This window comes from Mesorhizobium prunaredense (assembly GCF_900156895.1).
GTDB lineage: Bacteria > Pseudomonadota > Alphaproteobacteria > Rhizobiales > Rhizobiaceae > Mesorhizobium > Mesorhizobium prunaredense.
On sequence record NZ_FTPD01000023.1, the window covers coordinates 466,952 to 524,622 of the forward strand.

Below are 57,671 nucleotides of genomic sequence, written 5' to 3' on the forward strand. Positions count from 1 at the left end.
AACATCAATGCCTCCAGAATTGGCCGGCCGAAAGCGCCGGGCAGGTTTTCGGACGTTGAACAGGTAGGCCCCGCATATGGACATTACAATGACGGATGGGCGCTTTGCCGGTGATGGCACAAACGAGATGATGTCAGGATCTGCCTTGTCCAACGCGTTGGGCCGAAAATCGGAATCGATTTTCGGAAAGCACGATTTATGGATTCAAAGTGTTAGAGCTACTTTGTGCGTCCAAGCGGCGCACGTCGCTTCAACGTCCGATGTGCGGAGCCCTGCCTTGCGCTTCTGCAAGCTCGACCTGGCGTTGACGCTCGGCGTAGCGGGCGCGATCCTCGTCGGAACGGGCATCGAAGCAATGGGGGCATGAGATGCCGGCGGCATATTTCGACGACAGCAGGTCCTGCCCGGTCAGCGGATGCCGGCAGGCGCGGCAAAGTTCCGCCTCACCCTCGACCAGCCCGTGCGACACCGAGACGCGTTCGTCGAAGACGAAGCACTCGCCCTGCCAGAGGCTTTGCTCGGCGCGCACCTCTTCGAGATAGTTCAGGATACCGCCCTTGAGATGGAACACATCCTCGAAGCCGAGCGACTTCACATAGGCCGTTGCCTTCTCGCAGCGTATGCCGCCGGTGCAGAACATGGCCACTTTCCGGCCGACGAACTCGGCCCGATGCTGCTCGACCCAGGCCGGGAATTCGCGAAAGCTCGTTGTCGCGGGATCGACCGCTCCCTTGAAAGTGCCGATCGATACCTCGTAGGCGTTGCGCGTGTCGATGACGATCGTGTCCGCATCCGAGATCAGCGCGTTCCAGTCGGCCGGTGCGACATAGGTGCCGACGCTTGCCGCCGGATCGAGATCCCCAACGCCCATGGTGACGATCTCGCGCTTCAGCCGCACCTTCATGCGGTGAAACGGCATCTGCGCGGCGCTGCTGTACTTGACCTCGAGACCGGCTAGACCTTCGATGGATTCGAGATGATCGATGAGCGCGGCGATGTCAGCTTCGCTGCCGGCGACCGTGCCGTTGATGCCCTCATGCGCCAGCAGCAGCGTGCCCTTGATACCGCGTCCGCAGCAGAAGGCGGCGAGCGGCGCGCGCAACGCATGAAAGTCGTCGAGCCGGGCAAACCTGTAGAGCGCGGCAACGCGCAGGGGTTGATTGGGCAGTGTCATCGCGAAGCCACTAAACGCTCATGAAAGCCGATTCAAGGCCGACGCGCGGAGCAGCCTCTCCTTGGTGGCCTTGACGGGCCGGTCTGACGGACTTGCCGGCAGCGCGTGACATCGCGACACGCTTCGCTTCGTGGACAGAAATCCGGCCTTCTGCTAACCGATTGAACGGATCAATACCGGAGAGACGACAAATGCCCAGCAAGACCGAAAAGCTCCTGTCGCTCCTCAACGGCCAACCGGTTATCCCGGTGCTGAAGATCGCCAATCTCGCCGATGCCGTGCCGCTGGCGCGCGCGCTGGCGCGCGGCGGCCTGCCGGCGATCGAGATCACGCTGCGGACCGCTGATGCGCTGGAGGCGATCCGGCTTGTGGCAAGCGAGGTCGAGGACGCCATCGTCGGCGCCGGCACCATTCTGGACGCCCGCCAGTTCGGCGAGGCGGCGGCCGCCGGATCGAAGTTCATCGTCAGCCCCGGCATCACCCGCGAGCTTCTGGCGGCGGCGAAGGACAGCGACATTCCGTTGCTGCCCGGCGCCATCACGCCCGGTGAGATCATGGCCGCCCGCGAGGCAGGCTTGCGTTTCCTGAAATTCTTCCCGGCAGAACAGTCAGGCGGCATTGCCTCGCTCAAGGCATTCGCCTCGCCGCTCGCCGATGTCAAATTCTGCCCGACCGGCGGCATCACCGACAAGAACGCCGGCGACTATCTGAGCCTGCCCAACGTCATCTGCGTCGGCGGCTCCTGGGTGGCGCCGGACAATTTGGTCAAGGCCGGCAAATGGGATGAAATCGAAGCCCTGGCGCGCGCCGCGAGCAAACTCGGGCGATAGAGACAACTCTCACCCCAAGCGGACCAATGAATGCCGCGCAAAAGCGTGCAGCGGTTTTGCGATAACGACATGCATAAAAAAGCCGCGCGGGTTACCGACGCGGCTTTTTTATGGTTGGTCGATCCGCTACTCGGTCCTGAAGCGGGCGACCGACAGGAACTTGACGGCATTGCCGGTGAACCGGTTGGCGTCGGCCAGCTGATCGTCCGCCTGGAAGCCCACGGTATAGACTTCGGTTGGGGGCGTGTGCACGATATTGTAGGCGTAGCGCTGCGCCGTCGTTGCGCTGGAGACGGTGGCGACATTCTCGCCGCTGTTCAACGCCCAGCGCGCCGCCGTCGGCTCGGCGGCGATCACCACGGACTTGGGACCAGGCTTCAGGTCACGGGCGGTTGCCCTGGCTGCCTTGCGGGTGGTCTTCACACCCGTGCCGATCGCCGCGGCCGGATCGGAGCCAGCCGGGCGGGCAAAGACAGCCTCGCGCGGCGATGCGGCATTGCCCTTCGCCGGCTCACCGAAGACCGAGCTTGGCTGGGAGAGCGAAGCGACCCGGTATTCGTCGGTTGCGCTGACCCGTTCGAGGACGGCTTTGACCGCGTCAGACTGGACCGCGGCAGACTGGACCTGGTCAGACTGGACCTGATCAGACTGGACCTGGTCAGGCTGGACCAACTCGGGCTGGGCCAGATCGGGCCGAGCCGACGGCAGCACCGAGAACACATCGGTAGCGGTCTTGCCGTGCCCGGTCGTGTCCGCCAGCGCCAGAAGCACAGCCTTGTCCTGCGGCGCAAGGTCGGCCGCTGCAAGGTCGGCCGGCAGCGAGTGATTGGGACGCCAGGTCGGCAACGGAACGTTGTTGGCCGCAACCTGCGCCGCATCGGCGACGACGGACGGTTCGGCCATACCGAAGGGAGCGTTTGCCGGCGCTTGCGCCGTCGTCACCGCCTGTTCAGTGGTGGCGGTGGCATCCGCCACGCCGAACGGAATGTTTTCGGGCGGCTGAGCGACATCGGCCTTCGGACGCGGGGCGAAATCAGGCAGCGGCACGCTGCGCGCCGGCAGCGCCGCGATGATCGTTTCCGGCGTGTCCTCCTCCGGTTCCGGAGCAGGCGCATCGGCGATTTGCGGAATCTCGGCGCGCTTCGCATCCTCAGGCGACACGATGGCAATGCCCGGAAGCTTGCTGTTCTTGGCGGTCGGCGCCGGCTTCGCGGTCGCCAGCTTCACGCTCGCCGGCTTCACGTTGGTTGACTTCGGCGTCGGCGCGGCTGCGACATCGGCGCTGTCATCGGCCTCGTCTTCACCGCCGCCGAAGAAGGCCGCTAGCAGACCGCCGGATCTTTTGGCACCGCCCTCTGCGCTGGCGAGTTCGATGGCGGGGGCGCCGGCGCCCTTGCGCGCCTTGTAGGAGGCGAGCGCCTGTGAATAGCCGGGCAGCGGCTTACCGTCGCTCGGCACATGCAGCGTCTTGCCATTGGGGAACACACGCGCCAGTTCCTGGCGGCTGATGCCAGGCCAGTGCCGCACATTGCCGACATCCATGTGGACAAAGGGCGAGCCGGACCTCGGATAATAGCCGACGCCGCCGCCCTGCATCCGCAGACCGATGTCGCGCAGTTTCTTCAGCGGCACGCCGGGAATGTAGAAGTCCATGGCCTTGCCGAGCATATGCTGGCTTTTCTTGGCAACGCCCCTGCTGCGGCTGCGCAGCATCGAGTTCGTCGACGACGAACGATAACCACATACGACCTGGATGTAGTCGCGGGCGCCGCTCTGCCGGTAAGCCTCCCAGACCAGGTCGAGCAGGCGCGGATCCATCTTGGTCGGCTCGTTGCGGCGCCAGTCGCGCAGGATGACGTTGATCTTTTTCAGACCCGCCTGGTCGTAGCGGCCGCCGCGCTTGAAGACGATCTCCGCCTTCTCTTTGGTGTGTAGGTTGTAGAGTTTCAGCGAACGTGTCTGGGCGCTGGCGCCGGTCGCAGCCACTGTAAGGAAGCCTAAGGCGACAATCACCGCTGCCAGCCATCTCGGCCAGGCGCTCATGCGATAGTGCCGCCCGTTTGTGTGTCGTTCGACTTTGTTCAAATCAAAAGGCCTTGCAGGCTGCCGTTTGTCCCCGGATTTGACCAAACGGATGCGGTGGTGTTCACATCCGAATATCGATCCTAATGGTTAATCATCGCTTATTGAAGCCGAAATGCGGTAACACCGTGGCGATATCCCGTCAAAAATATTGCACGGGGTTTCTTGGTAAACTGCTGGTTTAGATCATGTTTCGGGCTTTGCCTGCACACGATCTGTTACCAGCCGCTTCAATGCGTGAACACTGCCGGCAAGCGCGTCGCCCGACCGCGTCACGCCCGATTCGACGACTGTCGATTTGTCCTGATGCCAGGCTGGCAAGGTGGTCCGGGCTTGCCTTGTCAGGACGCAAGCCGATCGATACGGCCTGTCTCCGGATCGATGCCGTATTCCTTGAGCTTCCTGTAGAGCGTCGAGCGGCCAATGCCGAGGCGGCGGGCAACTTCGCTCATCTGGCCGTTATAATGGTCGATGGCGAGCTTGATCATTTCGAGTTCGACATCGGCCAGCGCCCGCACATTGCCGCGTTCGTCCAGCGCCCGCAGCGTGCCGAAACGAGGCTGCGGCCTGGCTGGCGGATCGAGCTCGGTTGCAGCGATGCCGTTATTGGCGGCCGTGTCCTCGCCAAGCGGCTCGGTGACCAAAGGGAACCCGGGCAACCAGCCATGCGCATCCAGGTTGACGGTGCCCTCGACCTGCGCCCGGATCTGCGGAAACTCCTCTTCGGTCAGCATATCGCCTTCACAAAGCACCGAGGCCCGGAAGACGGCGTTTTCCAACTGGCGGATATTTCCCGGCCAGTCATAGGCCTGCAGCATGGCGAGCGCCGCAGCCGAAATGCCGTGCAGGCGATGACGTGGATCGGTGGGCGCAACCTTGTCCAGAAAATGCTCGACCAAATACGGAATGTCGTCGCGACGGTCGCGCAGCGGCGGCACGAAGATCGGATAGACGTTCAGGCGGTAGAACAGATCCTCGCGGAACTTGCCGTCCTTGACCTGCTGCAGGAGATTGCGGTGTGTCGCCGAGATCAGCCTGATGTCGACCCTGACGGTCGAACGCCCGCCGACCGGATCGACCTCACCGTCCTGCACGGCGCGCAGCAGCTTGACCTGCACGTCGAGCGGCAGGTCGCCGATTTCGTCGAGGAAGAGCGTGCCCGAATGCGCCTCCACGAACTTGCCGGTGTGTTTTTCGGTGGCGCCAGTGAACGAGCCCTTCTCGTGGCCGAACAGGATCGACTCGACCAGATTGTCGGGGATGGCGCCGCAATTGACGGTGACGAACGGTTTTGAGCGGCGATCGCCGCTGCCCTGGATGGCGCGCGCCACCAGCTCCTTGCCGACACCGGATTCGCCTTCGATAAGAATCGGGATGTTGGACGCGGCCGCCTTCTGGCCGAGGCGGATCACCCGGTCCATCGCCGGGCTGTGCGTGATCATGTCCTTGAAGGTCAGATGGCCGCCGCGCCGCCGCGACGTGCGCTTCACTTCCCCCTCGACCGCCTCGACTTTGAGCGCGTTGCCGATCGATGCCTGCAGCCTGTCGGGAGATGCCGGCTTGACGACGAAATCGAAAGCACCGTGTCGCATGGCCGAAACGACGGTCTCGATGCCACCCTGGGCGGTTTGCACGATGACCGGAACTTGGATGCCGCGCTCACGCATTGCCTTCAGCACGCCGATGCCGTCGAGGCCCGGCATGACGAGGTCGAGGATGACCACCGAGACGCTGCGCGCATTAGGCCCGTCGAGCGCGTCGAGACCGGCCTCGCCGCCATCCGTGATGATCGCGCTGTGGCCGAATTTCGTCACCGCCGCCTCGAGCAGCCTGCGCTGCACGGGATCGTCATCGACTATGAGTATGGAACCTGTCATGACTGGTTCAACGATGCTCGCCCAATATGCCCACCCCACTGTGCCCACCCAATGGGGAATCCAACCCTATGGATCATCCTGGCACAGGGTTCTAAATAAGCTTTCAAAAAACCCGGTGAATGAATTCCTTAGGATTTGACCGGCTTTTCTCATCCCCTTGAATCTTTGGCCCTTTGAATCTTTGGGCCTGACCGCTTAGAGACTGTTTCGAAATTCGCTCTGGCGAGTCATATGGTGGTGGTTTCGAGAACCGGCGCGCAGCGGACATTTGGGTCCGTGAGCACCGGAAGCGCAGAAAACGCCATCAGATGGCCGCCAGAGTAGAGTTTCCAAACGGTCTCTCAGGTCTTGCAATCTGGAAAGTATTGTCAATGAGCATGGTTTTTGGTCGGCAGCTTGCGGCGGCGGCGTCCGGTCAGGGCGCGGCGGAGCTTGGTGATCTGCCGGAATGGGATCTCGCCGATCTCTATTCGGGCATGGACGCCCCCGAGCTGAAACGCGACATTTCAAAGGCGATCGCCGATGCCATCAGCTTCGAGAGCCGCTGGAAAGGCACGCTCGCCGCCGAGGCGGAGCGTGCCGACAGCGGCAGGCTGGGCGAGGCGCTTGCCGCCTATGAGGCGCTGGAGGAACTGATTGGCCGGATCGTCTCCTATGCCGGACTGATCTATGCCGGCAACACCGCGGATCCGCAGCGCGCCAAGCTCTATGGCGACATTCAGGAGAAGATGACCGACGCCAGCACGCATCTTCTGTTTTTCGCGCTCGAACTGAATCTTGTCGACGATGCCGCGATCGAAACCGCGCTTGCCGCCGATCCCGCCTTCGCTCACTACCGGCCGTGGGTGCTTGATCTGCGCATGGACAAACCCTACCAGCTCGAAGACCGGGTCGAGCAGCTTCTCCACGAGAAGTCGATTACCGGACGCGGCGCCTGGAACCGCTTGTTCGACGAGACGACGACCGATCTGCGCTTCGACGTCGATGGCGAAGAGCTGACCCTGGAGCCGGCGCTGAACCGCCTCCAGCACGCCGATGGCGAGGTGCGCCGCCGGGCTTCTGAAGCGCTGGCCGCAACCTTCCGCAAGAATCTGCGCACGTTCACGCTGATCACCAACACGCTGGCCAAGGACAAGGAGATTTCCGACCGCTGGCGCGGCTTCGAGGACATCGCCGATTCGCGTCATCTCGCCAACCGCGTCGAGCGCAGCGTGGTGGATGCGCTGGCCTCAGCCGTTCGTGACGCTTACCCGCGCCTGTCACACCGCTACTACGCGATGAAGGCGCGCTGGCTCGGCATGGAAGTGATGAACCACTGGGACCGCAACGCGCCGTTGCCGGAGACCCCGCAAGCGATCATCGGCTGGGACGAGGCCAAGAACACGGTGCTTTCCGCCTATCAGCGCTTTTCACCTGACATGGCGGAGATTGCCCGGATTTTCTTCGACCGCAACTGGATCGACGCGCCGGTAAGGCCTGGCAAGTCGCCGGGCGCCTTCGCGCATCCGACCGTGCCGTCGGCGCATCCCTATGTCCTGCTCAACTACATGGGCAAGCCGCGCGACGTGATGACGCTGGCGCATGAGCTTGGCCACGGCGTGCATCAGGTGCTCGCCGCAGGCCAGGGCGCGCTGATGGCCTCGACGCCGCTGACACTGGCCGAGACGGCGTCCGTCTTCGGCGAGATGCTGACCTTCCGCTCGCTTCTGGACCAGACCACCGACAAGCGCGAGCGCAAGGCCATGCTTGCCCAGAAGGTCGAGGACATGATCAACACGGTCGTGCGCCAGATCGCTTTCTACGAGTTCGAGCGCAAGGTGCATGCCGAGCGCAAAAACGGCGAGTTGACATCGGACAGGCTCGGCGAGTTCTGGCTGGAGGTGCAGGCGGAAAGCCTCGGGCCGGCGATCAAGCTGCGCGAGGGTTACGAGGTCTTCTGGAGCTATATTCCACACTTCATCCATTCGCCTTTCTACGTCTACGCCTACGCGTTCGGCGACTGCCTGGTGAATTCGCTCTATGCGGTCTATCAGAATGCAGAGCGTGGCTTTCAGGACAAATATTTTGCCATGCTGCGCGCCGGCGGCACCAAGCATCATTCCGAGCTCCTGGCACCCTTCGGTCTTGATGCCACCGATCCTGCCTTCTGGCAGATCGGACTTGGCGTGATCGGCGGGCTGATCGACGAGCTCGAAGCTTTGGACAATTGACGCACAGCGCTGAACATCCAGGTTCGGCAGAACAGTTTAGCCGCAATGCATATTGAGGCCATTCTATTCTTGCCCTAAATATCTGTTCTTAAATAACTCTCCGTGGAATTTTTCCGTTAGCTTTCCGGAAGCTGTATGATAGCGTCCCGCCTCAAGCTCAGTCGGGGCGCGGGGCTTAGGCCAAATCTTCGGCCGGTCACGGCGCTTCGACGATTGCGACAGCGCCGTTGGCCATGGCAGGGAAAGCCGGTCGCCGACAGCGCGATTTAAGCCGGCTGTTCCGCCAGCAGCGGAGCCACCATTGAATGGTCCTTGTGCCAAGGTCCCAGGCCACGGCAGATGGATCGGACTGGAGAGAGACAATGGGCACTTTTTTCTACATGCTCCTGGCGTTCCTGGTAGGTGTGTTGGTTGGCTGGTTCATCTGGGGACGCCCGCGTGGCGATCTCGACAGCCTGCGCGGTGACATGGACCGCACCCGCAGCGAGCGCGACAGGCTGCGCGCCGACGCCGACCGCCTGACCCGTGAACTGGAAGTATGCCGCGGCGCCCGCGCCGAACTGGAGCGCCAGTTGGGCGAGGCACAAGGCACCAAGACCGGTGCGACAAAGGCAGCAATCCCGGCACCGTCGGCTTTGATGGCGACATCCGCGCCGGCCAACACGACGCCCGCCAAGACGACGCCCGCCAAGACCGGGCCAGCAAAGTCCGGGCCAGCAAAGACCACGTCCAAGAAACCGGCGGCCGCGAAGGCGGCAGCCGCGCCGAAGGCCAGTGCGTCGAAAGCCAGCGCGCCGAAAGCGAGTGCGTCGCAGGCAAGTGCGCCAAAACCTCCCGCATCGAAAACGAGTGCTGCACCAAAGAGCGCTGCGCCAGCGGCAAAGAAAGCCGCGACAACAAAGGCGGCGGTGGACAAGGCCAGCAATCTGCGCCGCCTGATCGGCATCGGTCCGGACAACGAGCGACTGCTCAACGGTCTCGGAGTCATGACCTATGCGCAAATCGCCGCCTGGACGGCCGCCGACGTCAAGCGGATCGAGGAGACGTTGAACTTCGACGGCCGCATCGAGCGTGAGCGCTGGATCGAGCAGGCGAAACTGCTTGCCGCCGGCGATGAGGAGGAATTCGCGCGCCGCTTCCCGACCGCGGGGACCGGGAGCAACACCTGAATTGCCTGCCGGCATCGAGCACATAAGAGACCGGCGACGCCCGCGAGGTGCCGCCGGTTTGCTTTTGCATCAAGCTGCGTTTGCGTCTTGAGACGCCGGTGTCTCGATTGCGCGCGATCGAGCCGCCATATAGAGCGATAGCTGGCGTCATCGATCGCAGCATCCGAGTCCCATGCCCCTGCCCTCTGCAATTTTTCGAAATGACGAGCGCGCACATCAGCTCGTCTTCGACCGGCCGGCCGACATCATCGTGGCGCATGAGGCGGAGGACTTCCTGCCGGCGCTGGACATTGCGCAGGCCGCGCATGACGCCGGCAAATGGCTGGCCGGCTATTTCTCCTACGAGGCCGGCTACCTGCTCGAGCCGAAGCTCGTTCCGCTGCTGCCGGGCGGACGCCGCGCCCCGCTTGTCTGCCTCGGGATCTTCGACGCGCCTGTCGAACAGCCGGTCGTGACCGGCAACGCGCCGTCGACCAACGGCCCGATCTTCAACGCCCCGATTTTCAACGCCAGGGCCGCCTGGACTTCACAAGACTACGCAAAACGCTTTGCGCGGCTCCACAATCACATTCGCAAGGGTGATTGCTATCAGGGCAATCTGACCTTTCCGGTTCATGCGCAGTGGTCGGGCGATCCGCTGGCCGCCTTCGACGCGCTGACGGAGCGCCAGCCGGTGAAATACGGCGCGCTGATCGCGCTCGGCGGTCCGGTCGTTTTGTCGCGTTCGCCAGAACTGTTTTTCGAGATCGACGCCGCAGGCATGATCGAGACGCATCCGATGAAGGGCACCGCCCCGCGTGGCGCGACCAAGGCGGAGGACAAGCGGCTGAAGGCGTTCTTGCTCAATGACGAGAAGAACCAGGCTGAGAACCGGATGATCGTCGATCTCCTGCGCAACGACATTTCGCTGATCAGCGAAGTCGGCACGCTGGAGGTGCCGGAGCTTTTCCGCATCGAGAGCTACCCGACCGTCCACCAGATGGTGAGCCGCGTGCGGGCCAAGCTGTTGCCCGACCTCACCATCCGCCGGATATTCGCTGCGCTGTTTCCATGCGGATCGATCACCGGCGCCCCAAAAATCCGCGCCATGGAAATCCTGCACGATCTGGAAGCCACGCCGCGCGACGTCTATTGCGGCGCCATCGGCTGGATCGCGCCCGGCGGCACGATGCGCTTTTCGGTGGCGATCCGCACCATATCGCTCTTTTCCAGCGGCGAGGCCGTCTACAATGTCGGCGGCGGCGTCGTCTTCGATTCGACGGCCGAGGAGGAGTATCAGGAGTGCCTGCTGAAAGCGCGCTACGCGACGGGAACACCGCCGATTTCGAGCTGATCGAAACCATGCGCTGGCAGCCGGGCCAGGGCTTCCTGCGTTTCGACCGCCATTTGGCACGCCTTTATGGCTCGGCGGCCGAACTGGGTTTTGCCTGCGATCCGCAGAAGGTCGGCGAGATGCTCAGGAACGCCGTCGACCGGCCGGACATAGCCTTGCGCACACGCCTGGTCCTGTCGCGCAGCGGCAAGGTGACGGTCTCGGCGCTGCCTTATGAGCCGCACGCAGCCGACAAGGTCTGGAGGCTGCAACTGGCGCGGGTGCGGCTTCAATCAAGCGACACGCTGCTGCGCCACAAGACGAGCCGCCGCGACATCTATCAGCGGGCGCGCGCCGAATATCTGATCAGCCGGGCCGACGAGGTTCTGCTGGCCAACGAGCGTGGCGAACTCTGTGAGGGCACGATCACCAATCTGTTTGCCGATTTCGGCGACGGCGCGCTGGCAACACCGCGGCTCGATTGCGGCTTGCTGCCTGGCGTCTTGCGCGGCGAATTGCTGGATGAAGGCCGCGCCCGCGAAGCAATCTACAGCCTGGACGATCTGAAGTCGGCCAAAGCGCTGTTCGTCGGCAATTCGCTGCGCGGACTGATCCCGGCGCGGCTTGGCTGAAACGCAATCGAAGTCAGCGGACGACGCTACCCATGGTTGTGCACTCTTGAGTTGTAAGAGATGCGTCCGGCCCGGGAAAGAATGGGCCGGACGCGTGGCAGCCGCTTGGGAGGAGCGACTATTCGCCTGCGTGGATCTGACCGGAGCCGCCGACGGAAACGATGTTGAAGGGCTTGCCTTCGACGGCAATGTCGCCGGTTTTCTCGAACGACGTCGCGTCGACGAGATGCAGCACACCTTGCAGGGGATCAGTGACCACGATCTTGTCGCCGGCGACCGCGACACGCGGCCTCGGATCGTTCCAGTGACCGTCCATCGAATAGGGGTCGGTCAGCTTGAGCGAGTTTGCGATCTCCCCCTTCACCACGTCGAGTTGGTGAAGCTGGCCGTCCTCGGTGAAGACGTAGGCGAACTTGGCACGAACGGAGTTGATCGCGAAATGCACGCGGCGCGTCGGAAGGTTGATCAGCCGGAATGCGTCGCTCTCGATCGTCGGATCGATCAGCACCACCTTGTCGGCGCCGTAGTTGCCGAGGAAATATTGCAGGCCTCGGCCGCCGATCAGCGTCGTCGTTTTGCCATCCGGCAGGCTGTCGGCATAGGGCAGATGACGGATCGCCGGGCTGCCGTCGCCATGGCTGACGACAAGCAGGCCGGTGGCGCAGGCGAAAGCCAGGATATTGCCGGAAGACGCCTCGCCGTGGAGGTCTGGGCAGGCGTGGATGCCGCCGATCGGCGCGCCGGCTTTGTCAGCGACCCTGATGCCGACCGGGAGCTCGTCCGGCTTTTCCCGGTTCGGCTCCGAGGGCGATAATCCGCTGAACGGGTTGGCGCATCACCCCGGCCGGGCAACGCTCGCCGCATCTTTGGCCGCGCAACCGCCGGCGCTCGACTTTGCCCAACGCGACTACAAGGTCGTGACGGCCACGATCGGCTGGTCGTCCTCCTTAACCACATGACGAATGCGGCGTAGCTCGCGGCTTTTCGCTGGTTTATGACAATGATCTGTGGTTGTAGCGCGTGGCGGTCGGGCAAAAAAATGCTCCGCTTTGCGTCTGTTTGCCCGGCTTTCAGCCTATCTGAGGGAGTAATCGATAAAATGGCGAATGAAAACTGGCCCGTTTACGGTGAGATCACCGGCCCTGTCGTGATGATCGGCTTCGGCTCGATCGGACGGGGAACGCTGCCGCTGATCGAGCGCCATTTCAAGTTCGACAAGTCGCGCATGACGGTCATCGACCCACGCGATACCGACCGCAAGCTGCTCGATGAGCGCGATATCACCTTCATCCAGGACGCGGTGACCAGCAAGAACTACAAGAAGCTTTTGACGCCGCTGCTGACCAAAGGCGGTGGCCAAGGCTTTTGCGTCAACCTGTCGGTCGACACCGGCTCGGTGGATTTGATGCGGCTCTGTCGCAAGCTGGGTGTGCTTTACATCGACACCGTCGTCGAGCCATGGCTCGGCTTCTATTTCGACACCAAGGCCGACACTGGCAGCCGCACCAATTATGCGCTGCGCGAATCCATGATCGAAGAAAAGCGCGCGCACCCCGGCGGGGCGACCGCAATCTCCACCTGCGGCGCCAACCCAGGCATGGTCTCGTGGTTCGTCAAGCAAGCGCTGGTCAACCTCGCCAACGATCTTGGCCTCGAGTTCTCGGAACCCGCGCAGCACGATCGCGAAGCTTGGGCCAGGCTGATGAAGAAGGCCGGCGTCAAGGGTATCCACATCGCCGAGCGCGACACACAGCGCACCAAGAAGCCGAAGCCGATGAACGTGTTCTGGAATACCTGGTCGGTCGAAGGCTTCATCTCGGAAGGGCTTCAACCGGCCGAGCTCGGCTGGGGCACGCATGAGAAATGGATGCCGAAGAACGGCAAGAAGCACAAGCATGGCTCAAGGGCCGCAATCTATCTGGAGCAGCCGGGCGCCAACACGCGTGTGCGCAGCTGGTGCCCGACGCCGGGCCCGCAATATGGCTTCCTGGTGACGCACAACGAGTCGATCTCGATCGCCGACTTCTTCACCGTGCGCGGCAAGAAGGGCAAGGTCCAATATCGCCCGACCTGTCACTACGCCTACCATCCCTGCAACGACGCCGTGCTGTCGCTGCACGAAATGTTCGGCGCCGCCGGCAAGGCCCAACCGGTGCATCACGTGCTCGATGAAAACGAACTGGTCGACGGTGTCGACGAGCTCGGCGTGCTGCTCTACGGCCACGACAAGAACGCCTATTGGTACGGCTCGCAGCTGTCGCTGGCGGAGGCGCGCAAGCTGGCGCCTTATCAGAACGCCACGGGCATGCAGGTCACGTCGGCGGTGCTGGCGGGCATGGCCTGGGCGCTGGAAAATCCCGAGGCCGGCATCGTCGAGGCGGACGAGATGGACTACAGGCGCTGCCTGGAAGTGCAGTCGCCCTATCTCGGGCCGATCAAGGGCTACTACACCGACTGGACGCCGCTCGACAACCGCCCTGGGCTGTTCCCGGAAGACCTCGACAAAAACGACCCATGGCAATTCCGCAACATCCTCGTTCGATAGTTCAGCATCCTCGTTCGATAGCAATGTCTCACTGCCTTGCAATCGTCTGGAAATCGGGCGATTGAAGGAAGGCGGCCTGGAGCGACGTGCATCCATTTGGACGCACAAAGTACGCTCTGGCGGTTTGAGTTTACGCATCGTGCTTTCCGAAAAATCGCATCGATTTTCGGGCCAATGCGAGAGGAGAGGATCTTGATGATGACGATTGCGCGCAAATTGCTTTCGGCCGGCATTGTCGCGGCCGCTGCCGCCTTGGCGGCGTGCACCACCGCCGGCCCGGGCGGGCCGCCACTGGCCACGCGGAGTCCGGTCGAAGGCTCATGGATCGACGCGCAAGGCACGGGCCTGTCGACCTTCGCCGGCGGCAGCTTCAAGACCGTCGCGACCGACACCGGCCAGAAGCTTGCCGACGGCAGCTACGCCATGACCGGCGGCACCTCGGTCCAAATCCAGGGCACTTCGCTGATCCGCCAGACGCCGATCAGCTTCAACTGCTTGTTGATCTCCACCTCGCAGCTTAATTGCACCAGCGTGAGCGGGCAGAACTTTGTGCTGACGCGACGCACCTGAGCCCATACTGAACTGCTTTTGCAAAGGGACGGCGGCTTGAGGCCGCCGTCCTTTTTGTGCCGGCAAAGCTGGGCCCGATTCCGCTTGCATCGGCTAAAACGCGATGTGAACATGGGCGAAAAGCTGGCGGTTATGTTCCAGTCAAGCAGGGGCGTTAAACAGGTCATCAGGGAGACGAAGATGAAGAAGATCGCCGCCATTGCCGCCCTGTCGGCGTCGACGCTTGGCCTGTCGACCGGCATGTCCTTTGCCGACTACACGCTGAACATCCTGCACATCAACGACTGGCACAGCCGTATCGAAAGCAACAACAAATATGAATCGACCTGCTCGGCCGAAGAGGAGACCAAGGGCGAGTGCACCGGCGGCGCGGCGCGGCTGATCACGGCGATCGCCCAGGAGCGCAAGAAGCTGGAAGGCCAAAACGTGCTGCTGCTCAGCGCCGGCGACAATTTCCAGGGTTCGCTCTTCTACATCACCTACAAGGGCAAGACCGAAGGCGAATTCCTCAACCAGATGGAATTCGACGCCATGGCGGTCGGCAATCACGAGTTCGACGATGGCGAGGCGGCGCTGGCGCCGTTCCTGGATATGATCAAGTTTCCGGTGCTCGGCGCCAATGTGAAGGCCAACGCGCAATCCAGGCTCGGTGACCGCGTGAAACCGTCTGTTGTGATCGAGGTCGGCGGCCAGAAGATCGGCGTCATCGGCGCGGTCACCAACGACACGCCGGAGCTCGCTTCGCCAGGCCCTGCCGTCACGATCGAGGACGACGTCAAGTTGATCACATCAGAGGTCGAGAGGCTGAAGGGAGAAGGCGTCAACAAGATCATCGCGGTCACCCATATCGGCTACAAGCGAGAGCGCGACGTCATCGCCAAGATCCCGGGTATCGACGTGGTGGTTGGCGGCCACAGCCATTCGCTGCTGTCCAACACCGACCCCAAGGCTGAAGGCCCCTACCCGACGATGGTCGACAATCCGGACGGCTACAAGGTGCCGGTCGTCCAGGCGGCGTCCTATTCGAAATATCTCGGCGAGTTCAAGGTCGTGTTCGATGACAACGGTGTCGTCAAGCAAGCCAGCGGCGACCCGATCCACCTCGACAAATCGATCACGCCAGACCCCGCCGTGCTTGCCCGCATCAAGGAGCTCGGCGCGCCGATCGAGGCGTTGAAGAACCAGGAGGTCGCCGAAACCACCAAGGCGATCGACGGCAGCCGTGAGAACTGCCGCACCCGCGAGTGCGAGATGGGCAATCTCGTCTCCGATGCCGTCCTCGACCGCGTCAAGGACCAGGGTGTCGAGATCGTCATCACGAATGGCGGTGGCCTGCGTGCTTCGATCGACCAGGGCACTGTCACCATGGGCGAGGTGCTGAACGTGCTGCCATTCCAGAACACAGTGGCGACCTTCCAGATTTCCGGCAAGGATCTGGTCGCCGGGCTGGAGAACGGTCTCAGCCAGATCGAGGACGGCGCCGGACGCTTCCCGCAGGTTGCCGGCCTGAAGTATTCATTCGACAAATCGGCCACCGCGAATGCCGGGCGCGTCAAGTCGGTCGAGGTCATGCAAGGCGGCGCGTGGACGCCGATCAATCCGGACAAGGATTACCTGGTCGCCACCAACAACTATGTGCGCCAGGGCGGCGACGGCTACAAGGTCTTTGCCGACAAGGCCAGGAACGCCTACGATTACGGTCCGGGCCTCGAACAGGTGGTCGCCGATTATCTCGACGCGCATCGGCCCTATACGCCGAAGCTCGATGGCCGCATTACCGAAATCACGGCCGCCGCCGCGGCGGAACCGGCGCAGGAATCGGCCCAGAAACCGGCGAAGCCGGGCGAGGCTCCCGCTCCGGCCGAGCCCGCAAAACCAGCAGAAACGGCTCCAGCCGCAACTGCGGAGCCGGCGATGCCCGAACCGCCGGCCGGTTCGGACGATATTGCCACGACACCGCCAGCCGTGCCGGCGGAACCCGCCCCGGCTTCTCCGGCACCTGCCGAGCCAGCCAAGCCAGCCGAGGCTGTGCCTGCCGAGCCGGCAAAGCCGGCCGAAAGCAGCCATGTGATCGTTGCCGGCGACACCTATTGGGATTTGGCGGAAAAGGCCTATGGCGATGGCGCCAAGTGGAAAACGATTTCCGACGCCAACAAGGACTACGAGCCGCGCCGCCTTCCCGTCGGCGCAACCTTGACCATCCCGGCCGCAAACTGAATTCTTCTGTCATTGTTGGAAGACCCGTCCGGCAAACCGGGCGGGTTTTTCTGCTTTAGCCTCCCAAGCTAAGATAAGGTGCGGCCAGACGCTGCATTGAAAACCGGTGCGGCATCGCTAGTTTCGCGCGGTGTCCGGAGATCCCTTATGACGCCTTCCAACCCTGCCGATCCCAAGGCCGCGAAGGTCCTCGGCCCGCTGCCGGCAGGACAGCCGCCGGTCGGGGCGGGCAGGATCGGCGTCATGCTGGTTAATCTCGGCACGCCCGACGGCACCGAATTCAAGCCGATGTGGCGCTATCTCAGGGAATTCCTGTCCGATCCGCGCGTCATCGAGCTCAACAAGGCGATCTGGTACCCGATCCTCTACGGGCTGGTTCTCACCACACGGCCGAAGAAGTCGGGCGCCAATTATGCCAGGATCTGGAACCGGCAGCGTAACGAGTCGCCGCTGCGCACCTACACCCGCGCTCAGAGCGAAAAGCTGGCCGAGGCGCTGCGCGACCTGTCCGGCGTCAGCGTCGCCTGGGCAATGCGTTACGGCAATCCTTCGACCGAGAGCGTCGCCAAAGGGCTGGTCGCGCAGGGCTGCGACCGCATTCTGTCTTTTCCGCTTTATCCGCAATATTCCGCGACCACCACCGCGACCGCCAACGACCAGCTGTTTCGCGCGCTGATGAAGATGCGCCGCGCCCCGGCGATCCGCAGCGTGCCGCCCTACTATGCCGAACCGGTTTATATCGAGGCGCTTGCCCGTTCGATCGAGCGCCATCTGGCGACGCTCGATTTCGAGCCGGAAGTGGTCATCGCCTCCTATCACGGCATTCCGAAATCCTATTCCGACAAGGGCGACCCCTATCAGGCCCATTGCCTGGAGACGACCCGGCTGCTGCGTGAAAAGCTCGGCTGGGATGAGAAGAAGCTGATCACCACGTTCCAGTCGCGCTTCGGTGCGCAGGAATGGCTGCAGCCTTACACCGACGAGACGGTCGAGAAATTGCCCGCAGAAGGCGTGAGATCGATCGCCGTCGTCAATCCGGGCTTTTCTGTCGACTGCATCGAGACGCTGGACGAGATCGGCAGGGAGGCGGCCGAGACCTTCCATCATTCCGGCGGCGAGAAGTTCGCGCATATTCCCTGCCTCAACGACAGTGCCGAGGGCATGGCGGTGATCGAGGCGATGGTGCGGCGCGAACTGTCGGGATGGGTGTGAAGCGGATACAATCGAGCACCGCTAACCGGCTTTCTATGCACTGGTTATCCACTATCACCTGATTGTAACGTTCCTGAAACACACTTAAGTGTTTGGTGAAGTCGGTCGCGTTGAAACATTTCCGTGGCCGGCATCTGAGGGAGAGCCAAATGGATTTCAGTGGTTTCGATATCGCGCTTCTTGTTCTTGTCGCTCTTGTCGTGCTCGTGCTTTTCAAAGGCATCCGGACAATCCCGCAAGGCTACAATTACACCGTCGAACGCTTTGGCCGTTATACCAAGACATTGAGCCCCGGCCTCAACCTCATCGTGCCGTTCGTCGACCGCATCGGCGCCAAGTTGAACATGATGGAGCAGGTGCTCGACGTCCCGACCCAGGAGATCATCACCCGCGACAACGCCACCGTCGCCGTCGACGGCGTCGCCTTCTACCAGGTGCTCAACGCGGCGCAGGCTGCCTACCAGGTCGCCGGGCTGGAGAACGCCATCCTCAACCTGACGATGACCAACATCCGTACCGTGATGGGCTCGATGGACCTCGACGAGCTTTTGTCGAACCGCGACGCCATCAACGAACGCCTGCTGCGCGTCGTCGACGAGGCGGCACATCCCTGGGGCATCAAGATCACCCGCGTCGAGATCAAGGACATCAATCCACCGGCCAATCTCGTCGAATCGATGGGGCGCCAGATGATGGCCGAGCGCAACAAGCGCGCGCAGATCCTCGACGCCGAAGGCCTCAAGCAGTCGCAGATCCTGGAAGCCGAGGGCCGCAAGGAAGCCGCCTTCCGCGACGCCGAGGCGCGCGAACGCTCGGCCGAGGCCGAGGCCCGCGCCACCCAAGTGGTGTCGGAAGCGATCGCCAAGGGCGACGTGCAGGCGCTCAACTACTTCGTTGCGCTGAAATACACCGAAGCGCTGACCAGAATCGGCTCTGCCACCAACAGCAAGGTCGTGCTGATGCCGATGGAAGCTTCATCATTGATCGGCACGCTCGGCGGCATCGGCGCGATCGCCAAGGAAGTTTTCGGCAGCGAGGGCACTGCCGGCACCACGCGGCAAGCTGTACGCCCGCCCGTGGTTCGTCCCAGCGAGACCTGAGGCCATGTTCGAACGCATCATTTCCGAACTCGGCCCCTGGGTTTGGATGGTTCTCGGCTTCGTCCTCCTGGTGATGGAGGTCGTCGCACCGGGCATATTCATGCTGTGGATCGGCATCGCCGCGCTGCTGATCGGCGTGGTGTCCCTGCTCATCTGGGGCGCGGACTTCTGGACCTGGCAGATCCAGGTTCTCGCTTTCCTGGCGATGTCGCTGGTTTCAACCTATGTCGGCAAGAGACTGGTGGGTGGGCGCGATGATGGCACCGATCAGCCACTGCTCAACCGCCGCGGCGAACAAATGATCGGCAGGATGGCGACGCTGGCCGAGCCGATCAAGGACGGCCGCGGCCGCATAAAGCTGGGCGACACGCTATGGCGCGTCTCAGGCCCCGACCTGCCGGCCGGCACGCAGGTGCGCGTGACGGGCGCGGCCGACACCGATCTGGAACTGACGGTCGAGGCGGTCCTGGACTGATCCCACCATCTCGGTGGGCGACTTTTCAAACAGGCCTGATGTCTCTCAGGCCGCGCCGATGCGCAGCAGATCGTGCAGATGGACAAGTCCGACCGGCCGTCTGCCTTCGACAACCATCAGGCTGGAGATGGTCGAACTGTTGATCGTCTGCAGCGCGGTCGCCACCAGCGTATCCGGTCCGGCCGTCTTCGGCTCCTTGGTCATGACCTGATCGACGCTCATCGCCAGAAGATTGCTGCCGATGTGGCGCCTGATGTCGCCGTCGGTGATGATGCCGATCAGCGCACCATCCGCAGCGGTTATCGCCACGCAGCCAAACCCCTTGCGCGACAATTCGAGGATCGCTTCGTGCATTCCAGTGCCGGAAGGCACCAGCGGCAGCCTGTCGCCGACATGCATGATGTCGCGGATCTGCGTCAGATTGGCGCCAAGTTGCCCACCGGGATGGAAGGTGCGGAAATGATCCGGCGTGAAGCCGCGCGCTTCGAGCAACGCGATGGCCAGTGCATCGCCGATCACCAGTTGCAGCAGCGTCGATGTCGTCGGCGCCAGGCCGTGCGGGCAGGCTTCCGGCGCACGCGGCAGCAAAAGCACCACATCGGCCGCCCGCGCCAGCGCCGATCGCTCTCCGGCGGTGACTGCGATCAGCGGAATCGAGAAGCGCCTGGAATAGGCGATGATGCCCTTGAGCTCGCGGCTCTCGCCCGACCACGACATGGCGATGATGGCGTCGTCCCTGGCGATCATGCCGAGGTCGCCATGATTGGCTTCGGCAGAATGGACGAAGAAAGCCGGCGTGCCGGTCGAGGCGAGCGTCGCCGCGATCTTTGAGCCGATATGGCCGCTCTTGCCAACGCCGGTGACGATGACGCGGCCCGCGATATGCGACACCATATCGACGGCGCGCGCGAACGGTTCGGTCAATCCGTTTTCGAGCGCGGCCGCCAGCGCCGCGACACCGGCCTGCTCGGTCGCTACCGTTCTAAGCGCCGAGGCGATCGAAGCCTGCCCATCGAGCCGCTTCTTGTCTGGGGATCCCGCATGCATGGCTGATGCGATTAGCGCTTTGCCGCGCGCCTGTCCAACGGAATTGCCATCGGGTAGCTATCCAGTGGGCTTTGATCGACCCCCGCTCAACCCCCCGTTAACCATCCCCATTTACGGTTCGGTAAGTATGGCGCGCGTGCGCCGCGCAAGCAGTGGTGGCGATGTCCGGGGCCCAGCCTGAAAAGAAAAGAGGACGAAACGGTAAGACGGTCTGCGCCTTGCTGCTGGCGACCAGCGTCTTCGCCTTGCTGCGGCCTGCGCAGCCCTATGCCCAGGTAACCGAGCTGCGCGGCGAGGTTTCGGAATCGGCAATTCTGGACGACCAGCAAAGCAAGACCAGGCAGTTGAGCCTAGCCAGCGCCCAGGATCAGACGGCACAGGCCGGCGCGGCTACCCAGAGCAATGCGCCGGCGCCCATCTATCAGCCGGCCAGCCCGGGCGCCGTGCAGGACGACGACACGGCACCCGCGACCGGCAGCATTTTTGATCCGCCGGAAGCCACCGACGATGCGTTTGCGGACACGCCCGCTCCAATCCCGTCGCGCCGGCCATCGAGCGTAACGCAACGCGCAGCCGATCAGGAGGAGGCCGCCGAGACACAAGCCGCCGCCGCGACTGCGGCCACGACGGACGACGAGGACACCGCCGAGACGGACCAGGACCCAATCAATTCCCGTGCCGTGACCATCGATTCCACCGACAGGCAGCAGCTTGATCCGGGCGCCGAGCGCGCCGAAGCCATCGAAGGTCAGGACAGGAGGACCGAGGACGACCCGTTCGCCGCCACCGGCATCAAACTCGGCTCCTTCGTGATCAGGCCGACGCTCGAGCAAGGCCTGACGGCGTCGTCGAATGCCGATTCAAGCACCGAAGGCAAACCGGCCCTGCTGTCCGAAACGGCGCTGCGCTTCAATGCCATCACCGACTGGCGGGAGAATTCGGCTGTCATCGACGGCTATGGCATCTTTCTCAAGACCATATCGGGCGACGAGGTTGAGGAGGCACGGGGCCGTGTCGATGGCACGCTCGATGTCGACCTCGACAACGATCTGCGCGCTATCGCCAGCCTTGGTTATGAGGCGGCGCCGGAAACGGCTTCCTCGCCGGTCGTCATCGAAGGCACCGTCGAGCAGCCGGTGCGCCAGAGCATCAACGGCAGCCTCGCGGTCGAGAAGGATACCGGCAAGATGCGCTTCGCCCTGACCGGCGCAGTCGAGCACGACATCTACGGCGACGCCAAGCTTTCGACGGGCGGAACGCTGTCGCAGAAAGACCGTGACTCGACGCTCTATACCGCCACCTTGCGCACCGGCTACGAGATTTCCCCCGCTATCACCCCCTTCACCGAAATCGAAATCGGCCGCCGCATCTATGATTTGCGCGTCGACAGCAACGGTTTCGAACGATCCTCGACGGGACTTGGGGTTCGGGCCGGCGCCGATCTCGACCTCGGCGAGAAGCTTGCCGGCGAATTCTCGGCCGGCTGGCTGCGGGAGGCGTTCGACGACGACCGGCTGCCGGCAATTTCGGGTGCCACGGTGAACGCCGACCTCAGATGGTCGCCGGAACGCGGCACCACGATCGGCCTCATCGGACAAACGACCGTCGAGGGCACGACAACCCCCGACGAAAGCGGCGACATCCTTTACTCCGGCCTCCTGACGGGCGAGCGGGAAATCCGCGCCAACCTGATCGGGAACGCAGCTCTCGGCGTGGGCTGGCGCGACTACGTCGGGTCCGATGGCCATGATCTGATACTGAGCGCCGAGGCCGGACTGACATGGTGGCTGAACCGATATGCCGGACTGACCACCCGCGCCAGAACTGAAAAACAGACCAGCAACCTGGAGGGTCGCGACTACGCCGCCCACAGCATCTTTGTCGGGGTGACGCTGCAGCCGTAAACCAAGCCGTTGGAGGTTTGGGGCATGTCGAGATTCAAGTCAGGCCGTGGCGGGAACGGTGGTTTCGAGAAACCTTGTTTTATGCCTGTCGTTATCGCAAAACCGCTGCGCACCCTCGGCTCGAGGGCATGCCTTTGCGCGCATGCATTAGCCCGGGGTTAGAACGCCGCGCCCCGCTGCTCTGACGGTTTCATCTCGTCGAGAAGCTTGCTGATAACGCCCGCCATGCGTCCGTTTATGTCGCTGCGCCACAGCGCGAAGGCGACGTTGGCCTCGACAAAGCCTTCCGGCGATCCGCAATCGAAGGTGCGCCCCCGGTAGTGGCAGCCATAGAAGGGCTGCTGCTTCTCCAGCTTCAGCATCGCATCGGTGAGTTGTATCTCGTTGCCGGCGCCCTTCTCCTGGCCTTCGAGTATCCCAAATATCTCCGGCTGCAGGATGTAGCGCCCGTTGATGTATAGATTGGAGGGTGCCGTGCCGGTCTTCGGCTTCTCCACCATGCCGGTAATGCGGAAACCGTGATGCGTATCCTCGCCGCGGCCGACGATGCCGTATTTATGGGCCTCGGCGGGGTCGCATTCCTGAACCGCAACGATGTTGTTGCCGGTCTCGGCATAAAGCTCGACCATCTCCTTCATGCAGCTTTTTTCAGACTGCATGATCATATCGGGCAAAAGCAGCGCGAAGGGCTCGTCGCCGACCAGCTCGCGGGCACACCAGACGGCATGGCCAAGGCCAAGCGGCACCTGCTGGCGGGTGAAGCTGGTCTGCCCTGGCGAAGGTTGCAGCCGCTGCAGGCGGGCGAGCTCGTCGTCCTTGCCGCGCTGGGCGAGCGTGTCATAGAGTTCGAACTGAACGTCGAAATGGTCCTCGATGACCGCCTTGTTGCGTCCGGTCACGAAGATGAAATGCTCGATGCCGGCTTCGCGTGCCTCGTCGACCACATACTGGATGACTGGCCTGTCGACGACGGTCAGCATTTCCTTGGGTATGGCCTTGGTGGCCGGGAGAAAACGCGTGCCGAGGCCAGCAACCGGGAAAACTGCCTTGCGAACTCTCTTCATGCTGTCAAATATCCGCTTCTATGGTTGTTCGGCAATCCCGCTTCAAGACATTTTCGTGCCGGAATCTGGGATTATGGAACGGCTGGTCAGAAAAAATCTGTAGTCCGTAAAGCACCAGCCCGCCTTTTCGTTCCCAACGGCACCTATGGTAAACTAAATGCTAACCGGGTTCGGCGATGAATGATCTTCCTGTGATGAAGAAGGAGGAAAAGATGTCCGTTCGCGACGCCGCAAAGCGCTTCACCAGCATCGTTGCGGCCGCCAGCCTTTCGTTTGCCTTGCTGATGCCCACCGGATCGGCTTTTGCCGACGCCGGTTTCCGGCAATGGGTGGCGAGCTTCCGCGCCACCGCGGTGCGCAGCGGCGTTTCCGGCGCCGTTTACGACCGCGCATTCGAGGGCATCAGCGATGCCGACCCGGTCGTGCTGGAAAAAGCGCGTTATCAACCCGAATTCACCGCGCCCGCCTGGGACTATTTCGACAACCGCGTCCATGACCAGTCGGTCGCTGTTGGCAAGCAGATGGCCAGGAAGTGGAAGCCGTGGCTGGACAGGATCGAGGCAAGATACGGCGTCGACCGTCACATCCTGCTGGCAATCTGGTCGATGGAATCGAACTACGGCGAAATCCTCAAGCGCGACGATGTCATGCGCAACGTCGTGCGTTCGCTGGCCACGCTTGGCTATGCCGATTCGAGACGATCGAAATTTGCCCGCACGCAGTTGATCGCGGCGCTGAAGATCCTGCAAAGGGGCGACATCGATAAAAGCCACCTCAGTGGCTCATGGGCCGGCGCCATGGGCCATACCCAGTTCATTCCCACCAGCTATCAGGCCTATGCGGTCGACATGGACGGCGACGGCAAGCGCGACATCTGGAATTCGATTCCCGATGCATTGGCAACGGCCGCCAATCTGCTCAGGAAGAACGGCTGGCAGGCCGGCAAGACCTGGGGCTATGAAGTCAGCCTCCCCGACGGAAAGAAGTTCCCGGCCGGATCGAAGTCGTTGTCGCAATGGCAAGCGCTGGGTGTCACGCGTGTCAACGGCAAGCCGTTCAAGAATAGTGCGGAGAAGGCCACGCTGAAGGTGCCAGGCGGCCGCGGCGGCCCGGCTTTCCTGATGGTCAAGAATTTTTCGGTCATCAAGCGCTACAACAATGCCGACAAATATGCGGTTGCCGTCGGCCTTCTTGCCGACGAAATCGCCGGCTATGGCGGGCTTGTGCAGGACTGGAAGCGGCCTTTCACGAAGCTCTCCTTCGAGGAGAGGCAGGAGCTTCAGCAACGGCTTTCCCAGTACGGCTACTACGACGGCAAGTTCGACGGCAAGATCGGCGAGGGATCGAGAGCCGCCATCATGGCCTTCCAGGCAAAGGCTGGCTTGACCCAGGACGGACATCCGAGCATGGAAGTGCTCAAATCGCTCAGGCAGAACTAGCCTCGCATAGGGCAGACCTGGAGCATCGGACCCAAACCGGTTTTGAGGAAATCCGATGCTCAACTAAGATAGAGCGGCGGCACGGTTGTATCAGCGTCCGGCGCTCTTAAGGGATGGAGACGGTAATTGGTTTCGGCTGCGCGTATCCGTGTGATCCTTCGTCGCGTGCCGATCCTGATTCTGGCTATTGCCGTTCTGGCCGTCAGCACTGCCGCCGTCTTTCACACGCCGGCCGTGGCGCAGGAAGAACAAAGGCGTGGCTGGTCGCTGCGCGACTTGTTGTTTCTGCGCCGAAGCGAGCGAGTGGAGCCGCCGCGACTGATTCAGCCGCGAGTGATTCAGAGGATCGGGCCGCGGAAGCCAAAAGTCAGAAAGCCGCGTGCCGCGCCGCGCCGGCCGGCTGAGCCGGCAGCCCCCATTGTCGAGAAGGCGCCGGATGCCCGCACCGTTCTGGTGGTCGGCGATTTCATGGCGACCGGCCTCGCCGAAGGTCTCGATACCGCCTTTGCCGAAAACAACAAGGTCAGGATCGTCGTCCGCAGCAACGGTTCGTCCGGTTTCGTGCGTGACGATTTCTACAACTGGCCCGAACAGATCAAGTCGCTGATCGAGACCGAAAAGCCCGCGGCCGTGATCGTCATGCTGGGTTCCAACGATCGGCAGCAGATGCGCGTGAACGGTGAACGCGAACAGCCACGGTCCGAAGAGTGGACCAAGGAGTACGAACGCCGTACCGAAGCGTTCGGCAAGGCCATCGCATCGGCCAAGGTGCCGTATCTGTGGGTCGGCATGCCGGCCTTCAAGGCGCCGAAGATGACCTCCGACATGCTGGCTTTCAACGACATCTACCGCTCGACGGCCGAGAGCCATGGCGGCGAATTCGTCGACATCTGGGACGGTTTCGTCGACGAGGAAGGCGCCTTTGTTACCAGCGGGCCTGATATCAACGGCCAGCCGGTGCGCCTGCGCACCGACGACGGCATCCGTGTGTCGAAAGCCGGCAAACGCAAGCTCGCCTTCTATGCCGAAAAACCCTTGATGAAGATCCTTGGAATGACCGCGCCCCCGGGCACACTGGCAGCTTATGCGCCAGCCGGCGCTCCCGTCGAGGCGCCGGCGCCGACACCCATGGCCGTCGATCGCACCGTGCCGATGCTGCTCAACGATCCGGCACTCGACGGCGGTACGGAACTTCTCGGCGCCGCAGCGCCGGCAAAGGCGGACGGGCCCGGCGAAAAACTCGTCGTCGAGGGCAAGGTATCAGCTGCTTCGCCCGGACGCGCCGACGATTTCTCCTGGCCGCCAAGGAAGCAGCCTGCGGCGGCGGCCGTGCCCGAAACGACCACGGCGATCACTCCCTAAAGCCGTCGCGTGTGACCGGCCTCATGCGACGCGCTTTAGGTTGTTGTTTAAGCATGTCGTTATCGCAAAACCGCTGCACACTTTTGCGCGACATGCATTAAACCTGCTCCGGGCGCCGGCAGCGCAGAAAACGCCCTCAGATGGCCGCGGGAGTAGAGTTTCCAAACGGTCTCAGCGCGGCAGCACGCTCGATCCCATCAGCGCCTCGTCGATCGAACGCGCTGCCTGACGGCCCTCGCGGATCGCCCAGACGACCAGCGATTGACCGCGGCGCACATCGCCCGCCGCATAGAGCTTTTCGACGCTGGTCTTGTAGTCGCGATCATTGGCCTCGACGTTGTTCGAGCGGCGGCTGTCGATGGCGATCTTCATCTGGCCAGCCAGTTCCGACACCGGCCCGACGGCGGCCGGCCCGGCAAAGCCGATAGCGATGAAGGCGAGATCCGCGCGAATGACGAATTCCGTGCCGGCGATCGGCTTGCGCTTTTCATCGACCTCGCAGCATTTGACGCCGGTCAACGCGTCGTCCTCGCCGATGAATTCGAGCGTTGCCACCTGGAACTCGCGCTCGGCGCCTTCCGCCTGCGAGGAAGAGGTGCGCATCTTCGTCGCCCAATAGGGCCAGACCGAAAGCTTGTCTTCCTTTTCCGGCGGCTGCGGCCGGATGTCGAGCTGGGTGACGCGAACGGCGCCCTGGCGGAAGGCGGTGCCGACGCAGTCGGACGCGGTGTCGCCGCCGCCGACGACGACGACATGCTGGCCGCCGGCGACGATCGGCGGCGAGGGCCACGCCACCGACTGGATCGGCTCGCCGCCGATGCGCTTGTTCTGCTGCACCAGGTAAGGCATCGCGTCATGCACGCCGTCGAGATCGTCGCCGGGAATGTTGGCCGGGCGCGGCGTTTCCGAACCGCCGCAATAGAGCACCGCATCATACTCGGCGAGCAGCTCCGCCACCGGCTTGTCGACGCCGACATTGATCCCGCAATGGAAGCTCACGCCCTCGCCTTGCATCTGCTCGATGCGCCGGTCGATGTAGTGCTTCTCGATCTTGAAGTCGGGGATGCCGTAGCGCATCAGCCCGCCCGGCCGGCTCTCGCGCTCATAAACGTGAACGTCGTGGCCGGCGCGGCCAAGCTGCTGGGCGGCCGCCATGCCGGCCGGCCCCGAGCCAATGACGGCGACGCGCTTGCCGGTCTTCCTTTCCGGCGGATAGGGCCGGATATGACCGGTTTCATAGGCCTTGTCGGCGATTGCCTGCTCGATCGTCTTGATGGCGACCGGAATGTCCTCGAGGTTCAGCGTGCAGGCTTCCTCGCAAGGTGCCGGACAGATGCGGCCGGTGAATTCCGGGAAATTATTGGTCGAATGCAGGTTGCGGATCGCATTGTCCCAGTCGCCATTGTAGACGAGGTCGTTCCAGTCCGGGATCTGGTTGTGAACCGGGCAGCCGGTCGGCCCGTGACAGTACGGAATGCCGCAATCCATGCAGCGCGCGGCCTGTTTCTCGACTTCCTTGTCCGACATCGGCAGCGTGAACTCGCGAAAATGCCGGATGCGGTCGGAAGCCGGCTGGTACTTGTGCACCTGCCGGTCGATCTCGAGAAACCCTGTTACCTTGCCCATAGTCCAGTCCCTGCTGTCCAGATGGCGCGCTCGACGACGCACCCGTTAACCTCATAAGGCAGCCATGGCAACCTTCAGTCCGAGGCCAGGATTGTTGATGAAGGCGTCGACCGGGAGGCTTGGCTTCCCGGCAAATCCCAAAGCCTATTCCGCCGCAACGCCCATGCGCATGCGTTCCATTTCGATCAGCGCGCGGCGGTATTCGACCGGCATGATCTTCCGGAATTTCGGCCGGAAAGTCGCCCAGTTGTCGAGGATCTCGCGGCCGCGCACCGAACCCGTGTAATGGACGTGGTTCGAGATCAGCTGATAGAGCCGCTCCTCATCATGGCTGGTCATGTCGCCGGACACGTCGACGCGGCCTTTGTGGTCGAGGTCGCCGCCATGATGGAGCAGTTTCTCCATCAGGTCGTCTTCTTCGGGAACGGGTTCCAGTTCGACCATCGCCATGTTGCAGCGCTCGGCGAAATCGCCCACCTCGTCGAGCACATAGGCGACGCCGCCCGACATGCCGGCGGCAAAGTTGCGGCCGGTCTGCCCGATGACGACGACAATGCCGCCGGTCATGTACTCGCAGCCATGGTCGCCAACGCCTTCGACGACGGCGGCGACGCCCGAATTGCGAACCGCAAAACGCTCGCCGGCGACGCCGCAGAAATAGGCCTCGCCCTCGGTCGCGCCGTAAAGCACCGTGTTGCCGACGATGATCGACTCCGCTGCGACGATCTTCGTGTTCTCAGGCGGGCGGATGACGATGCGGCCGCCCGACAGGCCCTTGCCGACGTAGTCATTGGCCGCACCGACCAGCTCGAACGAAACCCCGCGCGCCAGGAAGGCGCCAAAGGACTGGCCGGCCGTGCCGGTGAGCTTCACCGAGATCGTATCCTCGCGCAGGCCCTTGTGCTTGAAGCGCTTTGCCACTTCGCCCGACAGCATGGCGCCGGTCGAACGGTCGACATTGCGGATCGGCAGCTCGATGCTGACCGGCTGCCTGGCTTCCAGCGCCGGCTTGGCCAACTCGATCAGCTTGCGATCGAGCACGTCGTCGATGGGATGCTTCTGCCGCTCGGTCCAGTGCACCGCCTCATGCGGGGCATCCGGCTTGAAGAACATCTTGCTGAAATCGAGCCCGCGCGCCTTCCAGTGCTGGATCAGCGCTCGCTTCTCCAAGAGTTCGGTGTCGCCGATGATCTGGTCGAGGTGGGTGTAGCCCATCTCGGCGAGCAGCGCCCGGACTTCTTCCGCCACATAGAAGAAGAAGTTGATGACATGTTCCGGCGTGCCCTTGAAGCGCTTGCGCAACACCGGATCCTGCGTCGCGACGCCGACCGGGCAGGTGTTGAGATGGCACTTGCGCATCATGATGCAGCCGGCCGCGATCAGCGGCGCGGTCGAGAAGCCGAATTCGTCGGCGCCAAGCAGCGCGCCGATGACGACGTCGCGGCCGGTGCGCAGGCCGCCATCGACCTGCAGCGCGACGCGCGACCTGAGGCCGTTGAGCACCAGCGTCTGGTGCGTCTCGGCAAGGCCCATTTCCCACGGGCTGCCGGCGTGCTTGAGCGAGGTCAGCGGCGATGCGCCGGTGCCGCCGTCATAGCCGGAAATGGTGATGTGATCGGCGCGCGCCTTGGCGACGCCGGCCGCAACCGTGCCGACACCGACTTCGGAGACCAGCTTGACCGAGACATCAGCCGCCGGGTTGACGTTCTTGAGGTCGTAGATGAGCTGCGCCAGATCCTCGATCGAGTAGATGTCATGATGCGGCGGCGGCGAGATCAGGCCGACACCGGGCGTCGAATGCCTGACCTTGGCAATGGTGGCATCGACCTTGTGGCCGGGCAGCTGACCGCCCTCGCCGGGCTTCGCTCCTTGCGCGACCTTGATCTGCATCACATCGGAATTCACCAGATATTCCGCCGTCACGCCGAAACGCCCGGAAGCGACCTGCTTGATCGCCGAACGCTCGGGGTTCTTGCCGCCGCCCGGCAACGGCAGGTAACGGTCGGCCTCTTCGCCGCCCTCGCCGGTGTTCGACTTGCCGCCGATGGCGTTCATGGCGCGCGCCAGCGTGGTGTGCGCTTCCCTGGAAATCGAGCCGAAGGACATCGCTCCGGTCGAGAACCGCTTGACGATATCGGCAGCCGACATGACCTCGTCGAGCGCGACCTTCTTGCGCCCGGTTTCTTCGGCTAGCCTGATCTTGAACAAGCCGCGAATGCTCTGCGCCCGCGCCGTCTCGCTGTCGATCTGAGCGGAATAGTCCTTGAACGTCTGCCACGATCCCTGGCGCACGGCGTGCTGCAGGGTGGCCACCGCATCGGGCGACCAGATATGCGCTTCGCCGCGCATGCGGAACATGTATTCGCCGCCGACCTCGAGGCTGTTGCGCAGCACCGGGTCGTTGCCGAAGCCGTCGGCGTGGCGGCTGACCGTTTCGGCTGCGATCTCTTCCAGCCCGACGCCTTCGATCAGCGTCGCGGTGCCGGTGAAATATTTTTGCACGAAATCGGTCTTCAGCCCGATGGCGTCGAAGATCTGCGCGCCGCAATAGGACTGGTAGGTCGAGATGCCCATCTTCGACATCACCTTGAGAATGCCCTTGCCGATCGACTTGATGTAGCGGGAGACGACCTCATTGGCGTCGACTTCGGCCGGCAGCTCGCGGCGCTTGTGCATGTCGAGCAGCGTGTCGAAGGCGAGATAGGGATTGATCGCCTCGGCGCCATAGCCCGCAAGGCAGCAGAAATGATGCACCTCGCGCGGTTCGCCGGACTCGACGACCAGCCCCACCGATGTGCGCAATCCCTTGCGGATCAAATGATGGTGGACCGCCGCCGTCGCCAGCAATGCCGGGATGGCGATGCGGTCCGGCCCGAGCTGACGGTCTGACAGGATGATGATGTTGTAGCCGCCGGCGACCGCCGCCTCGGCGCGCTCGCACAGCCGGTCGATGGCGCCCTGCATGCCGGCCGCGCCTTCGTTCGACGCATAGGTGATGTCGATCGTCTTGGTGTCGAAACGGTCCTCCGTGTGACCGATGGAGCGGATCTTTTCAAGATCGCCATTGGTCAGGATCGGCTGGCGCACTTCGAGCCGCTTGCGACGCGAATTGCCGACGAGGTCGAAGATGTTAGGCCTCGGCCCGATGAACGACACCAGGCTCATCACCAGTTCCTCGCGGATCGGGTCGATCGGCGGGTTGGTGACCTGGGCGAAGTTCTGCTTGAAATAGGTGTAGAGCAGCTTCGATCTGTCCGACATCGCCGAAATCGGCGTGTCGGTGCCCATCGAGCCGACCGCTTCCTGGCCGGTGGTCGCCATCGGCGACATCAACAGCTTGGTGTCTTCCTGGGTAAAGCCGAACGCCTGCTGGCGATCGAGCAGGCTGACGTCCCTGCGCAGCGCCCGCGGCTCGACCGGCTTCAGGTCTTCGAGGATGAGCTGGGTGTTGGCGAGCCAGCTCTTGTAGGGATGCCGGGTCGCGATCTCCGATTTGATCTCCTCGTCGGAAACGATGCGACCCTTCTCCAGGTCGATCAAAAGCATGCGGCCGGGCTGCAGCCGCCACTTCTTGACGATCCTTTCCTCCGGCACCGGCAGCACGCCGGCTTCCGAGGCCATGATGACGCGATCGTCGTCGGTGACGATGTAGCGCGCCGGGCGCAGCCCGTTGCGGTCGAGTGTGGCGCCGATCTGGCGGCCGTCGGTGAAGGCCACCGCCGCCGGCCCGTCCCACGGCTCCATCAGGGCGGCGTGGTATTCATAAAAGGCCTTGCGATCGTGATCCATCAGCTTGTTGCCGGCCCAGGCCTCGGGGATCAGCATCATCATCGCGTGGGCGAGTGAGTAGCCGCCCTGAGTCAGGAATTCGAGCGCATTGTCGAAACAGGCGGTGTCCGACTGCCCCTCATAGGAGATCGGCCACAGCTTGGAGATGTCGTTGCCGAACAGTTCGGAATCGACCGAGGCCTGCCGCGCCGCCATCCAGTTGACGTTGCCGCGCAGCGTGTTGATCTCGCCATTGTGGGCGACCATGCGATAGGGATGCGCCAGCTTCCACGACGGGAAGGTGTTGGTCGAGAAACGCTGGTGGACGAGGATCAGCGCCGTCTCGAAACGCGGATCGGTCAGATCCTTGTAATAGGCGCCGACCTGATAGGCCAGGAACATGCCCTTGTAGACGATGGTCCGCGATGACATCGACACGACGTAGAAGCCATTGTCGACGCCCTTGGTCTCTTCGTGGATACGGCCGGAAATGACCTTGCGCAGGATGTAGAGCCGCCGTTCGTAATCGTCGTCGCTCTCGACCTCGGCGCCACGACCCAGAAACACCTGCCGCTGGACCGGTTCGGAAGCAGCGATATCAGGCGCCTTTGATAGCGATGAATTGTCGACCGGCACGTCGCGAAAGCCGAGCAGCGGCTGGCCTTCGAGCTGCGCGACCTCGGCGATGATGCCTTCGATATGCGCCTGAAGCTCAGGATCGCGCGGCATGAACACATGGCCGACGGCGTAATGGCCGGGCTTGGGCAGTTCGACGCCCTGGCTGGCCATCTCCTCGCGGAAGAAGCGGTCGGGAAGCTGCACCAGCACGCCGGCGCCGTCGCCCATCAGCGGGTCGGCGCCGACCGCGCCGCGATGCGTCAGATTTTCGAGCACCGCCAGGCCGTCCGTGACGATTTGATGCGACTTCACGCCCTTCATATTGACGATGAAGCCGACGCCGCAGGCATCGTGCTCGTTGCGCGGATCGTAAAGGCCGTGGGCAGCGAACCCGGTAGGGGTCCGCCCGATCTTGGTCAGGCCAGTGGCGATGGACGGATTTTTGACGGCTGGCGCTTTCGTCTGCGCGGCTGGGCCGTTCGTCGCAGATGGCGTCACTTCCGTCATCGTCCTGTCCTCCATTCCCCGCCCTTAGGGCGCTGGTTTCCGTTGGGAAGCGCATGAGCTTCCCTCTCATCCTTGCGGCACGTCTTGCGAAATCCTTGCCGAACCAGGTGGCCTGGCTCGCATCCGGCAATCGTACAGGCCAGAGCCAGGCTGTCTACCTGTCGCTCGCGGCAACGGCCGGAGAGGCCCAATCATACGCCAATCCAGCCTGTTTTGTGCGACAAAATAAGACAGCACTACTGTCCTAAATTTTTATGACAGAAATTGCGGATGCGCACAAGACCGATTCACAACAATCGTGGGCATATAAAGACAGAAAATTACGCGCCACCCGGCCAAAACGCAACCTTCAGTCGTCCACCTCATGCATGTCGCGCAAAAGTGTTCAGCGGTTTTGCGATAACGACATGCATGAAAACAACAACCTAAAGCGCGTCGCATGAGGTTAGCCGAACGCGACGCGCTTTAGGTCCCGGCCTCTCGCTGGCTTTACCGCTTTTCCGCCGCTTGGCACTTGCGGGCGGCATGCGAAAGCGGCCAAGGTCGCCTCGATTTTCCCAGCACAGGCAAACGCATGAATTTCGCTTCCGACAATTGGGCAGGCGCCCATCCCGACATCTCCGCCAATTTATCCCGACATGCCGCAGGTGCTGCCACTGCTTACGGCGACAGCGACTTGGACCGCGCCATCTATCGGCGCTTCAGCGAAGTCTTCGAACGCGAGGTCGCAGTGTTCTTCGTCGCGACCGGTACGGCGGCCAACGCCCTCTCCATGAGCGCGTGCAACCGCATTGGCGGCGTCGCCTTCTGTCATTCCGAAGCGCATGTGACCGTCGATGAATTCGGCGCGTCGGGCTTTTACACCGGAGGAGCGCGTATGTCGCCGGTGCCGGGGGCATTGGGGCGCATCGATCCGCAGGCGCTCGATAGGGCCATCATGCGCTATTCCCAAGACCTGACTCCCGCCGGGCAACCGATGGCGGTCACGATCACGCAGGCGACTGAAGTCGGCACCGTCTACACCGCCGCCGAGATCACAGCCATCTCCGAAGTGAGCCATCGTCATGGGTTGCCTCTGCATATGGACGGCGCGCGCTTCGCCAACGCGATTGCCGCGATAGACACCACTGTGGCGGAAATGACCTGGAAGAGCGGCGTCGACATCGTCTCCTTTGGCGGCACCAAGAACGGCTGCTGGATGGCCGACGCAGTCGTGGTTCTTAATCCAGACCTGGGGCATGATTTGCGCCTGTCGCGCCAGCGCGCCGCCCAGAACTTTTCCAAGTCGCGCTTCATCTCGGCCCAGTTCGAAGCCTATTTCGCCAACGATCTGTGGCTGGAAACCGCGCGACACGCCAACGCCATGTCGGCTCGGCTGGCAGCAGCAATTGAGGATACAGCTTCGGCCCGGCTCGCCTGGCTTCCCCAGGCCAATGAAGTCTTCGCAATCCTCAGCCGCGACAATGCCGCACGACTGCAGGCCGTCGGCGCCAAATTCTACGAATGGGGGGTGCCGCACGGCCTTGACGGCCATATCGGCGAGGACGAAGCGCTCTATCGTTTCGTCACCAGCTTTGCGACCACGGTCGAAGAGGTCGACCGCTTTGGCGAGCTAATTGCTGGATAGCAGCAATCTAATTCAAAAAGGGCGGCGCCAGGCGCCGCCCTTCGTCCCTTTAGGTCGTCCTTGTCACGCAGCTTACGCGGCGGTCTTGGCCTCGATCTGCTTGGCCTTCGCCGAAGACGCGGAGATCGCGATCTTGCGCGGCTTCAGCTCCTCGGGGATATTGCGCTTGAGGTCGACGAAGAGCAGGCCGTTCTTCAGCGAGGCGCCGACGACATCAACATGGTCGGCAAGCTGGAAGCGGCGCTCAAAGGCCCGGCTGGCGATACCGCGATAGAGCAGTTCGGAGCCTTCGCCATTGCCCTCCTTGCGCTCACCCTTGACGGTCAGAACGTTGCGGTGAGCCTCGATCGAGAGTTCATCGTCCGAGAAGCCGGCGACCGCCATCGAGATGCGATAAGAATCCTCACCGGTGCGCTCGATGTTGTAGGGCGGATAGGTCTGCGCACCTTCGGGCTGCGCAAGCGAATCGAGCATGGTGAACAGCCGGTCGAAACCGACGGTCGAACGATAGAGCGGGGAAAAATCAACGTGACGCATAGTGTGTTCTCCTGTTGAGCAACAAGGTTTGCGTATGGCCGGTGCGAAACCCGTGAAGGCGTTCCGGATAGGCCAGCGGCCCCGACATTGGCGGCCGCAGCAGACATTTGGGGAGCACCAGAAGGCATTTCAAGATTCTGCCGCCTCGATGAACGGCAGATGAACCGCGGCTTCGGCGGACGTTCAGCTAAGTCGCGCTAATCTGCTTCCAGGATCAAGGAACAGGCGGCGGTTACAGCGTCGCGCGTCCGCTCGGACATGCAAGGAAGCTGTAACACTTTGATTGCGCATGATTCACAGCGAAAATCGGCTGCGGTTTTCGGGGTTATGCGCGAGATTGCCGCAACGGGGCCGACCGGGTGTAACGTCCCTTCCTCCCGGATCGACGGGGGGCCGGAAGCATGCCGCAAGCTGCTTTCGGCCTCACTCGCCGGCTGCCTCGTTCAGCCTTTCCAACGCGTCCGGAATTCCTTTGCTTTTGCTGCATGGGCGTCTATGCCTACCAAAGCTTGCGCCATGCAGGCAGCGACACTTAAGACGCAGCGCCGAATGACGGACCTCCTCGACAAAATTCCCCTCTTCCGCGAAATTCCGGGCAATCCGCTACCGGAAAATGCGGCCGGTGGTTTCTTCACCACGCGCGACGGCAAAAAGATCCGTTATGGCCTCTTTGCCGCCGTTGCCCGCCCGATGAAGGGCACCGTGGTCGTCTTGACCGGCCGCAACGAGTGCATCGAAAAGTATTTCGAGACCATCCGCAACCTCGCCGACCGCGGCTTTGGCGTCGCCACCTTTGACTGGCGCGGCCAAGGCGGTTCCGACCGGCTGATCAGCGATCGCGAGCGCGGCTACGTCCGCAGTTTCTTCGACTACACCGGCGACCTGGAACAGTTCTTCGAGGAGATCGTGCTGCCCGACTGCCGGGGGCCGTATTACATACTGGCCCATTCGGCCGGGGCGGTGATCACGCTGCTTGCCGGGCCGTCGATGGTGAACCGCGTACGGCGCATGGTGCTGATCGCGCCCTTCCTGGCGGTGCCCGACCTGCCGGTCTCGACAACCACCGTTCGCCGCCTCTGCTCACTGTTCTGTCTGCTGGGCCTTGGCAAGCTTTATGCCGCCTGGGGTCCGCGGCCCAGAAAAACCATACCCTTTGCCGTCAACAAGGTGACATCGGATCCCGAGCGGTATCGGCGCAACACGCTGCTCTACGAAACCTACCCGCAGTTGGCGCTCGGCGGCCCGACGATCCGCTGGCTGAAAGCGGCGGCGCAGGCCTCCGAGGCGATCAGCGATCCCGACTTCATGGCCAGGATCCGGGTTCCCTTGCTGGTGGTCGCCGCCGGCGCCGACCAGGTCGTCTCGACGAAAGCGGTGGAAACCTACACCAGACGCCTGCGTCTCGGTTCGCTGCTGGTGATCGATGGTGCACGCCATGAAATATTGCAGGAAGCCGACTTCTATCGCGAGCAGTTCTTTGCCGCCTTCGATGCCTTCATTCCGGGAAGCGACGACACCGCCTGATTGAGTGCCGTGCTCCCTCCGGACGCGCAAAAGACCGCTCCAAATCATTGAAAATCCATGATTTGGCTTGAAAAATGACTTCCAAGTCGATCGTCGGCCTACACTTGCCGGGCGAAATCCATGATCCAATTGGTCTCCCAGATCTTGCCGCCATCCGGTGAAAAAGCTTGCTCCCAGCGCGCCGATTTTTCAGCAATCCGCGACCACAGGAAGCGAACCTGGATATCGCGTCCGTCAAAAACGTCTTCACACAGGAATGTGCCGACGCCTGCTTCGAAGGCGCCGCGCATCGGAATATCGATGGTCGCCGGGTTGCGGCCGTCGATCCACCAGATCGACCATTGTCTCGTCGCCGGATCGAAGGTCCGCAGCGTGGCGGCACGATAGGCGCCGCCGGGCAATTCAATCACATTGTCATCGACATTGCCGAGCCCGCCAAGGATCGGGCGCACCTCGCATGTCCCGCCAAACACGTCCCAGTTCGTGTCGCCTTGCAGGCGCTTCTGCAACCTTCGATGGTTGACGTTCCAGCGTCCGAAGAAGAAATCGAAATCGGCCCGCCCATCTGCTGGAGCATTTTCTACTGGAGCATCTTCGGAACGGCTGGTTGTTGACTGCGTCGGCATGAGGCTCCCTCCCGTGGCATCATCTCCATAGCCGAGAGCTGCTGACACCCTGCTGTCAGGAGGGTTGGGAAATCACCGCCCGAACGCTTTTTCCCGCTCAGCCACGCAACGCCGCCATCGCGGCGGCATGAAGCTCCGGCGTTGCCGCAGCCAGGATGTCGCCGCCCCTTTCCGCCGGCCCGCCCTCGAAGGTGGTGACGACGCCGCCGGCCTTCTCGATGATCGGGATCAGCGCGACGATATCGTAGGGTTTCAAACCGGGGTCGGCGACGATGTCGACGCTTCCCGCAGCGACCATGGCGAAGGCATAGCAGTCGGTGCCGTAGCGGGCGAGCTGGACCTGCCGCTCGAACAGGTCGTAGCGCAGGCGCGCGTCTCCCTTGAACAGTGCCGGCGTGGTGGTGAACAACGTCGCCTCGGCGAGGCTTGTCGTCTTGCGTGTCGTCAGCCGTCGCGGTCCGCCCGGGCCTTCATAATGGGCGCCGGACGCGTTGGCGTAGAAAAGCTCGCCGGTGAAGGGCTGCGACATCATGCCGGCAACGGCATCGCCGTCGACCGTCAGCCCGACCAATGTTCCCCACACCGGCAGGCCGGAAATGAAGGCGCGGGTGCCGTCGATCGGATCGATCACCCAGACATGCCTGCTGGAAATGTTCTCGCTGCCATGCTCCTCGCCGAGAATGCCGTGATCGGGATATTCCGCTGATATAAGCGCCCGGATGACCCGCTCGGCCTCGCGGTCGGCCTCGGTGACCGGGTCGAAGCTGCCTTGCTCCTTGTTGGCGACCGCGCCTTGGCTGCGGAAGCGCGGCAAGGTTTCGGCTGCGGCGGCATGCGCAATGCGCCGCATGAAATCGATGCTGATGTCCAACTGATTCTCCCGCGTTGTAGGGTGCTGGAACCGTCGTTTGCCTGTGGTTTTCCGCCAAAACAAGGGCGTGCGGAACTTTTGCGCATCGTCCTGTTGCTCGAATGCAACGCTGGCGCCCTCGAATTCAGTTTCCACATCATAGTGAATTAAAAACGCCGGTCGACGGCTTGACATTTGTGCATCGCACAATAGATTTGTTCTCGGACAGGCTTTCCTGTCCATGCCCTCCTTGGGCGTTTCCTCCCTAGACTTCGACCGTGTCGTGCAAACGATGCGGTCTTTTTTTCAGCGCAGCATCCAGCCGATCGCGCGTCCCCGACCCGCACGCGCAGAATCCCACGTAAAAATCGCTTCCGATTTTCGGCATCATTCGGCGGCGAGCGGCAGATCGATAAAATGGTGGTTGGGCATCGCCATCAGGTCGGCCGAGAATTGCGCCAGATCGTCGGCGAGCGCATCGAAGCCGGCGGATTTCTGGAACGTCCGCTCGTTCATGTAAAGCCCGCGATTGACCTCGATCTGCAGTGCATGAAGATGGCGCACGGGGCGGCCATAATGCTCGGTGATGAAGCCTCCGGCATAGGGTTTGTTGTGGGCGACGGTGTAGCCCATGCCGATCAGCAGGCCGATCGCCGTCTCGGTCAACGCTGCCGAGGCGGAGATGCCGAAACGGTCGCCGACGATGAAGTCGGGCCTGACACCGCTGTCGCCGACCCTGATGCTCGCCGGCATCGAGTGGCAATCGATCAGCACGGCAAAGCCGAACCGCGCATGGGTCCTGGTCAAAAGCCGTTTTAGCGTCTCGTGATAAGGCTTGTAGACAGCCTCGATGCGCGCGACGGCTTCCGCCAGCGGCAAGCGGCCGGCGTAGATTTCGAGCCCCTCTCCCACCAGCTTGGGCACGGTGCCAAGCCCGCCAGCTACGCGCGCCGAGCGGATGTTGCAGAACGACGGCACGGGTTCGGCGAACATGCGCGGATCGAGTTCCCACGGCTCCCGGTTGACATCGAGATAGGCGCGCGGGAAGTTTGCCGCCAGCATCGGCGCGCCGAGCGCGACGGCGCCGCCGAACAATTCGTCGACATAGCAATCTTCGGAGCGGCGGATGGCGTTTCGATCCAGCCTTGCCATCGCCAGGAACCGGTCCGGATAGTGACGGCCGCTATGCGGCGAGTTGAAGAGGAAGGGGACGCGCTGTTCGGCGCCCGACCGGATTTCGAAGGGGGGAACGACCGAAAAATCCTCGGCTGCCGTTTTCAATTTGAACGAATCCGGAAACACCAATGCATCATGGTTGGAAAGGTGCCACCTCGCCGGCCGCATGTCCAGCGTTTCGGCGTCCGGGCCGCTTTGTTAAAGGCCGATCGGGCCTTTATCGTTCACTTGATGTTTACCCTCACCTCCTCATATACAGGATGGTTAACGGGCTGCCCCACGGCAGTCTCGGACGGGTGATTCGGACGGGAAAAGATGGCACGCATTCTACTGGCGGAAGACGACGATGACATGCGCCGGTTCCTCGTCAAGGCGCTGGAGCGTGCCGGCTACCAGGTCAGCGATTTCGACAATGGCGCCAGCGCCTATGAGCGGCTGCGCGAAGAGCCTTTCTCGCTGCTCTTGACCGACATCGTCATGCCGGAGATGGACGGCATAGAACTCGCCCGCCGCGCCACCGAGATCGATCCCGACCTCAAGGTCATGTTCATCACCGGCTTCGCCGCCGTTGCGCTCAACCCGGATTCCAAAGCGCCGAAAGACGCCAAGGTGCTGTCGAAGCCGTTCCATCTGCGCGACCTCGTCAACGAGGTCGAAAAGATGCTGCAGGCAGCCTGACGCGCTTTCCGCCGCCGGCTTCCGGCGCGCCTTCGACGGCCCAGCAAGGCGAACCTTTCTTTCCCTTTTCCTGCTATTGACGCGCGGTGGCAAAAATGGTGTATGCGCGGCTTCGGATGGGCGTGTAGCTCAGCGGGAGAGCACTGCATTGACATTGCAGGGGTCACAGGTTCAATCCCTGTCACGCCCACCATCCGGACAATCCGCCGTCACTCGTACCCCGCGGATTTCCTTGTCTTACGGGCGCGCTTCTGTTTGGACCGCGTGAATGCCGTATTCTCGAGAACGCCAAATTGGGCCGCTTGATTTTTTGGCCCCAGCCAATGCTTCTCAATGAAGTCGGCGGAGCATTCTTTTCGCGCACATCGACGAGACAATATGAAATTTGATGTCCCGGGGATCGCTCTTCCAGTTGAATCCGAAACGGTATCCAACATGTCGGCGAGCGATTTTGCATTGGCCATGGCCAAAAAGAGACGGCCGCCCAGGCCGTCATGTCTGGTGGCGGCAATCAGCGTCGATTGAGGATCAAGCCGCGCCGAGGCGGAGGTCACCTGTCTCGATGTGCTGGAGAAACCAGGCATAGGTCTGCTCCAATCCGCTCTGAAGCGAGTACTGCGGGCGCCAGCCCGTGGCGAACAGGCGCGACACGTCCATCAGCTTGCGCGGCGTGCCGTCCGGCTTCGTCGCATCGAATGTGAGCGCCGCCTCGGCGCCGACGACGGCGAGCATGGTGCGGGCCAGTTCGGCAATGGTGATGTCTTCGCCCGAGCCGACATTGACGTGGCTGTGGCCGGCATAGTTTTTCAGCAGCCAGACCAGAGCGTCGGCGGCGTCGTCGACATGCAGGAATTCGCGCATCGGCGTGCCCGATCCCCAGACCTCGAGGGTTTTGTCGCCAGCGCGCTTGGCCTTGTGCGCCTTGCGCATCAGGGCTGGCACGACATGGCTGGTGGTGAGGTCGAAATTGTCGCCGGGGCCATAGAGGTTGGTCGGCATCGCCGAGATGTACTCGACACCGTATTGGCGCCGATAGGCCTGGCACAGTTTCAGCCCAGCGATCTTGGCGATCGCATACCATTCGTTGGTCGGTTCGAGCGGACCGGTCAGCAAAGCGTCCTCGGAGATCGGCTGCGCCGCGAATTTCGGATAGATGCAGGACGAACCGAGAAACAGCAATTTCTGCACCTCGTTGCGGAAGGCGCTCTCGATGACATTGGTCTGCATGATGAGATTGTCCTGCAGAAAATCGACCGGCAATCTGTTGTTTGCCAGGATACCGCCGACCTTGGCCGCCGCCATCACCACCGCGTCCGGCCTGTGGCCTGCCATCCAGCGCCGCACGCCGGCCTGGTCCATCAGGTCGAGTTCATCGCGGGATGCGGTCAGGACCTCGCAGTCCTCGTCCGCCAGCCTGCGCAATATGGCCGAGCCGACCATGCCGCGATGCCCGGCCACGAAAACGCGCTTGCCCCTTAGGTCGAAGTCCATTGGCGTATCCCTATGCAGAACGGCCGCTAGACCATATGGCGTCGGCGTGCCGGATGGTCCTGCGTCGGACGCATAGCGCATAGAGATTTGCCCGGACAAGGCAAATCGGAGATTCGGGCGAGCTCTTCTTGCGGTATGGCGCTCAGACACCCGCCACGGCGCACAGGTTCTTCATTCTGGCGATGGCAAGCTCCGGGTCGGCCAGCAATCCGGCCTGATCGGCAAGGCGGAACACATCGGCATAGTGGCAGATGCCGCGCGCCGATTGCATGCCGCCGACCATCAAAAAATGGTCCTGATGGCCGTTCAGCCACGCCAGGAAGACGATACCGGCCTTGTAGTATTCGGTCGGCGCCTCGAAGATTTTCCGCGACAGCGATACCGTCGGCGCCATCAGCGCGTCATAGCCGGCGCGATCGTCGTCGGCCAGCCTCGCCAGCGCGGCATTGGCGACCGGCGCGATAGCGTCGAAAATCCCGAGCAGCGCGTGCGAGTGTCTTTCGCCATCGCCGGCGATCAGCTCGGGGTAGTTGAAATCGTCGCCGGTGAACATGACCACCCCTTCCGGCAGCCGGCTGCGCAGGGCAACCTCTTTGCCGGCATCGAGCAGCGATATCTTGATCCCCTCGACCTTGCCGGCGTTGCGTTTGAGGATGGCGACGACCGTATCGAGCGCAGTCTCGAAATCATGGCTGCCCCAATAATCCTTCAGCGCCGGATCGAACATGTCGCCCAGCCAGTGCAGGATGACCTTGCCGGATGCCTGGGACAGGATGCGGTCATAGACGCTGGCATAATCGTCGGGACCCTTGGCGACAGCCGCCAGCGCGCGGCTGGCCATCATGATCGCCTTGCCGCCCAGGCCTTCGATGAAACCGAACTGCTCCTCATAGGCAGCGACGACATCATCGAGTGTCCTGCCGGCGCCTGGCGCCAGATGGTCTGTTCCGGCGCCTGAGGCGAGGTCGGCGCCCTCGACGGTTCGCGCCTCGGCGATCGAGCGGCGGATCAATTCCCTGGCGTTTGTCCAGTCGAAACCCATGCCGCGCTGCGAGGTGTCCATCGCTTCGGCGATGCGGAAGCCGAGCCGCCACAGATGATGGCGGAACGCCATCGTGCGCTCCCAGTCGACCGCGGGATGAGACCACGGATCGGTCATCGCCAGGGGATCGGCAACGACATGGGCGGCGGCATAGGCGATGCGCGAAAACCGCGCGCCGATCACCGGCTGTGCCGGCTGGCCCACAAGACGGTAGCGAGTGCTGCGACCGCCCTCCCCGGGCAAGGCAATGTCCATCGATCTCTCCCTTGGTCGCGCTATTAAATGGAACGTTCCAACAAATCAAGTCCTTTGTGAACTCTCAATCGACACCCCAAAATGCTGCATCGCAGCGCCAGAGCCCGTTTAAACGGCCCCTTCAGGCTGCCGAATGCCGGATTTTTCGAATTTTGAAAGAATCCTGATTGACTCAAATCCAACCCAGAATTAGAACGTTCCAATTAATTCGACGGAAAAATACCGGAGGACGCATCTGGATGGCCAGCAGGCCCAAGGCGACGATACTCGACATTGCCCGTGAGGCGGGTGTGTCCAAGTCGACGGTGTCGCTGGTGCTGCAGGGCAGCGGCCTGATCCGGCCTGAGACCGCGCTGAAGGTTCGCAAGGCGATCGAGGATGTCGGCTATGTCTACAACCGCGGCGCCGCCAATCTGCGCAAGGCCCATTCCAACGTCATCGGCATGGTCATCAACGACCTTACCAACCCGTTTTTCGCCGAAATGGCGGTCGGCATGGAGCGTGTCTTCCAGTCGGCGGGCATCGTGCCGTTCATCGCCAACACGGCGGAGAACCCGGTGCGCCAGGAAGAGGTGCTGAAATCGCTGATGGAGCAAGGTGTCGCCGGGCTGATCGTGTCGCCGGCGCGCGGCACGACTCCCGGTGCGTTCCGCCGCATCGAGACGGCGGGCCTTCCGATCGTCTTCACCATGCGCCGCCTTCCTGAAAGCCGCATCCCGGTGATCGCGCCTGACAATCATCGCGGCGCCTGGCTCGCCACCGCCCATCTGATCGGCAAGGGGCATCGCCGGCTGGCGTTCTTCGGCGGCTCATCGGATCTGGTGGTCTATCACGAGCGGCTGGGCGGATTTCGCGAGGCCTGCGAGGGGCTCGGCATCGCCAAACGCGACACGCTGGTCGTCGAAGGCGAAACCAGCCGCAAGGGCGGCATTGCCTGCCTGGAGACGGCCCTCGCCATGGCCGAGCCGCCGACCGCGGCGCTGTGCTTCAACGATGCGGTCGCCTTCGGCGTCATGCTGGCGCTGCGCAAGCGCGGCCTCGAGCCCGGCGCGGACTTCGCCGTCGTCGGCTTCGACGACGTGATCGAAGCCCAGCACTACATGCCGGCGCTGACCAGTGTCGCGGTGGATTCGGCAGGCCTCGGCGAGCGCGCCGCCCATGTCATGCTGAAGATGATCCAGTCGCGCACCACGCGCGCCGAGGATCATATCGGCGCCGTCAACCTCGTCGTCAGGGACAGTTGCGGTCCTGATCGCCGTGCGGGAATGGGAGACGCGGCATGACCGTGAAATGGGGACTGATCGGCGCAAGCACGATCGCCAGGCAATTCGTGATCAACGCCATCCGCGCGCAACCGAACAGCGAGATCACGGCGGTGATGAGTTCCAGCCCGGAGCGCGCCGCTGCCTATGCCAAGGAGAACGGCATTGCGCTCGCCGTCTCGACGCTCGATGCATTGCTCGGCTCCGACGTCGACGCCGTCTACATCTCGACCACCAACGAATTGCATCTCGAACAGGCATTAGCCGCCATCAGGGCGGGAAAACATGTGTTGTGCGAAAAGCCGCTGGCGCTGACCAGTGCCGATGCGCACACAATGGTCGCCGCCGCCAAGGCGGCCGGTCTCGTGCTCGGCACCAACCATCATCTGCGCAATGCCGGCTCGCACCGGGCGATGCGCGAAGCCATTGCCGGCGGGCGTATCGGCAAGCCGATTGCCGCGCGCGTCTTCCACTCGGTCTATCTGCCTGAGAATCTGCAAGGTTGGCGGATCACCAGGCCGGAAGCCGGTGGCGGCGTCGTGCTCGATATCACCGTGCACGATGCCGACACGTTGCGCTTCGTGCTCGGCGACGATCCGCTCGAGGTTTCGGCGTTCACCCAGGCCGCAGGCATGGCCAGCGGCGGGCTGGAAGACGGCGCCATGTGCATCTGGCGCTTCAAATCGGGTGTCATCGCCCAGTCGCATGAGGGCTTCACCACCAAATTCGCCGGCACCGGCTTCGAGGTGCATGGCAGCGAAGGCTCCCTGATCGCGAAAGATGTGATGACGCAGAGGCCGATCGGCTCCGTGCTGCTGCGCACGGCAAAGGGCGAAGAGGAATTGAGCTTCGATCGCGAAGACCTTTATGTCAGGGCCCTGCGCCAGTTCCATGCGGCGATCGCTGGCGAAGGCCAGCCATCGGCCACCGGCGAAGACGGCGTCTGGTCGCTGACATCAGCCGAGGCGGCGTTGCAGTCAGCCAAATCCGGCAAATCGGTCGCGATCGATCCGAAACTAAGGGGCGCAGGGTGAGCAAACTCGTCTCCGCCGCGCGAGCCGCCAGCCTGATCATGGACGGCATGGTCGTTTCGGTGTCGTCGTCGAGCGGCCTCGGCTGCCCGGATGCGGTGCTTGCCGCGATCGGCGAGCGCTTCGACGCGGAAGGCCATCCGAAGAACATCACGACGCTGCACCCGATTGCCGCCGGCGACATGTACGGCATCAGGGGTATCGACCATCTGGCCAAGCCCGGCCTGTTGAAGCGCACTTTGTGCGGCTCCTATCCCTCCGGCCCGTCCTCTTCGGAGCCGCCGCAGATATGGAAGATGATCAGCGACAATTCGGTCGCCGCCTACAATGTGCCCTCAGGCATCCTGTTCGACATGCACCGCGAAGCCGCTGCCAAGCGCCCCGGCGTGCTGACCAAGGTCGGCCTCGACACCTTCGCCGACCCGCGTCATCAGGGCTGCGCCATGAATGCGGCGGCCAGCGAGCCGATCGTTTCGGTGCAGCAATTCGACGGCGAGGAATGGCTCTATTTCCGCTCGATCGTGCCTGACGTCTCGATCATCCGCGCCACCACCGCCGACGAGCGCGGCAACCTGACCTATGAGCACGAGGGCGCCTATCTCGGGGGGCTGGAACAGGCGCTCGCCGCCCGCAACAATGGCGGCATCGTCATCGCGCAGGTCAAGCGCGTCGTCGAGAACGGCACGCTGAAGCCGCATGACGTACGCGTGCCCGGTGTGCTGGTCGATCATATCGTGGTGGCGCCCGACCAGTTGCAGACGACGCTGACACGCTACGATCCGGCCATCTCGGGCGAGATCTTCCGGCCGCTGTCGACTTTCCGCAACGCCGAAATGAGTGTCCAGAAGGTCATCGCGCGGCGCGTCGCCATGGAGCTTGCCGACGGCATGGCCGTCAATATTGGCTTCGGCATCTCGGCCAACGTGCCGCGCATCCTTATCGAGGAAGGCCAGCACGGCAAGGTCACCTGGGTGATCGAACAGGGCGCGGTCGGCGGCGTGCCGCTGCTCGATTTCAAGTTCGGCTGCTCGTCGAACGCCGACGCGTTCATGCCTTCGCCACACCAGTTCATCTACTTCCAGGGCGGCGGTTTCGACGCCTCGCTGCTGTCCTTCCTGCAGATCGATCGCCACGGCTCGGTCAATGTGTCGAAGCTGTCGGCCAGGCCGCATGTCACCGCCGGCGCCGGCGGTTTCGTCGACATCACAGCGCGAGCGAAGAAGATCGTCTTTTCCGGCTTCTTCAATGCCGGGGCCAGGCTATCGCTGGCCGATGGCGGCATCCGCATCGACGGGGAAGGCAAGGTCAAGAAGGTGGTCGGCGAGGTCGAGCACATCTCCTTCTCCGGCAAGCGCGCTGTCGCGCAAGGACAGGACATCACCTATATCACCGAGCGCTGCGTCATGAAGCTGACGCCGGATGGGCTGATGGTGACAGAACTGGCACCGGGCATCGACCTCGAGCGCGACGTGCTGGCGCAGGCCGAGATCCCGCTCGCCGTCGCCAACGACCTAAAGGTGACGCCGGACGCGCTCTACCGTGACCGGCCGATCGGACTGTCGCTCAATGGCGGCGCCTCGCTTGGAGGCGCGCATGTCTGAGCGTCTCGTCAGCTTTGAAACCGACGGCGACCTCGGCATCGTCACGCTGCGCCGGCCGGAGAAATTCAACGCGCTCGACATCGCGATGCTGCGCGCGCTGGAAGCCGCACTCGATACGGCCGAGGCCGCGGACGGCGTCCGCGTCGTGCTGCTGTGCGGCGAAGGCAAGGGCTTTTGCGCCGGTGGCGACGTCGAAGCCTGGTCGCAAATGAGCGCCGCCGATTTCCAGGTGCAATGGGTGCGCTACGGCCACCGCGTCTTCGACCGGCTGGCGCGGTTGCGGCAACCGACGATCGCCGTCCTGTCCGGCCATGCGCTGGGAGGCGGGCTGGAACTGGCGGTCGCCTGCGACTTCCGCGTCGCCGAGGCGCAGGTGAAACTAGGCTTGCCGGAAACCTCGATCGGCGTGGTGCCCGGCTGGTCCGGCACGCAGCGCGCGGTGCGCCGCTTCGGCGCCCAGACGGTGCGGCGCATGGCGCTCGGCGGCGAGACGTTCGTAGCGGCCGAAGCACTCGCTCTGGGCATCGTCGACCGGGTGGTCGACGCGGGCGAGGCGTTCACCGAGGCCAGGGCCTGGGCCGGCAAGATCGCCGAGCGCGGCCCGCTGGCAACCGAGGCCGCCAAGCTGATGATCGCGATCGCCGAGGGCGAGGAAAGTGCTGCCGCGACAGAGGCGCTGGCCAGCGGCTTCATTGCGCTGACCGGAGACCTCAAGGCTGGTGTCGAGGCTTTCAAGGCCAAGCAGAAACCAGCGTTTTCAAGATCATGAGAATGCGAGCGGAACCTCACATGAACTTGCCCCTCACCATCGCCATGCCCGCCGAGGCATCCGCAGCACCGCAGACCTACCGGCTGCTGATCGACGGCAAGTTCGTCGATGCCCGCGACGGCCGCACGCTGGAGCGCAACAGCCCTGGCCACGGCTTCACCGTTTCGCGCTATGCGCAAGCCGGCGCGGCGGAAGTCGAGGCGGCGGTACAGGCCGCGCAGAAGGCTTTCGAGACCGGCCCCTGGCCGCGTATGAAGGCTGGCGAGCGCGCCGCGATCCTGCTCAAGGCGGCAGACCTGATCGAGGCGCGGCTCGAGGAGATTGCCCGGCTCGACGTGCTGGAATCCGGCAAGCCGATCGTCCAGGCGCGCGGCGAGATCGGCGGCGCCGTCGACATCTGGCGCTATGCCGCGGCGCTTGCCCGCACGCTGCATGGCGAAACCTACGCCAACCTCGGTGACGCCATGCTGGGCGTCGTGCTGCGTGAACCGATCGGCGTCGTCTCGATCATCACGCCGTGGAATTTTCCGTTCCTCATCGTCAGTCAGAAACTGCCGTTCGCGCTCGCCGCCGGCTGCACGGCGGTGGTCAAGCCGAGCGAGATGACCTCGGCCTCGACCTTCGTGCTCGGCGACATCCTGATGCAGGCCGGCTTGCCGGACGGCGTCGTCAACATCCTCGCCGGCCTGGGCGCCGATGTCGGCGCGCCGATGGTCGCCCACCCACTGGTCGAGATGGTGTCGTTCACCGGCTCCACCCGGGTCGGCAAGATGACCATGGCGTCGGCTGCAAACGCGCTGAAGAAGGTCTCGATGGAGCTCGGCGGCAAAAACGGCCAGATCGTCTTTCCAGATGCCGACCTCGAAGCCGCCGCCGACGCGGCGGTGTTCGGCGGCTTCTTCAACGCCGGCGAATGCTGCAACGCCGGCAGCCGGCTGATCGTCCATGAGGCGATCGCCGACGACTTCCTCGGCGCAGTGAAGGCGCTCACCGCCAGGGTCACCGTTGGCGATCCGCTCGACGACAGCACCAAGGTCGGCGCGATGATCTCTTCCGAGCACCTGGCCAAGGTCACCGGCTATGTGGCGGCGGCTGCAAACGACGGCAGCAGCGTCTATAGCGGCGGCAAGCAGATCGCCTCCAGTGCCGGTCAGTATCTCGACCCGACGATCCTTCGCGGCGTCACCGAAGACATGGCCATCGCCCGTGAAGAAGTGTTCGGACCGGTGCTGTCGGTGCTGACGTTTGGATCGATTGAGGAGGCGTTGCGCATCGCCAACAACACGCCCTATGGTCTATCGGCGGGCGTGTGGAGCGCCAGCATCGACACCTGCATGTCGGTGGCGCGGAATGTGCGTTCGGGAACCGTTTGGGTGAACACGTTCATGGAAGGTTATCCCGAGCTGCCTTTCGGAGGCTACAAGCAGTCCGGTCTCGGACGCGAACTCGGCAAGCGCGCCGTCGAGGACTATACCGAGGAAAAGACGATCCAGTTTCATCGCGGCCAGCGCACCGGATGGTGGGTCGGCTGAGTTGGGAAGAACCCGGCGGACATCAGCCGGTCGTGTAGCTGCAACAAGGGAGGAAGTACATGTTGCGCAAATTGCTTATCGGAACGGCTCTCGGCTCGGGTCTTGCGTTCGCGGCCCATGCCCAGGACGTCAAGGAAGTCGAGATGCTGCATTGGTGGACGTCTGGCGGCGAAGCGGCTGCCTTGAACGTGCTCAAGGAGGATCTGGCCAAGCAAGGCTTTGCCTGGAAGGACGTGCCCGTGGCCGGCGGTGGCGGCGACGCCGCCATGACCGCGCTGAAGGCGATGGTCGCGGCGGGCAACTACCCGACCGCCTCGCAGATGCTCGGCTATACCGTGCTCGATTATGCCGCGGCCGGCGTGATGGGCGACCTGACCGAGACGGCGGTAAAGGAAGGCTGGGACAAGTCCGTTCCGGCCGCCCTGCAGAAATTCTCGGTCTATGACGGCAAGTGGGTCGCGGCTCCGGTCAACGTGCACTCGGTCAACTGGCTGTGGATCAACAAGGCGGTGATGGACAAGATCGGCGGCACCGAGCCGAAGACCTTCGACGAATTCGTCGCGCTGCTCGACAAGGCCAAGGCGGCGGGCGTCATCCCGCTCGCGCTCGGCGGCCAGAACTGGCAGGAAGCCACCATGTTCGATTCGGTGGTGCTGTCGACCGGCGGACCTGAGTTCTACAAGAAGGCCTTCAACGACCTCGATGAGGAGCAGCTGAAGTCCGACACAATGAAGAAGTCGTTCGACAACCTCGCCAAGCTCGTCACCTATGTCGACCCGAACTTCTCCGGCCGCGACTGGAACCTTGCCACCGCCATGGTCATCAAGGGCGATGCGCTGGTGCAGGTGATGGGCGACTGGGCCAAGGGCGAATTCAACGCAGCCAAGAAGACCCCGGGCACCGACTTCCTGTGCTATCGCTTCCCGGGCACCGACGGCAGCGTGGTCTACAACTCCGACATGTTCGGCATGTTCGACGTTCCGGAGGACCGCAAGGCCGCCCAGGTCGCCTTGGCCACCGCCACTTTGTCGAAGAGCTTCCAGTCGGCCTTCAACGTCGTCAAGGGCTCGGTCCCGGCCCGCACCGACGTGCCCGACACCGACTTCGACGCTTGCGGCAAAAAAGGGATGGCCGACCTGAAGGCCGCCAGCGAAGGCGGCACGCTGTTCGGTTCGCTGGCGCAAGGCTATGGCGCGCCGCCGGCCGTCGCCAATGCCTACAAGGACGTCGTCTCGAAGTTCGTCCACGGCCAGATCAAGACCTCGGACGAGGCCGTGACCCAATTGGTCAACGCAATCGAAGACGCCAAGTAGGAACCAGGCGTGTAAGGACCCTTCCCCGCTCCGGTGGGGAAGGGTCCACCAGGCCAGGATGGTCGGCCTCTGGTCGGAATGGCGCCGGCGATCAACCAACACGCCCCGTCTCGACGGGGCTATCCTTCCCCGCCTGGCGGCGAAGGGACCCGAAAGGGAGGAGCCCATGACTACGGTCACGACCCAGATCAAGCTGACGCCGGAGCATGGCGCCCGGCCGGATGTCTCCATGCGTTCGCGCCTGCAGGACGCGTTGCCGAAGATCGTGCTGGCGCCAAGCTTTGCGATCACCATCGTCTTCGTCTACGGCTTCATCCTGTGGACGGTCTATCTGTCCTTCACCAACTCCAAGACCTTCCCGTCCTATACGCTCACTGGGCCGCGCGCCTATCAGCGGCTGTGGCGCTGGACGTTCGAGAGCGACCCGCCGTCGAGCTGGTACACCTCGATCACCAATATGGGCATTTTCGGCTTTCTCTACATCTTCATCTGCCTGGCGCTCGGCCTGTTCCTGGCCATCCTGCTCGACCAGAAGATCCGCGGCGAAGGCGTGTTGCGGCCGATCTATCTCTACCCGATGGCGCTGTCCTTCATCGTCACCGGCGTCGCCTGGAAATGGTTCCTCGATCCCGGCCTCGGCCTTGAGCAGACGCTGCATCAATGGGGCTGGACGAGCTTCCATTTCGACTGGATCAAGAACAAGGATTTCGTCATCTACACGGTGGTGATCGCCGGCGTCTGGCAGGCCTCGGGCTTCATCATGGCGATGTTCCTGGCCGGCCTGCGCGGCATCGACGGCGAGATCATGAAGGCGGCGCAGATCGACGGCGCCACCACTTTCCAGCTCTATCGCCGGATCGTCATCCCGCTGTTGCGGCCGGTGTTCCTCTCGGCCTTCATCGTGCTCGCCCACCTCGCCATCAAGTCCTACGATCTGGTCGTCGCGCTGACCAGCGGCGGGCCGGGCGGCTCGGCCTGGCTGCCGTCGAACTTCATGTATGAGTACACCTTCAAGCGCAACGAAATGGCCGTCGGCTCGGCCAGCGCCGTGATCATGCTGATGACCATCACCGCGATCATCGTGCCCTATCTCTATTCCGAGCTCAGGGAGCGGCCGCGATGAGCGTCATTGCCACGCCCGCTCGCCAGAGCACTGGCGGCATCAGCGCCAGGACCGTCAACCGCATCGTCATTTATGGCCTGCTGGCGCTGTTCGCGCTGTTCTACCTGATGCCGCTGTTCGTCATGCTGGTGACCTCGTTCAAGACCATGGACGAGATCCAGAACGGCAACATGCTGGCGCTGCCGCAGGCGCCGACCTTCGAACCATGGCTGAAGGCGTGGGGCGAGGCCTGCGTCGGCCTGACCTGCGCCGGCATCAAGGGCTATTTCTGGAATTCCATCAAGATGGTGGTTCCGGCGGTGCTGATCTCGACGCTGCTCGGCGCGCTCAACGGCTATGTGCTGACCAAATGGCGCTTCCGCGGCCATACGCTGGTTTTCGGGCTGATGCTGTTTGCCTGCTTTATTCCGTTCCAGTCGGTGCTGTTGCCGATGGCGACGATCCTCGGCAGCCTCGGCCGTTTCGGCGTGACGCTGCGGAACGCAACCGGGCTGTCCTTCGGCTTGGGCAATCCGACGGTCAACCTGGTCTTTGTCCACGTCGTCTACGGGCTCGGCTTCACCACCTTGTTTTTCCGCAATTATTACGAGGCGTTCCCGACCGAACTGGTCAAGGCGGCACAGGTCGACGGCGCCAGCTTTTTCCAGATTTTCCGGCGCATCATGCTGCCGAATTCGATGCCGATCTTCGTCGTCACCGTCATCTACCAGTTCACCAACATCTGGAACGACTTCCTGTTCGCCTCGGCCTATGCCGGCACCGGTGACGCGATGCCGATGACCGTGGCGCTGAACAACGTCGTCAACACCTCGACCGGTGTCGTCGAATACAACGTCAACATGGCGGCGGCGATGATCGCCGCACTGCCGACCCTTCTCGTCTATGTGGTCGCTGGCCGCTATTTCGTGCGCGGCCTGATGGCCGGCGCCGTCAAAGGATAATCGAATGGCTTTTCTCGAAATTGATGGGCTGAGGAAGCGGTTCGGATCGGTCGAGATCCTGAAGGGCATCGACGTCGATCTCGAAAAGGGCGGCTTCCTCGTGCTGGTCGGCCCGTCCGGCTGCGGCAAGTCGACCTTGCTCAACACCATCGCCGGCCTGGAAACCATCACCGAAGGCGAAATCCGTGTCGACGGACGCACGATCAACGATCTCCACCCCTCGAAACGCGACATCGCCATGGTGTTCCAGAGCTACGCGCTCTATCCGAACATGACCGTCGCGGGGAACATTGCCTTCGGCATGGAGATGCGCGGCGTGCCGGCTCAGGAGCGCCAGAAGGCGATCGACAAGGTGGCGAAGGTGCTGCAGATCGGCCACCTCCTGCAGCGCAAGCCGAGCCAGCTTTCCGGCGGCCAGCGCCAGCGCGTCGCCATGGGCCGGGCGCTGGTGCGCGACCCCAAGCTCTTTCTCTTCGACGAGCCGCTCTCCAATCTCGACGCCAAGCTGCGCGTCGATATGCGCATCGAGATCAAGCGCCTGCATGCAACCACCGGCACGACGATCGTCTACGTCACCCACGACCAGATCGAGGCGATGACGCTGGCCACCAAGATCGCGGTGATGCGCGACGGCGAGGTGCAGCAATTCGGCACGCCTGCCGAAATCTACAACAACCCGACCAACCTGTTTGTTGCCGACTTCATGGGCTCGCCGGCGATGAACCTGATCCCGGCGACGATCGGCGGCAATGGCAATGCGCTTTCCGTGGTGCTGCAGCGCGAGGCACGCGAGCCGATCTCGCTGCCGCTGGCCGATGCGCCGACGGGCCTGTCGGCATTCCACGACAGGCCGATCATCTTCGGCGTTCGCCCCGAGGCCCTGACCGATCCCGAAGGGGCCGAACGCAACGCATCGAACATCGCCACCGCCGACTGTCACATCGAAGTCGTGGAACCGGCCGGCTCCGACACCTTCGCGGTGACCAATCTCGGCGGCAAGGCGGTGGTGGCGCGTCTGCGCGCCGACGCCAACATCCAGCCGGGCACCAGCACGCCGCTCGCCTTCAACCTGACCAAGGCGGTGTTCTTCGATCCGGCGACCGAGAACCGTATCCTCTGACAGCCATGACAAACCCGGACATCGTCATCATCGGCTCCGGCATCGGCGGCGCCACGATCGCTTCCGGCCTTGCCGGCAGTGGCGCCTCGATCCTGATGCTGGAGCGCGGCGAGAAGCTGCCGGCGACGCCGCACACGCGCGACACGCGCGCCATCTTCGTCGACGGCCACTACCGGCCGAAGGAAATGTGGCGCGAGGCCGGGGGTACTGCGTTCAACCCCGGCAACTACTACTATGTCGGCGGCAATTCGAAATTCTTTGGCGCGGTGCTGATCCGCTACCGCAAGGAAGACTTTTCGGAGATGGAGCACTATGGCGGCGTCTCGCCGGCCTGGCCGTTCTCCTATGATGAGTTCGAGCCGTGGTACTCCAGGGCCGAGCAGCTTTTTCGCGTGCGCGGCGCACTCGGCGAAGACCCGACCGAGCCGTTCCACTCGATCCCCTATGCGTTCGGGCCGGTTCCCGACGAGCCGCCGATCGCCCGCGCCCGTGCCGAACTCAAGGGCCTCGGCCTGCATCCGGCATCGCTGCCGCTCGGCGTCGACATCGATGCCTGGCTAAAGGACGGTAAGACAGGCTGGGACGCGTTTCCCAACACCGGGACCGGGAAGGTCGATGCCCAAACGGGGCCGCTCGCGGCGGCACTGGCCGACCGGAACATCAGGCTCGAGACCGGTGCTCATGTCGAATACCTCGAAGCCTCATCGGATGCCAGGACGATCGCAGCTGTTCACTATCGCCAGAATGGCACGCTGAAGAAAGCGACGCCGAAACTGGTCGTCCTCTCGGCCGGCGCGGTCAATTCCGCCGCCATCCTGCTGCGTTCGCCGTCCCCGAACGGAAAGGGCCTTGCCAACCGCTCCGACCAGGTCGGCCGCAACTTCATGAACCACAATTCGAGCGCCATGCTGGCGATCGATCCGCGCCGCAGGAACACCTCCGTCTACCAGAAGACGCTGATGCTCAACGACTACTATTTGTCCGACGGCAAGGGCGGCAAGCCGCTCGGCAACGTCCAGCTTCTCGGCAAGATCGACGGTCATATCCTGAGGGCCAACGTCAAGCTTGCACCCAAATTCGCGCTGGACTTCATGGCCGGCCACGCCGTCGACTGGTACCTGATGTGCGAGGACCTGCCGGACCCCGAAAGCCGCATCATGGTCGACGGCAAGGACATCGTCATGCAGTGGCGGCGCTCCAACATGCAGTCGCTCGACGGGCTGACCAAGGTGATGCGTGAAAACTTCCGCGCTTGCGGCTATCCGATCGTCCTGTCGCGGCCTTTCGACAAGCGCACGCCGTCGCATCAGTGCGGAACGGTCAAGATGGGCGACGATCCGGCGACCTCGCCGCTCGACCCGTTTTGCCGCTCGTTCGACCACCGGAACCTGTTTGTCGTCGACGCTGGCTTCCTGCCGAACTCGGCCGCGGTCAATCCGGCGCTGTCGATCGCCGCGCAGGCGCTACGCGTCGCCGACCACATCCGCAAGACGGAGCTTGTCGCATGAGCCGCCCGGCAGCCATCGTCACCGGCGGCGCGCGCGGCATCGGCCTTGCTTGCGCCGAAGCGCTGGCCGATGCGGGCTTCGATATCCTTGTCGTGGACCTTGCCGAAAAAGCCGGCGACGGGCTTGCCGCTGACATCACCGCCCGCGGCGCGAAATTCGCCTACCATTGCGGCGACATTGCCGACCTCGACGACCATGCCGCATTGGTCGATGCCGTGACGAGCGCCTTCGGCCGCATCGACTGCCTGGTCAACAATGCCGGCATCGGCGCCGTGGTACGCGGCGACCTGCTGGAATTGAAACCGGAAAACTTCGATCGCATCCTCGCCATCAATCTGCGCGGCACCGTCTTCCTCAGCCTGGCCGTTGCCAGGGCGATGCTTGCGGCGCCGGGTGATTTTCCAAAATCGATCATCACCATCACCTCGGTCAGCGCCGAAATGGCCTCGCCGGAACGTGCCGACTACTGCATCTCCAAGGCCGGGCTTTCGATGTGGGTGAAAACCCTGGCGCTTCGCCTCGCCGCCGAAAACATTGGCGTGTTCGAGGTGCGGCCGGGCATTATCCACACCGACATGACCGCAGGGGTAACCGCCAAATACGACACGCTGATCGACGGCGGGCTGGTGCCGGCCAAGCGCTGGGGCGAAGCCGCCGATGTCGGCGCCGCCATAGCGGCACTCGCCGGCGGCAAGCTCGGTTTTTCGACCGGCTCGATCATCAATGTCGACGGTGCGCTGTCGGTGCCGAGACTGTGAACAGGTGACGCCATGACCGACTACATCATCGTCGGCGCCGGCCCGGCCGGCTGCGTCCTGGCCAACCGGCTGAGCGAAGAGCCATCGAATTCAGTGCTGCTGCTCGAGGCCGGCGGCAAGGACTGGCACCCGCTGATCCACATGCCGGCCGGCTTCGCCAAGATGACCAAGGGCATCGCCGCCTGGGGCTGGTCGACCGTGCCGCAAAAGCACATGAAGGACCGCGTCTTCCGGTACACGCAGGCCAAGGTGATCGGCGGCGGCTCCTCCATCAACGCTCAGATCTACACGCGCGGCAATGCTCGCGACTACGACGCCTGGGAGAAGCAAGAAGGCCTTGCCGGCTGGGGCTATCGCGACGTTCTGCCCTATTTCAAGCGGGCCGAGAACAACCAGCGCTACGCCAACGATTTTCACGGCGACCAGGGTCCGCTCGGCGTATCGAACCCGATTGCGCCGCTGCCGATCTGCGAGGCTTATTTCCGCGCCGGGCAGGAGATGGGCATTCCCTTCAATCCGGACTTCAACGGGGTAGCCCAAGAAGGCGTCGGTTATTACCAATTGACGCAGAAGGACGCGAGACGCTCCTCTGCCTCGGTCGCCTATCTCAGGCCGATCCGCGCGCGAAAAAACCTGACCGTCAGGACAGATGTGCTGGTCACGCGCATCGTCATCGACAAGGGCCGCGCCGTCGGTGTCGAGATCGTCGACAGGCCGGGCGGCGAGAAGAAAATCCTGCGTGCCGAGCGCGAAGTGATCGTCTCGTCCGGCGCCATCGGCTCGCCGAAGCTGCTGATGCAGTCCGGCATCGGCCCGGCCGACCATCTGAAGTCGGTCGGCGTGACGCCGGTCCACGATCTGCCCGGCGTCGGCTGCAACCTGCAGGATCATCTCGACCTGTTCGTCATTGCAGAATGCACCGGCGACCACACCTACGACAACTACGCCAAGCTGCACCGGACGGTGTGGGCCGGCCTGCAGTACCTGCTGCTGAAAAAAGGCCCGGTTGCCTCCAGCCTGTTCGAGACCGGCGGCTTCTGGTACGCCGACCCGACAGCCGCCTCGCCCGATATCCAGCTGCATCTCGGCCTCGGCTCCGGCATCGAGGCCGGTGTCGAAAAACTGACAAATCCGGGCGTGACGCTGAACTCGGCCTTCCTGCGCCCTCGATCGCGCGGCACGGTGCGGCTGAACAGCGCCGACCCCGCCGACCATCCACTGATCGATCCGAATTACTGGTCCGACCCCTACGACCGCGACATGTCGATCAAGGGGCTCAGGCTGGCACGCGAGATCATGCGGCAGAAAGCGCTGGCCCCCTATGTGCTGCGCGAGGTGCTGCCGGGACCGACACTCACCAGCGACGACGAACTGTTCGACTATGCCTGCCGCAGTTCCAAGACCGACCATCACCCTGTCGGCACCTGCCGCATGGGCCATGATGCGATGAGCGTGGTGACGCCGGATCTCAGGCTGCGCGGCATCGAGGGTCTGCGCGTCTGCGACGCTTCGGTGATGCCGCGCATCCCATCCTCCAACACCAATGCGCCAACCATCATGGTCGGCGAAAAAGGCGCCGATCTGATCCTTGGCCGCGACCCGCTGCCGCCGGCCGTGTTCTCAGGCAACTTCAGCGCCACGCGTCCTATGGACGTGCAAAGGACGCTGTAGCACTTTGACTTGCGCATGATCCCCAGCGCCTATCCAAGCCTCAGCGCGACGACGCCGGCAACAATGCTGAGCACGGCGGCACCGCGCCAGGCGGTCATCTTCTCGCCGAGCGCAAACACCGAGATCATCATGGCGAACAGGATCGAGGTTTCGCGCAGCGCCGCGACCGAGGCGATCGGCGCCTTGGTCATCGCCCACATCACGATCCAGTAGGCGGCGCCGCTGAGCACGCCGGTGTACACGCCCGCCTTCCAGTCGCGCGCCAGCACCGGCAGCGCCTTTGGTCCGCGGAAGATCAGGCACAGCACCAGCGCCCACAGCGCATCGCAGACGAACAGCCATGCGGCATAGCTCGACGCCGTCGCGGCCAGCCGCGCGCCGCTACCGTCGGACAGCGTATAGCCGGCGATGAAGATCGAGGTGCCCAGCGCAAAGCCGACGGCGCGCAGGTTCAGCCTCTCCAGATGTGCGCCGCCGCGAAACGACAGCACCAGCG

General features: G+C 63.1%; 47 protein-coding genes and 1 tRNA gene (2 of these 48 running past the window's edge). 31 read left to right on the forward strand and 17 right to left on the reverse strand.

Annotated elements, in window-relative coordinates; genetic code table 11:
- Both BQ8794_RS19880 and trhO read right to left on the reverse strand, forming a co-directional pair.
- A protein-coding gene (locus BQ8794_RS19880; RefSeq protein WP_077380332.1) for a tellurite resistance TerB family protein crosses the window boundary here: on the reverse strand, positions 1 to 5 show its 5' end (the start). 763 nt of this gene lie to the left of the window's left edge; the window shows 5 of its 768 coding nt (coding positions 1–5); the start codon lies at positions 3 to 5; the stop codon falls past the left edge of the window.
- 245 nt (positions 6 to 250) lie between these two features.
- Complete coding sequence (trhO, locus tag BQ8794_RS19885) at positions 251 to 1,174, reverse strand: oxygen-dependent tRNA uridine(34) hydroxylase TrhO (RefSeq protein WP_167378791.1); 924 nt, start codon at positions 1,172 to 1,174, stop codon at positions 251 to 253.
- Between the two features lie 191 nt (positions 1,175 to 1,365).
- Between trhO and BQ8794_RS19890 the strand changes: the two genes are divergently transcribed.
- Complete coding sequence (locus BQ8794_RS19890; RefSeq protein WP_077380333.1) at positions 1,366 to 2,004, forward strand: 2-dehydro-3-deoxy-phosphogluconate aldolase; 639 nt, start codon at positions 1,366 to 1,368, stop codon at positions 2,002 to 2,004.
- A 126-nt stretch (positions 2,005 to 2,130) separates the two neighbouring features.
- Here BQ8794_RS19890 and mepK read toward each other — a convergent pair whose 3' ends face one another.
- Both mepK and BQ8794_RS19900 read right to left on the reverse strand, forming a co-directional pair.
- On the reverse strand, positions 2,131 to 4,047 hold the full coding sequence (gene mepK / locus BQ8794_RS19895; protein ID WP_077380450.1) for a peptidoglycan L,D-endopeptidase MepK: 1,917 nt from the start codon (positions 4,045 to 4,047) through the stop codon (positions 2,131 to 2,133).
- Positions 4,048 to 4,427: 380 nt separating this feature from the next.
- The gene (locus BQ8794_RS19900; protein WP_077380334.1) at positions 4,428 to 5,963 is read right to left on the reverse strand and encodes a sigma-54-dependent transcriptional regulator; all 1,536 of its coding nucleotides are present in this window, start codon (positions 5,961 to 5,963) and stop codon (positions 4,428 to 4,430) included.
- A gap of 371 nt (positions 5,964 to 6,334) precedes the next feature.
- Between BQ8794_RS19900 and BQ8794_RS19905 the strand changes: the two genes are divergently transcribed.
- From BQ8794_RS19905 to BQ8794_RS19920, 4 genes are all read left to right on the forward strand, one after another.
- A complete protein-coding gene (locus BQ8794_RS19905; protein ID WP_167378792.1) occupies positions 6,335 to 8,173 on the forward strand; it encodes a M3 family oligoendopeptidase in 1,839 nt (612 codons plus the stop codon).
- Positions 8,174 to 8,535: 362 nt separating this feature from the next.
- Positions 8,536 to 9,342 carry an NADH-quinone oxidoreductase subunit E gene (locus BQ8794_RS19910; RefSeq protein WP_077380335.1) on the forward strand — a complete coding sequence of 269 codons (807 nt, stop codon included), beginning with the start codon at positions 8,536 to 8,538 and terminating at the stop codon, positions 9,340 to 9,342.
- Between the two features lie 172 nt (positions 9,343 to 9,514).
- Positions 9,515 to 10,675 carry an aminodeoxychorismate synthase component I gene (locus BQ8794_RS19915; RefSeq protein ID WP_077380336.1) on the forward strand — a complete coding sequence of 387 codons (1,161 nt, stop codon included), beginning with the start codon at positions 9,515 to 9,517 and terminating at the stop codon, positions 10,673 to 10,675.
- Positions 10,624 to 11,286, forward strand: a complete 663-nt coding sequence (locus tag BQ8794_RS19920) for an aminotransferase class IV family protein (protein WP_077380337.1) — start codon at positions 10,624 to 10,626, stop codon at positions 11,284 to 11,286. Before BQ8794_RS19915 ends, BQ8794_RS19920 begins: the two co-directional genes overlap by 52 nt.
- A 118-nt stretch (positions 11,287 to 11,404) precedes the next feature.
- On the opposite strand, the gene BQ8794_RS37210 is transcribed toward BQ8794_RS19920, so the two are convergent.
- The gene (locus BQ8794_RS37210; RefSeq protein ID WP_342188258.1) at positions 11,405 to 11,794 is read right to left on the reverse strand and encodes a hypothetical protein; all 390 of its coding nucleotides are present in this window, start codon (positions 11,792 to 11,794) and stop codon (positions 11,405 to 11,407) included.
- A 214-nt stretch (positions 11,795 to 12,008) separates the two neighbouring features.
- Between BQ8794_RS37210 and BQ8794_RS34920 the strand changes: the two genes are divergently transcribed.
- From BQ8794_RS34920 to BQ8794_RS19955, 7 genes are all read left to right on the forward strand, one after another.
- Entirely contained in the window at positions 12,009 to 12,245 is a 237-nt protein-coding gene (locus BQ8794_RS34920) for a hypothetical protein (RefSeq protein WP_143744617.1), read from the forward strand.
- Positions 12,246 to 12,385: 140 nt separating this feature from the next.
- A complete protein-coding gene (locus BQ8794_RS19930; protein WP_077380338.1) occupies positions 12,386 to 13,831 on the forward strand; it encodes a homospermidine synthase in 1,446 nt (481 codons plus the stop codon).
- A 198-nt stretch (positions 13,832 to 14,029) separates the two neighbouring features.
- Positions 14,030 to 14,401 carry an outer membrane lipoprotein Omp10 gene (gene omp10, locus BQ8794_RS19935; RefSeq protein WP_077380452.1) on the forward strand — a complete coding sequence of 124 codons (372 nt, stop codon included), beginning with the start codon at positions 14,030 to 14,032 and terminating at the stop codon, positions 14,399 to 14,401.
- A gap of 180 nt (positions 14,402 to 14,581) precedes the next feature.
- Complete coding sequence (locus BQ8794_RS19940) at positions 14,582 to 16,618, forward strand: bifunctional metallophosphatase/5'-nucleotidase (RefSeq protein ID WP_077380453.1); 2,037 nt, start codon at positions 14,582 to 14,584, stop codon at positions 16,616 to 16,618.
- 147 nt (positions 16,619 to 16,765) lie between these two features.
- Positions 16,766 to 17,830 (forward strand): ferrochelatase, encoded by a 1,065-nt coding sequence (hemH, locus tag BQ8794_RS19945; protein ID WP_077380339.1) that lies wholly within the window; start codon positions 16,766 to 16,768, stop codon positions 17,828 to 17,830.
- A gap of 149 nt (positions 17,831 to 17,979) precedes the next feature.
- Positions 17,980 to 18,930 carry an SPFH domain-containing protein gene (locus tag BQ8794_RS19950; protein ID WP_077380340.1) on the forward strand — a complete coding sequence of 317 codons (951 nt, stop codon included), beginning with the start codon at positions 17,980 to 17,982 and terminating at the stop codon, positions 18,928 to 18,930.
- A gap of 4 nt (positions 18,931 to 18,934) precedes the next feature.
- A complete protein-coding gene (locus BQ8794_RS19955) occupies positions 18,935 to 19,405 on the forward strand; it encodes an NfeD family protein (protein ID WP_077380341.1) in 471 nt (156 codons plus the stop codon).
- Positions 19,406 to 19,450: 45 nt separating this feature from the next.
- Here the strand turns inward: BQ8794_RS19955 and BQ8794_RS19960 are convergent, their stop codons facing one another.
- On the reverse strand, positions 19,451 to 20,452 hold the full coding sequence (locus tag BQ8794_RS19960) for a KpsF/GutQ family sugar-phosphate isomerase (protein WP_077380342.1): 1,002 nt from the start codon (positions 20,450 to 20,452) through the stop codon (positions 19,451 to 19,453).
- A 161-nt stretch (positions 20,453 to 20,613) separates the two neighbouring features.
- On the opposite strand from BQ8794_RS19960, the gene BQ8794_RS19965 reads away from it, so the two are divergent.
- Positions 20,614 to 22,356 (forward strand): outer membrane beta-barrel protein, encoded by a 1,743-nt coding sequence (locus BQ8794_RS19965; RefSeq protein ID WP_077380454.1) that lies wholly within the window; start codon positions 20,614 to 20,616, stop codon positions 22,354 to 22,356.
- 158 nt (positions 22,357 to 22,514) lie between these two features.
- Here BQ8794_RS19965 and galU read toward each other — a convergent pair whose 3' ends face one another.
- The gene (gene galU / locus BQ8794_RS19970; RefSeq protein WP_077380343.1) at positions 22,515 to 23,420 is read right to left on the reverse strand and encodes a UTP--glucose-1-phosphate uridylyltransferase GalU; all 906 of its coding nucleotides are present in this window, start codon (positions 23,418 to 23,420) and stop codon (positions 22,515 to 22,517) included.
- A 212-nt stretch (positions 23,421 to 23,632) separates the two neighbouring features.
- On the opposite strand from galU, the gene BQ8794_RS19975 reads away from it, so the two are divergent.
- Both BQ8794_RS19975 and BQ8794_RS19980 read left to right on the forward strand, forming a co-directional pair.
- The gene (locus BQ8794_RS19975) at positions 23,633 to 24,859 is read left to right on the forward strand and encodes a lytic murein transglycosylase (RefSeq protein ID WP_077380455.1); all 1,227 of its coding nucleotides are present in this window, start codon (positions 23,633 to 23,635) and stop codon (positions 24,857 to 24,859) included.
- A gap of 126 nt (positions 24,860 to 24,985) precedes the next feature.
- Entirely contained in the window at positions 24,986 to 26,221 is a 1,236-nt protein-coding gene (locus BQ8794_RS19980; protein WP_077380344.1) for an SGNH/GDSL hydrolase family protein, read from the forward strand.
- 171 nt (positions 26,222 to 26,392) lie between these two features.
- On the opposite strand, the gene BQ8794_RS19985 is transcribed toward BQ8794_RS19980, so the two are convergent.
- Together BQ8794_RS19985 and gltB are read right to left on the reverse strand one after the other, a co-directional pair.
- The gene (locus tag BQ8794_RS19985) at positions 26,393 to 27,847 is read right to left on the reverse strand and encodes a glutamate synthase subunit beta (protein WP_077380345.1); all 1,455 of its coding nucleotides are present in this window, start codon (positions 27,845 to 27,847) and stop codon (positions 26,393 to 26,395) included.
- 144 nt (positions 27,848 to 27,991) lie between these two features.
- On the reverse strand, positions 27,992 to 32,740 hold the full coding sequence (gene gltB / locus BQ8794_RS19990; RefSeq protein ID WP_077380456.1) for a glutamate synthase large subunit: 4,749 nt from the start codon (positions 32,738 to 32,740) through the stop codon (positions 27,992 to 27,994).
- A 574-nt stretch (positions 32,741 to 33,314) separates the two neighbouring features.
- Here gltB and BQ8794_RS19995 point away from each other — a divergent pair.
- Complete coding sequence (locus tag BQ8794_RS19995) at positions 33,315 to 34,367, forward strand: threonine aldolase family protein (protein WP_077380346.1); 1,053 nt, start codon at positions 33,315 to 33,317, stop codon at positions 34,365 to 34,367.
- A 72-nt stretch (positions 34,368 to 34,439) separates the two neighbouring features.
- On the opposite strand, the gene BQ8794_RS20000 is transcribed toward BQ8794_RS19995, so the two are convergent.
- A complete protein-coding gene (locus BQ8794_RS20000) occupies positions 34,440 to 34,904 on the reverse strand; it encodes an Hsp20 family protein (protein ID WP_077380347.1) in 465 nt (154 codons plus the stop codon).
- A gap of 549 nt (positions 34,905 to 35,453) precedes the next feature.
- On the opposite strand from BQ8794_RS20000, the gene BQ8794_RS20005 reads away from it, so the two are divergent.
- Positions 35,454 to 36,428 (forward strand): alpha/beta fold hydrolase, encoded by a 975-nt coding sequence (locus tag BQ8794_RS20005; protein ID WP_077380457.1) that lies wholly within the window; start codon positions 35,454 to 35,456, stop codon positions 36,426 to 36,428.
- A gap of 98 nt (positions 36,429 to 36,526) precedes the next feature.
- Here the strand turns inward: BQ8794_RS20005 and BQ8794_RS20010 are convergent, their stop codons facing one another.
- The 3 genes from BQ8794_RS20010 to BQ8794_RS20020 form a co-directional block, all read right to left on the reverse strand.
- On the reverse strand, positions 36,527 to 37,054 hold the full coding sequence (locus BQ8794_RS20010) for a DUF1579 family protein (RefSeq protein WP_077380348.1): 528 nt from the start codon (positions 37,052 to 37,054) through the stop codon (positions 36,527 to 36,529).
- A gap of 97 nt (positions 37,055 to 37,151) precedes the next feature.
- The gene (hisN, locus tag BQ8794_RS20015; protein ID WP_077380458.1) at positions 37,152 to 37,925 is read right to left on the reverse strand and encodes a histidinol-phosphatase; all 774 of its coding nucleotides are present in this window, start codon (positions 37,923 to 37,925) and stop codon (positions 37,152 to 37,154) included.
- Between the two features lie 366 nt (positions 37,926 to 38,291).
- Entirely contained in the window at positions 38,292 to 39,248 is a 957-nt protein-coding gene (locus BQ8794_RS20020) for an N-formylglutamate amidohydrolase (RefSeq protein ID WP_077380349.1), read from the reverse strand.
- 147 nt (positions 39,249 to 39,395) lie between these two features.
- On the opposite strand from BQ8794_RS20020, the gene cpdR reads away from it, so the two are divergent.
- On the forward strand, positions 39,396 to 39,758 hold the full coding sequence (gene cpdR / locus BQ8794_RS20025) for a cell cycle two-component system response regulator CpdR (protein ID WP_006199474.1): 363 nt from the start codon (positions 39,396 to 39,398) through the stop codon (positions 39,756 to 39,758).
- 118 nt (positions 39,759 to 39,876) lie between these two features.
- Positions 39,877 to 39,951, forward strand: a tRNA-Val gene (locus BQ8794_RS20030).
- A 16-nt stretch (positions 39,952 to 39,967) separates the two neighbouring features.
- On the opposite strand, the gene BQ8794_RS34935 is transcribed toward BQ8794_RS20030, so the two are convergent.
- The 3 genes from BQ8794_RS34935 to BQ8794_RS20040 all read right to left on the reverse strand — a co-directional run bounded on the left by BQ8794_RS34935 (position 39,968) and on the right by BQ8794_RS20040 (position 42,546).
- On the reverse strand, positions 39,968 to 40,342 hold the full coding sequence (locus BQ8794_RS34935; RefSeq protein WP_143744620.1) for a hypothetical protein: 375 nt from the start codon (positions 40,340 to 40,342) through the stop codon (positions 39,968 to 39,970).
- Entirely contained in the window at positions 40,287 to 41,249 is a 963-nt protein-coding gene (gene fcl, locus BQ8794_RS20035; RefSeq protein ID WP_077380350.1) for a GDP-L-fucose synthase, read from the reverse strand. Before fcl ends, BQ8794_RS34935 begins: the two co-directional genes overlap by 56 nt.
- A gap of 142 nt (positions 41,250 to 41,391) precedes the next feature.
- On the reverse strand, positions 41,392 to 42,546 hold the full coding sequence (locus tag BQ8794_RS20040; RefSeq protein WP_077380351.1) for a dihydrodipicolinate synthase family protein: 1,155 nt from the start codon (positions 42,544 to 42,546) through the stop codon (positions 41,392 to 41,394).
- 239 nt (positions 42,547 to 42,785) lie between these two features.
- On the opposite strand from BQ8794_RS20040, the gene BQ8794_RS20045 reads away from it, so the two are divergent.
- The 12 genes from BQ8794_RS20045 (at position 42,786) to BQ8794_RS20100 (ending at position 57,175) form a co-directional block, all read left to right on the forward strand.
- Entirely contained in the window at positions 42,786 to 43,829 is a 1,044-nt protein-coding gene (locus BQ8794_RS20045; RefSeq protein ID WP_077380352.1) for a LacI family DNA-binding transcriptional regulator, read from the forward strand.
- Positions 43,826 to 44,842 carry a Gfo/Idh/MocA family protein gene (locus tag BQ8794_RS20050; protein ID WP_077380353.1) on the forward strand — a complete coding sequence of 339 codons (1,017 nt, stop codon included), beginning with the start codon at positions 43,826 to 43,828 and terminating at the stop codon, positions 44,840 to 44,842. Before BQ8794_RS20045 ends, BQ8794_RS20050 begins: the two co-directional genes overlap by 4 nt.
- Positions 44,839 to 46,440, forward strand: coding sequence for an acyl CoA:acetate/3-ketoacid CoA transferase (locus tag BQ8794_RS20055; RefSeq protein WP_077380354.1), 1,602 nt, complete (start codon positions 44,839 to 44,841; stop codon positions 46,438 to 46,440). Before BQ8794_RS20050 ends, BQ8794_RS20055 begins: the two co-directional genes overlap by 4 nt.
- Positions 46,433 to 47,209 (forward strand): enoyl-CoA hydratase/isomerase family protein, encoded by a 777-nt coding sequence (locus tag BQ8794_RS20060; RefSeq protein WP_077380459.1) that lies wholly within the window; start codon positions 46,433 to 46,435, stop codon positions 47,207 to 47,209. Before BQ8794_RS20055 ends, BQ8794_RS20060 begins: the two co-directional genes overlap by 8 nt.
- 20 nt (positions 47,210 to 47,229) lie before the next feature.
- Positions 47,230 to 48,741 carry an aldehyde dehydrogenase family protein gene (locus BQ8794_RS20065; protein ID WP_077380355.1) on the forward strand — a complete coding sequence of 504 codons (1,512 nt, stop codon included), beginning with the start codon at positions 47,230 to 47,232 and terminating at the stop codon, positions 48,739 to 48,741.
- Between the two features lie 59 nt (positions 48,742 to 48,800).
- Entirely contained in the window at positions 48,801 to 50,054 is a 1,254-nt protein-coding gene (locus tag BQ8794_RS20070) for an ABC transporter substrate-binding protein (RefSeq protein WP_077380356.1), read from the forward strand.
- 166 nt (positions 50,055 to 50,220) lie between these two features.
- Complete coding sequence (locus tag BQ8794_RS20075; protein ID WP_077380460.1) at positions 50,221 to 51,177, forward strand: carbohydrate ABC transporter permease; 957 nt, start codon at positions 50,221 to 50,223, stop codon at positions 51,175 to 51,177.
- Complete coding sequence (locus BQ8794_RS20080) at positions 51,174 to 52,118, forward strand: carbohydrate ABC transporter permease (protein WP_077380357.1); 945 nt, start codon at positions 51,174 to 51,176, stop codon at positions 52,116 to 52,118. The genes BQ8794_RS20075 and BQ8794_RS20080 overlap by 4 nt, the downstream gene beginning before the upstream one ends.
- 4 nt (positions 52,119 to 52,122) lie before the next feature.
- A complete protein-coding gene (locus tag BQ8794_RS20085) occupies positions 52,123 to 53,238 on the forward strand; it encodes an ABC transporter ATP-binding protein (protein WP_077380358.1) in 1,116 nt (371 codons plus the stop codon).
- Positions 53,239 to 53,243: 5 nt separating this feature from the next.
- Complete coding sequence (locus BQ8794_RS20090; protein WP_077380359.1) at positions 53,244 to 54,746, forward strand: FAD-dependent oxidoreductase; 1,503 nt, start codon at positions 53,244 to 53,246, stop codon at positions 54,744 to 54,746.
- A complete protein-coding gene (locus tag BQ8794_RS20095; protein ID WP_077380360.1) occupies positions 54,743 to 55,504 on the forward strand; it encodes a 3-ketoacyl-ACP reductase in 762 nt (253 codons plus the stop codon). The genes BQ8794_RS20090 and BQ8794_RS20095 overlap by 4 nt, the downstream gene beginning before the upstream one ends.
- A gap of 12 nt (positions 55,505 to 55,516) precedes the next feature.
- Positions 55,517 to 57,175 (forward strand): GMC family oxidoreductase, encoded by a 1,659-nt coding sequence (locus tag BQ8794_RS20100; protein ID WP_077380361.1) that lies wholly within the window; start codon positions 55,517 to 55,519, stop codon positions 57,173 to 57,175.
- Between the two features lie 29 nt (positions 57,176 to 57,204).
- On the opposite strand, the gene BQ8794_RS20105 is transcribed toward BQ8794_RS20100, so the two are convergent.
- Positions 57,205 to 57,671: the 3' portion of an EamA family transporter gene (locus BQ8794_RS20105; RefSeq protein WP_077380362.1), read on the reverse strand. 379 nt of this gene lie beyond the right edge of the window; the window shows 467 of its 846 coding nt (coding positions 380–846); the start codon falls outside the window, past its right edge; it ends in the stop codon at positions 57,205 to 57,207.

What these genes read in the sequence shown, in the direction of transcription:
- BQ8794_RS19905 (WP_167378792.1), top strand. Translation starts at nt 6,335, where the DNA reads ATGAGCATGGTTTTTGGTCGGCAGCTTGCGGCGGCGGCGTCCGGTCAG.
- BQ8794_RS20005 (WP_077380457.1), top strand. Translation starts at nt 35,454, where the DNA reads ATGACGGACCTCCTCGACAAAATTCCCCTCTTCCGCGAAATTCCGGGC.
- BQ8794_RS19940 (WP_077380453.1), top strand. Translation starts at nt 14,582, where the DNA reads ATGAAGAAGATCGCCGCCATTGCCGCCCTGTCGGCGTCGACGCTTGGC.
- BQ8794_RS34920 (WP_143744617.1), top strand. Translation starts at nt 12,009, where the DNA reads ATGCCGCCGATCGGCGCGCCGGCTTTGTCAGCGACCCTGATGCCGACC.
- BQ8794_RS19965 (WP_077380454.1), top strand. Translation starts at nt 20,614, where the DNA reads ATGTCCGGGGCCCAGCCTGAAAAGAAAAGAGGACGAAACGGTAAGACG.
- BQ8794_RS20050 (WP_077380353.1), top strand. Translation starts at nt 43,826, where the DNA reads ATGACCGTGAAATGGGGACTGATCGGCGCAAGCACGATCGCCAGGCAA.
- BQ8794_RS20065 (WP_077380355.1), top strand. Translation starts at nt 47,230, where the DNA reads ATGAACTTGCCCCTCACCATCGCCATGCCCGCCGAGGCATCCGCAGCA.
- BQ8794_RS19975 (WP_077380455.1), top strand. Translation starts at nt 23,633, where the DNA reads ATGTCCGTTCGCGACGCCGCAAAGCGCTTCACCAGCATCGTTGCGGCC.
- BQ8794_RS20045 (WP_077380352.1), top strand. Translation starts at nt 42,786, where the DNA reads ATGGCCAGCAGGCCCAAGGCGACGATACTCGACATTGCCCGTGAGGCG.
- BQ8794_RS20070 (WP_077380356.1), top strand. Translation starts at nt 48,801, where the DNA reads ATGTTGCGCAAATTGCTTATCGGAACGGCTCTCGGCTCGGGTCTTGCG.
- BQ8794_RS19900 (WP_077380334.1), bottom strand. Translation starts at nt 5,963, where the DNA reads ATGACAGGTTCCATACTCATAGTCGATGACGATCCCGTGCAGCGCAGG.
- BQ8794_RS19890 (WP_077380333.1), top strand. Translation starts at nt 1,366, where the DNA reads ATGCCCAGCAAGACCGAAAAGCTCCTGTCGCTCCTCAACGGCCAACCG.
- trhO (WP_167378791.1), bottom strand. Translation starts at nt 1,174, where the DNA reads ATGACACTGCCCAATCAACCCCTGCGCGTTGCCGCGCTCTACAGGTTT.
- BQ8794_RS20095 (WP_077380360.1), top strand. Translation starts at nt 54,743, where the DNA reads ATGAGCCGCCCGGCAGCCATCGTCACCGGCGGCGCGCGCGGCATCGGC.
- BQ8794_RS34935 (WP_143744620.1), bottom strand. Translation starts at nt 40,342, where the DNA reads ATGCCTGGTTTCTCCAGCACATCGAGACAGGTGACCTCCGCCTCGGCG.
- galU (WP_077380343.1), bottom strand. Translation starts at nt 23,420, where the DNA reads ATGAAGAGAGTTCGCAAGGCAGTTTTCCCGGTTGCTGGCCTCGGCACG.
- BQ8794_RS20040 (WP_077380351.1), bottom strand. Translation starts at nt 42,546, where the DNA reads ATGGACATTGCCTTGCCCGGGGAGGGCGGTCGCAGCACTCGCTACCGT.
- BQ8794_RS20075 (WP_077380460.1), top strand. Translation starts at nt 50,221, where the DNA reads ATGACTACGGTCACGACCCAGATCAAGCTGACGCCGGAGCATGGCGCC.
- BQ8794_RS20020 (WP_077380349.1), bottom strand. Translation starts at nt 39,248, where the DNA reads ATGCGGCCGGCGAGGTGGCACCTTTCCAACCATGATGCATTGGTGTTT.
- gltB (WP_077380456.1), bottom strand. Translation starts at nt 32,740, where the DNA reads ATGACGGAAGTGACGCCATCTGCGACGAACGGCCCAGCCGCGCAGACG.
- mepK (WP_077380450.1), bottom strand. Translation starts at nt 4,047, where the DNA reads ATGAGCGCCTGGCCGAGATGGCTGGCAGCGGTGATTGTCGCCTTAGGC.
- BQ8794_RS19930 (WP_077380338.1), top strand. Translation starts at nt 12,386, where the DNA reads ATGGCGAATGAAAACTGGCCCGTTTACGGTGAGATCACCGGCCCTGTC.
- omp10 (WP_077380452.1), top strand. Translation starts at nt 14,030, where the DNA reads ATGACGATTGCGCGCAAATTGCTTTCGGCCGGCATTGTCGCGGCCGCT.
- BQ8794_RS19985 (WP_077380345.1), bottom strand. Translation starts at nt 27,847, where the DNA reads ATGGGCAAGGTAACAGGGTTTCTCGAGATCGACCGGCAGGTGCACAAG.
- BQ8794_RS19955 (WP_077380341.1), top strand. Translation starts at nt 18,935, where the DNA reads ATGTTCGAACGCATCATTTCCGAACTCGGCCCCTGGGTTTGGATGGTT.
- fcl (WP_077380350.1), bottom strand. Translation starts at nt 41,249, where the DNA reads ATGGACTTCGACCTAAGGGGCAAGCGCGTTTTCGTGGCCGGGCATCGC.
- BQ8794_RS20085 (WP_077380358.1), top strand. Translation starts at nt 52,123, where the DNA reads ATGGCTTTTCTCGAAATTGATGGGCTGAGGAAGCGGTTCGGATCGGTC.
- cpdR (WP_006199474.1), top strand. Translation starts at nt 39,396, where the DNA reads ATGGCACGCATTCTACTGGCGGAAGACGACGATGACATGCGCCGGTTC.
- BQ8794_RS19995 (WP_077380346.1), top strand. Translation starts at nt 33,315, where the DNA reads ATGAATTTCGCTTCCGACAATTGGGCAGGCGCCCATCCCGACATCTCC.
- BQ8794_RS19950 (WP_077380340.1), top strand. Translation starts at nt 17,980, where the DNA reads ATGGATTTCAGTGGTTTCGATATCGCGCTTCTTGTTCTTGTCGCTCTT.
- BQ8794_RS19960 (WP_077380342.1), bottom strand. Translation starts at nt 20,452, where the DNA reads ATGCATGCGGGATCCCCAGACAAGAAGCGGCTCGATGGGCAGGCTTCG.
- BQ8794_RS20010 (WP_077380348.1), bottom strand. Translation starts at nt 37,054, where the DNA reads ATGCCGACGCAGTCAACAACCAGCCGTTCCGAAGATGCTCCAGTAGAA.
- BQ8794_RS19910 (WP_077380335.1), top strand. Translation starts at nt 8,536, where the DNA reads ATGGGCACTTTTTTCTACATGCTCCTGGCGTTCCTGGTAGGTGTGTTG.
- BQ8794_RS19915 (WP_077380336.1), top strand. Translation starts at nt 9,515, where the DNA reads ATGCCCCTGCCCTCTGCAATTTTTCGAAATGACGAGCGCGCACATCAG.
- hemH (WP_077380339.1), top strand. Translation starts at nt 16,766, where the DNA reads ATGACGCCTTCCAACCCTGCCGATCCCAAGGCCGCGAAGGTCCTCGGC.
- BQ8794_RS20100 (WP_077380361.1), top strand. Translation starts at nt 55,517, where the DNA reads ATGACCGACTACATCATCGTCGGCGCCGGCCCGGCCGGCTGCGTCCTG.
- BQ8794_RS20000 (WP_077380347.1), bottom strand. Translation starts at nt 34,904, where the DNA reads ATGCGTCACGTTGATTTTTCCCCGCTCTATCGTTCGACCGTCGGTTTC.
- BQ8794_RS20060 (WP_077380459.1), top strand. Translation starts at nt 46,433, where the DNA reads ATGTCTGAGCGTCTCGTCAGCTTTGAAACCGACGGCGACCTCGGCATC.
- BQ8794_RS20080 (WP_077380357.1), top strand. Translation starts at nt 51,174, where the DNA reads ATGAGCGTCATTGCCACGCCCGCTCGCCAGAGCACTGGCGGCATCAGC.
- BQ8794_RS20090 (WP_077380359.1), top strand. Translation starts at nt 53,244, where the DNA reads ATGACAAACCCGGACATCGTCATCATCGGCTCCGGCATCGGCGGCGCC.